General features: G+C 66.4%; 59 protein-coding genes and 1 pseudogene (2 of these 60 cut by a window edge). 32 read left to right on the top strand and 28 right to left on the bottom strand.

The genetic code is table 11. The annotated features are described in order from the left end of the window. Both CHINAEXTREME_RS01775 and CHINAEXTREME_RS01770 read left to right on the top strand, forming a co-directional pair. Window positions 1-400 carry the 3' end of a tRNA (N(6)-L-threonylcarbamoyladenosine(37)-C(2))-methylthiotransferase gene (locus CHINAEXTREME_RS01775; protein WP_007142223.1) on the top strand. Its footprint begins 854 nt before the window's first position, so the window shows 400 of its 1,254 coding nt (coding positions 855-1,254); its start codon lies beyond the left edge, outside the window; the stop codon is at window positions 398-400. A 47-nt stretch (window positions 401-447) separates the two neighbouring features. After that, window positions 448-690, top strand: a complete 243-nt coding sequence (locus CHINAEXTREME_RS01770) for a glutaredoxin family protein (RefSeq protein WP_007142224.1) — start codon at window positions 448-450, stop codon at window positions 688-690. 15 nt (window positions 691-705) lie between these two features. Here CHINAEXTREME_RS01770 and CHINAEXTREME_RS01765 read toward each other — a convergent pair whose 3' ends face one another. Beyond that, window positions 706-1,248 carry an HIT family protein gene (locus CHINAEXTREME_RS01765; protein WP_007142225.1) on the bottom strand — a complete coding sequence of 181 codons (543 nt, stop codon included), beginning with the start codon at window positions 1,246-1,248 and terminating at the stop codon, window positions 706-708. Between the two features lie 304 nt (window positions 1,249-1,552). Between CHINAEXTREME_RS01765 and CHINAEXTREME_RS01760 the strand changes: the two genes are divergently transcribed. Continuing rightward, complete coding sequence (locus CHINAEXTREME_RS01760) at window positions 1,553-1,753, top strand: DUF7835 family putative zinc beta-ribbon protein (protein ID WP_076738688.1); 201 nt, start codon at window positions 1,553-1,555, stop codon at window positions 1,751-1,753. 157 nt (window positions 1,754-1,910) lie between these two features. Here CHINAEXTREME_RS01760 and map read toward each other — a convergent pair whose 3' ends face one another. Both map and CHINAEXTREME_RS01750 read right to left on the bottom strand, forming a co-directional pair. Beyond that, complete coding sequence (gene map, locus CHINAEXTREME_RS01755; RefSeq protein WP_007142226.1) at window positions 1,911-2,813, bottom strand: type II methionyl aminopeptidase; 903 nt, start codon at window positions 2,811-2,813, stop codon at window positions 1,911-1,913. A gap of 288 nt (window positions 2,814-3,101) precedes the next feature. Next, complete coding sequence (locus tag CHINAEXTREME_RS01750; protein WP_007142228.1) at window positions 3,102-4,043, bottom strand: isoaspartyl peptidase/L-asparaginase; 942 nt, start codon at window positions 4,041-4,043, stop codon at window positions 3,102-3,104. A gap of 109 nt (window positions 4,044-4,152) precedes the next feature. Here CHINAEXTREME_RS01750 and CHINAEXTREME_RS01745 point away from each other — a divergent pair, with 109 nt between their 5' ends. From CHINAEXTREME_RS01745 to CHINAEXTREME_RS01730, 4 genes are all read left to right on the top strand, one after another. Beyond that, window positions 4,153-4,482 (top strand): hypothetical protein, encoded by a 330-nt coding sequence (locus CHINAEXTREME_RS01745; RefSeq protein ID WP_007142229.1) that lies wholly within the window; start codon window positions 4,153-4,155, stop codon window positions 4,480-4,482. Window positions 4,483-4,706: 224 nt separating this feature from the next. Continuing rightward, the gene (icd, locus tag CHINAEXTREME_RS01740; RefSeq protein WP_007142230.1) at window positions 4,707-5,984 is read left to right on the top strand and encodes an isocitrate dehydrogenase (NADP(+)); all 1,278 of its coding nucleotides are present in this window, start codon (window positions 4,707-4,709) and stop codon (window positions 5,982-5,984) included. 166 nt (window positions 5,985-6,150) lie between these two features. Beyond that, the gene (locus CHINAEXTREME_RS01735; protein ID WP_007142231.1) at window positions 6,151-6,654 is read left to right on the top strand and encodes a GNAT family N-acetyltransferase; all 504 of its coding nucleotides are present in this window, start codon (window positions 6,151-6,153) and stop codon (window positions 6,652-6,654) included. 86 nt (window positions 6,655-6,740) lie between these two features. Beyond that, the gene (locus tag CHINAEXTREME_RS01730; RefSeq protein ID WP_007142232.1) at window positions 6,741-7,067 is read left to right on the top strand and encodes a hypothetical protein; all 327 of its coding nucleotides are present in this window, start codon (window positions 6,741-6,743) and stop codon (window positions 7,065-7,067) included. 63 nt (window positions 7,068-7,130) lie between these two features. On the opposite strand, the gene CHINAEXTREME_RS01725 is transcribed toward CHINAEXTREME_RS01730, so the two are convergent. Beyond that, window positions 7,131-8,498, bottom strand: a complete 1,368-nt coding sequence (locus tag CHINAEXTREME_RS01725) for an NRAMP family divalent metal transporter (RefSeq protein ID WP_007142233.1) — start codon at window positions 8,496-8,498, stop codon at window positions 7,131-7,133. Window positions 8,499-8,560: 62 nt separating this feature from the next. After that, on the bottom strand, window positions 8,561-8,953 hold the full coding sequence (locus CHINAEXTREME_RS01720; RefSeq protein ID WP_007142234.1) for a cupin domain-containing protein: 393 nt from the start codon (window positions 8,951-8,953) through the stop codon (window positions 8,561-8,563). Window positions 8,954-9,180: 227 nt separating this feature from the next. Here CHINAEXTREME_RS01720 and CHINAEXTREME_RS01715 point away from each other — a divergent pair, with 227 nt between their 5' ends. Together CHINAEXTREME_RS01715 and CHINAEXTREME_RS01710 are read left to right on the top strand one after the other, a co-directional pair. Beyond that, entirely contained in the window at window positions 9,181-9,705 is a 525-nt protein-coding gene (locus CHINAEXTREME_RS01715) for a DUF5817 domain-containing protein (RefSeq protein WP_007142235.1), read from the top strand. A 61-nt stretch (window positions 9,706-9,766) separates the two neighbouring features. After that, window positions 9,767-10,105 carry a hypothetical protein gene (locus tag CHINAEXTREME_RS01710; protein ID WP_007142236.1) on the top strand — a complete coding sequence of 113 codons (339 nt, stop codon included), beginning with the start codon at window positions 9,767-9,769 and terminating at the stop codon, window positions 10,103-10,105. 33 nt (window positions 10,106-10,138) lie between these two features. Here CHINAEXTREME_RS01710 and CHINAEXTREME_RS01705 read toward each other — a convergent pair whose 3' ends face one another. From CHINAEXTREME_RS01705 to CHINAEXTREME_RS01690, 4 genes are all read right to left on the bottom strand, one after another. Continuing rightward, window positions 10,139-10,561 (bottom strand): CBS domain-containing protein, encoded by a 423-nt coding sequence (locus tag CHINAEXTREME_RS01705; RefSeq protein WP_007142237.1) that lies wholly within the window; start codon window positions 10,559-10,561, stop codon window positions 10,139-10,141. A gap of 120 nt (window positions 10,562-10,681) precedes the next feature. Then, on the bottom strand, window positions 10,682-10,888 hold the full coding sequence (locus CHINAEXTREME_RS01700) for a hypothetical protein (protein ID WP_007142238.1): 207 nt from the start codon (window positions 10,886-10,888) through the stop codon (window positions 10,682-10,684). 127 nt (window positions 10,889-11,015) lie between these two features. Beyond that, window positions 11,016-12,251, bottom strand: a complete 1,236-nt coding sequence (gene hmgA / locus CHINAEXTREME_RS01695) for a hydroxymethylglutaryl-CoA reductase (NADPH) (protein ID WP_007142239.1) — start codon at window positions 12,249-12,251, stop codon at window positions 11,016-11,018. A gap of 112 nt (window positions 12,252-12,363) precedes the next feature. Further along, window positions 12,364-12,846: a hypothetical protein gene (locus tag CHINAEXTREME_RS01690; RefSeq protein ID WP_007142240.1), complete on the bottom strand. Its 483-nt coding sequence runs from the start codon at window positions 12,844-12,846 to the stop codon at window positions 12,364-12,366. Between the two features lie 129 nt (window positions 12,847-12,975). Between CHINAEXTREME_RS01690 and CHINAEXTREME_RS01685 the strand changes: the two genes are divergently transcribed. From CHINAEXTREME_RS01685 to CHINAEXTREME_RS01660, 6 genes are all read left to right on the top strand, one after another. After that, the gene (locus CHINAEXTREME_RS01685) at window positions 12,976-14,532 is read left to right on the top strand and encodes an amidohydrolase (RefSeq protein WP_007142241.1); all 1,557 of its coding nucleotides are present in this window, start codon (window positions 12,976-12,978) and stop codon (window positions 14,530-14,532) included. 103 nt (window positions 14,533-14,635) lie between these two features. Further along, window positions 14,636-15,478 (top strand): ABC transporter ATP-binding protein, encoded by an 843-nt coding sequence (locus CHINAEXTREME_RS01680; protein WP_007142242.1) that lies wholly within the window; start codon window positions 14,636-14,638, stop codon window positions 15,476-15,478. Then, the gene (locus CHINAEXTREME_RS01675; RefSeq protein WP_007142243.1) at window positions 15,475-16,698 is read left to right on the top strand and encodes an ABC transporter permease; all 1,224 of its coding nucleotides are present in this window, start codon (window positions 15,475-15,477) and stop codon (window positions 16,696-16,698) included. Before CHINAEXTREME_RS01680 ends, CHINAEXTREME_RS01675 begins: the two co-directional genes overlap by 4 nt. Window positions 16,699-16,764: 66 nt before the next feature. Next, window positions 16,765-17,511, top strand: coding sequence for a GIDE domain-containing protein (locus CHINAEXTREME_RS01670; RefSeq protein WP_007142244.1), 747 nt, complete (start codon window positions 16,765-16,767; stop codon window positions 17,509-17,511). A 56-nt stretch (window positions 17,512-17,567) separates the two neighbouring features. After that, the gene (locus CHINAEXTREME_RS01665) at window positions 17,568-18,548 is read left to right on the top strand and encodes an LLM class flavin-dependent oxidoreductase (protein ID WP_007142245.1); all 981 of its coding nucleotides are present in this window, start codon (window positions 17,568-17,570) and stop codon (window positions 18,546-18,548) included. Window positions 18,549-18,631: 83 nt separating this feature from the next. After that, the gene (locus CHINAEXTREME_RS01660) at window positions 18,632-19,090 is read left to right on the top strand and encodes a DUF2267 domain-containing protein (RefSeq protein ID WP_007142246.1); all 459 of its coding nucleotides are present in this window, start codon (window positions 18,632-18,634) and stop codon (window positions 19,088-19,090) included. A gap of 17 nt (window positions 19,091-19,107) precedes the next feature. Here CHINAEXTREME_RS01660 and CHINAEXTREME_RS01655 read toward each other — a convergent pair whose 3' ends face one another. The 4 genes from CHINAEXTREME_RS01655 to CHINAEXTREME_RS01640 form a co-directional block, all read right to left on the bottom strand. Further along, window positions 19,108-20,424: a M48 family metallopeptidase gene (locus tag CHINAEXTREME_RS01655; protein WP_007142247.1), complete on the bottom strand. Its 1,317-nt coding sequence runs from the start codon at window positions 20,422-20,424 to the stop codon at window positions 19,108-19,110. A 106-nt stretch (window positions 20,425-20,530) separates the two neighbouring features. Continuing rightward, window positions 20,531-21,904: a 7,8-didemethyl-8-hydroxy-5-deazariboflavin synthase subunit CofH gene (gene cofH, locus CHINAEXTREME_RS01650; protein ID WP_007142248.1), complete on the bottom strand. Its 1,374-nt coding sequence runs from the start codon at window positions 21,902-21,904 to the stop codon at window positions 20,531-20,533. Between the two features lie 142 nt (window positions 21,905-22,046). Then, window positions 22,047-24,611, bottom strand: a complete 2,565-nt coding sequence (locus CHINAEXTREME_RS01645) for a methyl-accepting chemotaxis protein (protein ID WP_007142249.1) — start codon at window positions 24,609-24,611, stop codon at window positions 22,047-22,049. 159 nt (window positions 24,612-24,770) lie between these two features. Continuing rightward, window positions 24,771-27,434, bottom strand: a complete 2,664-nt coding sequence (locus tag CHINAEXTREME_RS01640) for a methyl-accepting chemotaxis protein (RefSeq protein WP_076738687.1) — start codon at window positions 27,432-27,434, stop codon at window positions 24,771-24,773. Between the two features lie 159 nt (window positions 27,435-27,593). Between CHINAEXTREME_RS01640 and CHINAEXTREME_RS01635 the strand changes: the two genes are divergently transcribed. Together CHINAEXTREME_RS01635 and CHINAEXTREME_RS01630 are read left to right on the top strand one after the other, a co-directional pair. Beyond that, a complete protein-coding gene (locus CHINAEXTREME_RS01635) occupies window positions 27,594-28,619 on the top strand; it encodes a phosphoribosylaminoimidazolesuccinocarboxamide synthase (RefSeq protein WP_007142251.1) in 1,026 nt (341 codons plus the stop codon). A 122-nt stretch (window positions 28,620-28,741) separates the two neighbouring features. Continuing rightward, window positions 28,742-28,957: a hypothetical protein gene (locus tag CHINAEXTREME_RS01630; protein WP_029601470.1), complete on the top strand. Its 216-nt coding sequence runs from the start codon at window positions 28,742-28,744 to the stop codon at window positions 28,955-28,957. Between the two features lie 78 nt (window positions 28,958-29,035). Here CHINAEXTREME_RS01630 and CHINAEXTREME_RS01625 read toward each other — a convergent pair whose 3' ends face one another. Further along, window positions 29,036-30,343: an acetamidase/formamidase family protein gene (locus CHINAEXTREME_RS01625; protein WP_007142253.1), complete on the bottom strand. Its 1,308-nt coding sequence runs from the start codon at window positions 30,341-30,343 to the stop codon at window positions 29,036-29,038. Between CHINAEXTREME_RS01625 and CHINAEXTREME_RS21990 the strand changes: the two genes are divergently transcribed. After that, entirely contained in the window at window positions 30,335-30,601 is a 267-nt protein-coding gene (locus CHINAEXTREME_RS21990; RefSeq protein WP_193790376.1) for a hypothetical protein, read from the top strand. The genes CHINAEXTREME_RS01625 and CHINAEXTREME_RS21990 overlap by 9 nt on opposite strands. A 97-nt stretch (window positions 30,602-30,698) precedes the next feature. Here CHINAEXTREME_RS21990 and CHINAEXTREME_RS21735 read toward each other — a convergent pair whose 3' ends face one another. Beyond that, window positions 30,699-30,872 (bottom strand): DUF7556 family protein, encoded by a 174-nt coding sequence (locus tag CHINAEXTREME_RS21735; protein ID WP_007142255.1) that lies wholly within the window; start codon window positions 30,870-30,872, stop codon window positions 30,699-30,701. 201 nt (window positions 30,873-31,073) lie between these two features. Beyond that, a complete protein-coding gene (locus tag CHINAEXTREME_RS01615) occupies window positions 31,074-32,021 on the bottom strand; it encodes a formyltetrahydrofolate deformylase (protein ID WP_007142256.1) in 948 nt (315 codons plus the stop codon). Window positions 32,022-32,499: 478 nt separating this feature from the next. Here CHINAEXTREME_RS01615 and CHINAEXTREME_RS01610 point away from each other — a divergent pair, with 478 nt between their 5' ends. From CHINAEXTREME_RS01610 to CHINAEXTREME_RS01580, 7 genes are all read left to right on the top strand, one after another. Beyond that, window positions 32,500-33,429 (top strand): hypothetical protein, encoded by a 930-nt coding sequence (locus CHINAEXTREME_RS01610; RefSeq protein WP_238593333.1) that lies wholly within the window; start codon window positions 32,500-32,502, stop codon window positions 33,427-33,429. Window positions 33,430-33,445: 16 nt separating this feature from the next. Next, complete coding sequence (locus tag CHINAEXTREME_RS01605; protein WP_007142258.1) at window positions 33,446-33,838, top strand: hypothetical protein; 393 nt, start codon at window positions 33,446-33,448, stop codon at window positions 33,836-33,838. A gap of 87 nt (window positions 33,839-33,925) precedes the next feature. Continuing rightward, window positions 33,926-34,393 (top strand): hypothetical protein, encoded by a 468-nt coding sequence (locus CHINAEXTREME_RS01600; protein WP_007142259.1) that lies wholly within the window; start codon window positions 33,926-33,928, stop codon window positions 34,391-34,393. Window positions 34,394-34,463: 70 nt separating this feature from the next. Beyond that, window positions 34,464-34,835: a rhodanese-like domain-containing protein gene (locus CHINAEXTREME_RS01595; RefSeq protein ID WP_007142260.1), complete on the top strand. Its 372-nt coding sequence runs from the start codon at window positions 34,464-34,466 to the stop codon at window positions 34,833-34,835. A 132-nt stretch (window positions 34,836-34,967) separates the two neighbouring features. Then, the gene (purS, locus tag CHINAEXTREME_RS01590; RefSeq protein ID WP_007142261.1) at window positions 34,968-35,219 is read left to right on the top strand and encodes a phosphoribosylformylglycinamidine synthase subunit PurS; all 252 of its coding nucleotides are present in this window, start codon (window positions 34,968-34,970) and stop codon (window positions 35,217-35,219) included. A 65-nt stretch (window positions 35,220-35,284) separates the two neighbouring features. Then, window positions 35,285-35,959, top strand: coding sequence for a phosphoribosylformylglycinamidine synthase I (gene purQ / locus CHINAEXTREME_RS01585; RefSeq protein ID WP_007142262.1), 675 nt, complete (start codon window positions 35,285-35,287; stop codon window positions 35,957-35,959). A 146-nt stretch (window positions 35,960-36,105) separates the two neighbouring features. Continuing rightward, window positions 36,106-39,624 carry a PAS domain S-box protein gene (locus tag CHINAEXTREME_RS01580; RefSeq protein ID WP_007142263.1) on the top strand — a complete coding sequence of 1,173 codons (3,519 nt, stop codon included), beginning with the start codon at window positions 36,106-36,108 and terminating at the stop codon, window positions 39,622-39,624. Window positions 39,625-39,637: 13 nt separating this feature from the next. Here the strand turns inward: CHINAEXTREME_RS01580 and CHINAEXTREME_RS01575 are convergent, their stop codons facing one another. Further along, on the bottom strand, window positions 39,638-40,735 hold the full coding sequence (locus CHINAEXTREME_RS01575) for an archaeosine biosynthesis radical SAM protein RaSEA (protein WP_007142264.1): 1,098 nt from the start codon (window positions 40,733-40,735) through the stop codon (window positions 39,638-39,640). A 178-nt stretch (window positions 40,736-40,913) separates the two neighbouring features. Next, complete coding sequence (locus CHINAEXTREME_RS01570) at window positions 40,914-41,102, bottom strand: HVO_0649 family zinc finger protein (RefSeq protein ID WP_007142265.1); 189 nt, start codon at window positions 41,100-41,102, stop codon at window positions 40,914-40,916. A gap of 95 nt (window positions 41,103-41,197) precedes the next feature. Here CHINAEXTREME_RS01570 and CHINAEXTREME_RS01565 point away from each other — a divergent pair, with 95 nt between their 5' ends. From CHINAEXTREME_RS01565 to CHINAEXTREME_RS01555, 3 genes are all read left to right on the top strand, one after another. Further along, complete coding sequence (locus CHINAEXTREME_RS01565) at window positions 41,198-43,084, top strand: bacterio-opsin activator domain-containing protein (RefSeq protein ID WP_007142266.1); 1,887 nt, start codon at window positions 41,198-41,200, stop codon at window positions 43,082-43,084. A gap of 91 nt (window positions 43,085-43,175) precedes the next feature. Next, the gene (locus CHINAEXTREME_RS01560) at window positions 43,176-43,361 is read left to right on the top strand and encodes a DUF1328 family protein (protein WP_007142267.1); all 186 of its coding nucleotides are present in this window, start codon (window positions 43,176-43,178) and stop codon (window positions 43,359-43,361) included. Between the two features lie 263 nt (window positions 43,362-43,624). Continuing rightward, window positions 43,625-45,550 carry an aldehyde ferredoxin oxidoreductase family protein gene (locus tag CHINAEXTREME_RS01555; RefSeq protein ID WP_007142268.1) on the top strand — a complete coding sequence of 642 codons (1,926 nt, stop codon included), beginning with the start codon at window positions 43,625-43,627 and terminating at the stop codon, window positions 45,548-45,550. A 289-nt stretch (window positions 45,551-45,839) separates the two neighbouring features. Here CHINAEXTREME_RS01555 and CHINAEXTREME_RS01550 read toward each other — a convergent pair whose 3' ends face one another. Beyond that, on the bottom strand, window positions 45,840-46,220 hold the full coding sequence (locus CHINAEXTREME_RS01550; RefSeq protein WP_007142269.1) for a winged helix-turn-helix domain-containing protein: 381 nt from the start codon (window positions 46,218-46,220) through the stop codon (window positions 45,840-45,842). A gap of 212 nt (window positions 46,221-46,432) precedes the next feature. On the opposite strand from CHINAEXTREME_RS01550, the gene CHINAEXTREME_RS01545 reads away from it, so the two are divergent. Then, window positions 46,433-47,116, top strand: coding sequence for a helix-turn-helix domain-containing protein (locus CHINAEXTREME_RS01545; protein WP_007142270.1), 684 nt, complete (start codon window positions 46,433-46,435; stop codon window positions 47,114-47,116). 146 nt (window positions 47,117-47,262) lie between these two features. Further along, a complete protein-coding gene (locus tag CHINAEXTREME_RS01540; protein WP_044961508.1) occupies window positions 47,263-47,412 on the top strand; it encodes a DUF7560 family zinc ribbon protein in 150 nt (49 codons plus the stop codon). 162 nt (window positions 47,413-47,574) lie between these two features. Here CHINAEXTREME_RS01540 and CHINAEXTREME_RS01535 read toward each other — a convergent pair whose 3' ends face one another. The 7 genes and pseudogenes from CHINAEXTREME_RS01535 to CHINAEXTREME_RS01505 form a co-directional block, all read right to left on the bottom strand. After that, window positions 47,575-48,027 (bottom strand): pyridoxamine 5'-phosphate oxidase family protein, encoded by a 453-nt coding sequence (locus tag CHINAEXTREME_RS01535; RefSeq protein WP_029601471.1) that lies wholly within the window; start codon window positions 48,025-48,027, stop codon window positions 47,575-47,577. Between the two features lie 158 nt (window positions 48,028-48,185). After that, window positions 48,186-48,596: a hypothetical protein gene (locus CHINAEXTREME_RS01530; RefSeq protein WP_007142273.1), complete on the bottom strand. Its 411-nt coding sequence runs from the start codon at window positions 48,594-48,596 to the stop codon at window positions 48,186-48,188. A gap of 2 nt (window positions 48,597-48,598) precedes the next feature. Next, window positions 48,599-48,865 carry a hypothetical protein gene (locus tag CHINAEXTREME_RS01525; RefSeq protein ID WP_029601472.1) on the bottom strand — a complete coding sequence of 89 codons (267 nt, stop codon included), beginning with the start codon at window positions 48,863-48,865 and terminating at the stop codon, window positions 48,599-48,601. Between the two features lie 61 nt (window positions 48,866-48,926). Then, window positions 48,927-49,270 (bottom strand): annotated as a pseudogene (locus CHINAEXTREME_RS01520) (AzlD family protein). Then, a complete protein-coding gene (locus CHINAEXTREME_RS01515) occupies window positions 49,263-50,126 on the bottom strand; it encodes an AzlC family ABC transporter permease (protein WP_007142276.1) in 864 nt (287 codons plus the stop codon). Before CHINAEXTREME_RS01515 ends, CHINAEXTREME_RS01520 begins: the two are co-directional and overlap by 8 nt. A 90-nt stretch (window positions 50,127-50,216) precedes the next feature. After that, window positions 50,217-50,507, bottom strand: a complete 291-nt coding sequence (locus tag CHINAEXTREME_RS01510) for a ubiquitin-like small modifier protein 1 (RefSeq protein ID WP_007142277.1) — start codon at window positions 50,505-50,507, stop codon at window positions 50,217-50,219. Window positions 50,508-50,556: 49 nt separating this feature from the next. Continuing rightward, window positions 50,557-50,919: a hypothetical protein gene (locus CHINAEXTREME_RS01505; protein ID WP_007142278.1), complete on the bottom strand. Its 363-nt coding sequence runs from the start codon at window positions 50,917-50,919 to the stop codon at window positions 50,557-50,559. 133 nt (window positions 50,920-51,052) lie between these two features. On the opposite strand from CHINAEXTREME_RS01505, the gene CHINAEXTREME_RS01500 reads away from it, so the two are divergent. Further along, a complete protein-coding gene (locus CHINAEXTREME_RS01500; RefSeq protein ID WP_007142279.1) occupies window positions 51,053-51,328 on the top strand; it encodes a hypothetical protein in 276 nt (91 codons plus the stop codon). A 556-nt stretch (window positions 51,329-51,884) separates the two neighbouring features. Here CHINAEXTREME_RS01500 and CHINAEXTREME_RS01495 read toward each other — a convergent pair. Continuing rightward, window positions 51,885-52,160, bottom strand: a complete 276-nt coding sequence (locus CHINAEXTREME_RS01495; RefSeq protein WP_006089028.1) for a PadR family transcriptional regulator — start codon at window positions 52,158-52,160, stop codon at window positions 51,885-51,887. Between the two features lie 174 nt (window positions 52,161-52,334). Here CHINAEXTREME_RS01495 and CHINAEXTREME_RS01490 point away from each other — a divergent pair, with 174 nt between their 5' ends. Beyond that, the gene (locus CHINAEXTREME_RS01490; RefSeq protein WP_007142280.1) at window positions 52,335-52,880 is read left to right on the top strand and encodes an NUDIX hydrolase; all 546 of its coding nucleotides are present in this window, start codon (window positions 52,335-52,337) and stop codon (window positions 52,878-52,880) included. 127 nt (window positions 52,881-53,007) lie between these two features. Here the strand turns inward: CHINAEXTREME_RS01490 and CHINAEXTREME_RS01485 are convergent, their stop codons facing one another. Next, a protein-coding gene (locus tag CHINAEXTREME_RS01485) for a midas domain-containing protein (RefSeq protein WP_007142281.1) crosses the window boundary here: on the bottom strand, window positions 53,008-53,499 show its end. It continues 783 nt past the right edge of the window; 492 of the gene's 1,275 nt are visible here — the last part of the coding sequence; its start codon lies off the right edge, out of view; its stop codon occupies window positions 53,008-53,010.

Genomic DNA, 53,499 nt, shown 5'->3' with positions numbered 1-53,499 from the left:
CTTTCCCACCGAGACCGAGGACGACCACCGGCAGTCGCTCGAACTCCTGCGGGAGACCCGGCCGGAGAAGATCAACGTCACGCGCTTCTCCAAGCGGCCGGGCACCGACGCCGCCGAGATGAAGGGCCTCGGCGGTACCGTCAAGAAGGAACGCTCGAAGGAGATGAGCGCCCTCAAACGCGAGATCGTGAGCGAGGTCTACGAGTCGATGGTCGGCCAACGGCGCGAGGACTGTCTCGTCGTCGAGGAGGGGACCGCCGACTCCGTGAAGTGTCGGGATTCGGCGTACCGACAGATCATCGTCCAGAACGCCGACGACCACGGCCTGGAGCCCGGCGACTTCGTCGACCTCGAGGTGACGGCCCACGAGACGATGTACGCGTTCGGGGAACCGATCTGACGGCCCCGGACGCCGGATCTTTTGACGATTCGCCACGAAGTCAGCCCATGGCTTCGATTACCCTGTACGAACTCGACGGCTGTCCCTACTGCGAGCGGGTCGCCGACAGCCTCGAGGAACTGGACATAGACTACGAGAGCGTCTGGGTCGACCCACCCCACTCCGAACGAGACGAGGTCAAGCGGCTTTCCGGGCAACGGCAGGTCCCGGTGCTGGTCGACGAGGAGTACGGCGTGACGATGGCCGAATCCGACCGGATCCTCGAGTTCCTCGAGACGACGTACGCCTGAGCCTGATCGGCCCGATCAGTCGAAACGGACTGCACCGTCGTCCGGAACCGTTGCACCCTCCTGTGCTGCGAACGCCTCGTGGAGGTGGTCGTACGTCTCCTCCAGCGCCTCGACGATCACTGTCGTGTCGCTCAGAACCGGCATGAAGTTCGTGTCGCCTTCCCAGCGCGGGACGACGTGAGTGTGGAGGTGGTCGTCGATCGAACCGCCGGCACCGTCGCCGAGGTTCAACCCGGCGTTGAACCCGTCGGGTTCGATGGCCGCCTCGAGGGCGTCGAACGTTCGCTGTTTCAGCCGTGCGTGGTCGAGCAGCTGCTCGTCGCCGAGATCGCCGTACTCGCCGGTGTGTGCCCGGGGAATGACCATCACGTGGCCCGGGTTGTACGGGTAGTTGTTCAGCATGACGAACGCGTGCTCGCTGCGCGCGACGAGCAGGTTCTCCCGGTCTTCGTCCCGTTCCCGTTCGGGGAGTTCACAGAAGACGCAGTCGTCGATGTCGGGGTTCTTGTCGTCGCGTCTGATCCACTCTATCCGCCACGGTGCGAAGACCTGTTCCATACCGGATGACAGGGTAGAGTGTTTTATATACTGTCGGTCCCGGCCGTCCGCTCTGGCCGTCACCGACGATCGTCTTCGTTCTGTGATCTGTCGAAACGAGATATTACTCCGGCCGATGTTCTATCACTGGTGGACATTATATTTCTAGATGGACATTCAGAAATAGGGAATCATATAACCGACTGAACAGTATTGAACGATCTGCTGGAGTTACAGGGAATCGAAACCTCTCGTTGAGGATTTCCGACTCACGTCTCGATACGAAGCGGGCTTTTAAGATGGTACTACCGCAACCGGGTCAGTAATGGCAACGACTGATAACTCATTCAATGGGATAACCGAATACTGCGACGAGTGTGAACTTGAAACTATTCACGAAGTTTCGGTCCAGATTCGAACCGAGAGCGTCAAAGAGGAGAACGCCCAGTTCTCTCGCGAACCCTACCGCGTCAGCGAATGTCAGCGCTGTGGCGCTCGTTCCAGCCAGCGGATGAACAACGCCTGATCGTCCGGTTCGACTCGAGACCGATTCACCCCCGCGGTCCGGATCGAATCGCCGCTCTTCGATCTCCCCCTTCGCCTTCCTCTCTGGTGTCACGCTCTCCTCTGTCCGCCCGCGCGAAAAATAATTTCCGAACCTAATCTCCGACCGATTCGTCAATTCAGTCCGTCGTCACTTCGCAGCCGTCCTCGGTGACGATGATCGTGTGCTCTTTCTGGCTGACGAGGTAGCCATCGTCCTCCTGGAGCACCGGGTAGCCGTGGACGATGTCGTTGCGCTTCAGCCGTCGCAGCGCCATCTCGGCCCGATCCGTCTCGAGCCAGCGCGTCGCGAACGGCAGCGTCCGGAACTCCTCGGTGATCTGGTCGAGAGCCTCGCGGGCCTGCCGGTTCCGGACGGTCCCCTCGCGTTCGAGCGCGAAGATCTCCTCGCTTGCACCTTCGGTCACCTTGCCGCCGCCGTCGGTCGCGAACGGTTCGATCGCGACGACGTCGCCGACCTCGAGCGTCGCACCCTGGGAGACGGCGCGGTTCGGGATGTTCGGCTGGGTGTGCTGTTCCCAGTGGCCCAGTCCGTGGCCGGTGAGGTTGACGACGGGATTGAAGCCGTAGCCGTCGATGACGTCCTCGATCTCCGCGCCGATTTCGCCGGTTTCGACGCCGGGTTCGACGACCTCGAGGGCGGCCTCCAGCGCCTGTTCGGAGGCTTCGGCGAGTTCGGGGTTGCCCGAGAGGTCGACGGTGATCGCGGTGTCGGCCAGCCAGCCGTCGACGTGGACGCCGATGTCGAGATTGACCATCTCCTCGCCGAACGTCGAGTCGTCGTCGATCGACGGCGTCGCGTGGGCCGCCTCCTCGTCGATCGAGATGTTGACCGGGAAGGCGGGTTCGCCGCCAAGTTCGCGGATCCGGTCCTCGGCGTACTCCGCGACCTCGAGGTGGCTGACGCCGACCTCGACCCGTTCGGCGGTCTCCTCCCGTACCTGGGCGAGGATCTCCCCGGCCTCGCGGTGTTTCTCGTACTTCTCGGACTGCAGATCCACCTCGTCGTCGGATTCGGCCATGTACCGGGGTTGCACCGGTCGACAAAAAGAGGTTCCGCCTCCGGTCGATCGCGTCCCGGGAGGCGTCAGCGGTCCGGCCCGTCGGTCCAGCGACACTCCGGACAGGCGTCGACCCCCTGGACATTCGAGAGCGTCGTCCCACAGCGGGGGCACTGCCGTGCGGCGTGGTGTGCGTGTTCGAGCATCGACTGTGACAACGAACACGACAATATTAAAAGTAATCTACGTCGATCGTCGAAACCGACCGGACTGGAGAGGTCGAACGTCGACGAACGCGGCCTCGCCCGCTCAGTCGCGGGCGTGGGCCGTCTGCATCTGCGAACTGTTGAACGCCGAGCCGAGGTTGCCACGGGCATCCAGACAGATGAGCCCCGCCGTCGAGCCCGTCAGTTCGGCGAACTCCTCGATCGCGAGTTGGGCCGCCGCGTCCGCCTCGAGGCCGTTCTCGACGTGACGGGCGGCCCGCCGCGAGAGGGTCACGCGGGCGATGTCCTCCCCTGCACCCGTCGCGCTCACCGCGGCGGCGGGCGAACAGTAGAACCCGGAACCGACCTGGGGGACGTCGCCGACGCGGCCGGTCAGCGCGAGCCAGCGCCCGCCGGTCGAGGTCGCCGCCGCGAGCGAGTCGCCGTCGAACGCTACCGCGCCGACGGTGTCGTGATCCTTCGGATCACTGCTCGTTGGATTTCGTCCGACGGTGTCGTGGTCGTGCTCCTCGACCGGCTCGTCGCGGCCGTCGGGGTCCGAACGCCCGTACCGGTCGCGGATCGCCTCGAGTTGGTCGCGGATGCCGCCGGCGGACTCGAGTCCCTCCTCGGCCCACTGGTCGCGCGTGCGGTCGCTCCAGAGGTCGACGCCGGTCTCGACGCCGAACGCCTCGGCCAGCGAGACGGCGTGGTCGCCCGAGACGAACCCGTGGGGAGTTTCCTCCATGACGACTCGAGCGACGCTGATCGCGTGCTCGACGTCCGGCATCGAGCAGGCCGCGCCGACCGCCCGGTCGTCGGTCATGATCCCGGCGTCGGTCCGGATCGCGCCGTCGCTCTGGACCGCGCCGCCGACACCGGCGTTGAACCGCGGCGAGGACTCGAGGACGTTGATCGCGGCCTCGACCGCGTCGACCGGGGTCGTCTCGTTCGTCCCGGTTTCGGCCGCCTCCTCGAGGACGGCCTGCCTGGGTTCGGGTTCGTCCGGATCGCTGCCTGCACCGCCGTGAACGAGTACCTGCATACGGCCCCGTGGACGCGCGGGTAGGATAATCGGTTCGGAACCGGAACCGGAACGCGGTCGTCCGGAAACCCCCACACTTACGACGGCGGCTCGAGAATCGACGGCGACGATGACGGCGCTGACTCCGGTCGTTTTGCTGGCCGGCTTCTGTGCGGCGATGTCGGCCGTGACGATCGGACGACTCCTCGTCGCGGAGCCACACGAACGGGATCCGATCGACGTCGGGACGGCGCTGCTGGTCGTTTCGATCACACTCGGCACCGTGTTCTGGGCTGCGACCGAGGAGTCGTGGCTGTCGTGGCCGACCCGGGGCGTCGTGGCGATGGCCTGCCTCGCGGTCGGCGTCGCCGGACTGGTCGTCCTCGCCAGACACTGGGACCGGTCGCCGGACGGGCCCGCCCGGGATGACGAACTCGAGGCCAGCGACGACGGCTCCTGAGGCGGGACCGAAATTTGATATTTGACGTTTGCCGCCGTCGAACGCGATATTCGACGAACGTACACACCCGGCAAGTTACCGTCAGAACTGCGCTCGTCGCCTCTCGCGGCAGCACGGCTCCGCTCGCCGGCGATCGCTGCCCGAACGCTGTTCGGGCGATCGGAACCGGCGGACGGACGGAAATGGTAGACCTTTTACCCTCATCGAAGAACGGTACAGACGAGATGAGCTACGACAAGATCGAGGTCCCCGAGGACGGGGAAAAGATCACGCTGAAAGAGGGCTCCGAGGACGAGATCGAGGTGCCCGACAACCCGATCATCCCGATCATCCACGGCGACGGGATCGGCAAGGACGTCGGCCCCGCCGCACAGAAGGTCCTCGAGGCCGCCGCCGAGGCGACCGGCCGCGAGATCAGCTGGATGCGCGTCTACGCCGGCGAGAGCGCCCGCGAGAAGTACGGTGAGGACGTCAACCTGCCCGACGAGACCGTCGAGGCGATCGAGGAACACCGCGTCGCGATCAAGGGGCCGCTCACGACGCCGGTCGGCGCCGGTTTCCGCTCGCTGAACGTCGCGCTGCGACAGACCCTCGACCTCTACGCGAACGTCCGTCCTACCTACTATCTGGACGGCGTTCCGTCGCCGATGTCCGCGCCCGAGGAGATGGACATGGTGACGTTCCGTGAGAACACCGAGGACGTCTACGCCGGCATCGAGTGGGAAGCCGGGACCGACGAGGTCGAACAGGTCCGCGACTTCGTCGAACAGGAGATGGGCTTCGACGAGACCATCCACGAAGGCCCCGTCGGCATCGGCATCAAGCCGATCACCGAGAAAGGCTCGAAGCGCCTCGTCCGCGAGGCCATCGACTACGCCCTAGAGCACGACCGCGACAAGGTCACGCTCGTCCACAAGGGCAACATCATGAAGTTCACCGAGGGGCAGTTCTCCGAGTGGGGCATGGAGGTCGCCGACGAGGAGTACCCCGACGACGAGGTCTTCGCCGCACCCGACTCCCTCTGGGAAGAGCAGGACGACATCGACATCCCCGAGGGCGCCGTCATGGTCGAGGAACGTCTCGCCGACGCGATGCTCCAGTGGATGCAGCTGCGCACCGACGAGTTCGACGTGCTCGCCATGCCGAACCTCAACGGTGACTACCTCTCCGACGCCGCCGGCGCACAGATCGGCGGCCTCGGTATCGCACCCGGTGGCAACTTCGGCAAGGGCCGCATGCTCGCCGAACCCGTCCACGGCTCCGCGCCCAAGCGCGCCGGCCAGGACATGGCCAACCCGACCGCGATGATCCTCTCCGGCCGACTCATGTTCGACTACCTCGGCTGGGACGACGCCGCCGACCTCATCCGCGACGCCGTCGAGGAGACCATCTCCTCGGGCAAGGTCACCTACGACCTCGAGCGCCAGCTCGAGGACGCCGAGAAGCTCGCGACCAGCGAGTACACCGACGAAGTCGTCAGCAACATCGAGAAGCTCTCGTAAACGGGTTTTCGCCCGCTCGCGGCGCAGCCACGAGGATCTCGTCTTTCCGATTTTCGTTTTTGCCGTCGTGTGCTCCGACCGTCTCCGCCATCTCGTCACGGGTCACCAGCGACCGGATCGCCGCGGACGTAACGCTCTCACCCGTGGAGTGTGTACTGCCAGCACAATGACTCCGGACGCGTCCGCGGACGATTCTACCGGCGAACGTGAGGACGAGGCGAGCGACGATCCCGACCCAGAGATCGAGGTCCGCGTCGTCGACGGCGACGACCTCGAGGACGCCTTCGAGGTTCGACACACCGTCTTCGTCGAGGAGCAAGACGTCGACGAGGAACTGGAGTACGACGAGTACGACGACGACGCGGTCCACTTCGTCGCGTACGACGGCGAGGAACCCATCGGCGTGGCCCGGCTCCGCGAACTCGAGGACGGCGGCGGGAAAGTCGAACGCGTTGCCGTCCTGAAATCGCGACGGGGCGAGGGGATCGGCCGGCTGCTGATGGACGCCGTCGAGAAACGGGCCGAAGCGATGGGGCTGTCGCCGCTCGTGCTCCACTCCCAGACCCACGCGGCGGAGTTCTACGACCGGCTCGGCTACGAACGCCACGGGGAGGAGTTCGAGGAGGCCGGGATTCCCCACGTCGAAATGCGCAAGGAGCGCCTCCGATAGCCGCGCGACTCGAGCGCAGACTCGTCGCTCGAGCAGTAATTCAACGAACCCTGGAAGTTATTTACGTCGAACTCGAGGGGGTACGCATGCCAACACTCCCCACACCACACGAGACGGTTCCGGACTTCATCGTCGAACGGTTCGAGGACCACTCGGCCGAGGTACTCCGATCGATCGCCGACTACGCGGAAACCCTCGAGCCCGGCGCGGACGTCCCAAACTACGTCGTCCGGGCGTTCTCGATTCAGGACGACGAAACCCGGACAGTGGTGGCCGTCTACGCCTCCGAACTCGCGGACTACCGCGAGAGGGAGTCGGAGGGGGAGGGGGAAGGGGACGAGAACGGGGGCGAGAACGAAGACGACGAGGAGGACCCTAATCCCGGCCGAATGGGCGGGGCGTTCTTCGGCTGACAATCGGTCGAACACGAGAGGGGGAACCGGAACTGGGGGAGGGGGTGCTGATATCCGGGGCCGTCAGGCGCGTCCACGGTCTCGGACGTACTTCACGACCAGGCCGAGTATCGCGACGGCCATCGCGACCGCGAACGCGACGACGAACGCCGAGAGCGGGTCGCCGGCCGCCGCGGCCTCGAGTTCCTCGAGGACGAACTCGACCGCGAGGACGGTCGCGACGGCGAACAGGACGATGCCGCCGAGGTTCGCCGTGCGGGAGTTCGTTTCGGGGACGATGCTCGGATCGTTCAGCAGGTAGAGGATCACCGCGAGGGCAAAGGGCGTGCCCACGAGCCCGAACGCGAGCACGAGGACGAGCAACTGGAAGAAGGTACCCCCGAGGAACGCGCCCGCTGCGGAGGCAAGCGCGACGACGACGAGCGCGCCACGGTACCGGGGATCCTCCACGGACTGCTCCCAGCCGAGTTTGTCGGCGAGCAAGTAGGGCGGAACGATCGTATTCCCGCCGAGCGTCGAGACCGCGGCGCCCCATAGCCCCAGAAGGAAGATCCAGGTCGCGTGCTCGCCCGCAATGGGGCCAAGCGCCTCGGCGGCCTGGATCTCGTCGATCGCCGCGGGATCGGCCACGACCTGCGGGAGGACACTCGCTGCGACGAGGAAGACCGCGAGGCTGAAGATCCCGAACGCGGCGAGCATCGAACTGACCACGTCGAAGGTCGCGATGTCCCGATCGCGCTCGGTCCAGCCGCGGGCTCGCATCGTGTAGCTTTGCATCGTCAACAGCGTGATGTGGACCGCGCCGCCGAGGACGCCGGCCGCAACGACTGCTCCGCCAACGCCCGGGATCTCGGGTACGATCCCCGTCGCGGCCGCGGCCGGATCGATCGGGACGACGAACGCCGACGCGACGAACGCAAGAACGACCAGCGAGACGAGTACCTTCGCGCCGACCTCTGCGAACCGGTAGCCGCCGGTCGCGAGCCCGGCGGCGAGTACCAGCGCCCAGGCGACGCCCCAGAACCGCGAGTCCGTCAGCGGGCCGATCCCGACCCCCGCGTTCGCCGCGATCGTCGCGCTCACGTCGGCCAGGGTCAGCATGATCACGAGCTGTGCCAGTCCGGCCGCGAGGACGACGTCGACCACGAGCACCCAGGCCCAGAACGAGCCGAGGTGGTCCTCGACGACGGCGACGATCCCCCGCTCGGTGAGCAAGCCGACCCGCATCGCGAGGTACTGGCCGAGCGTGCCCAGGACCGCCGAGAGGACGACGACCCACAGCAGGGCATAGCCGAAACTGGCCCCCGCGACGAGGAGGCTCGCCATGGTCGCCGGCCCGGCGGCGATCGCGCCGGCGAGCCAGGTCGGCCCCAGCCGTCGAACGAACGTTCCGATGCGCCCAACGCCGATCCCGCGCGCTTCGGTTGCCATCGCTCGTTCTTGTGATGGGGTGTATAAAACTCCGTGGTATTCTCGAGTGGTGGAGTTCTGCTTCAGTCTTCCTCCCAACTCGGGTTCTCCCGCGGCGGGCTGAAGATGTCGACTCCGCGAACCGTCTCGTCCCCGCGGTTCTCGGCCGCGTGGGGCTGGCCTCCCGGGATCGCGTAGGAGTCCCCGGGCCCGCAGACGAGTTCTTCACCGCCATCGGAACCCGCTGATTTCCGATCGCTCGAGGAGCGTTGCTCGTCGGTGTCGGTCAGGAACGTCAACTCGCCCTCGTAGATGAACCCTGTCTGTTCGTGGGGGTGGCTGTGTTCCTCGACGACCGCGCCGGGTTCGATCTCGAAGTGCTGGACGTTCATCGACTCGGAGCCGGCCATCAGCGCCAGGTGGACCCCGTCGGCGGCCTCCGAGGCCTCGAGGTCCTCGAGTGCAACTCTCTGCATGGGTCTCGAGTGGCGGCCCAGCGGCATAGTTTTCGGGGACGGGAGATCCGATCGCCGGGCTGCGAGCAGGATCGACGTCGAGAAAACGGGCCGGCGCGAGGCGATGCTGACGACGTCGGGGCTGTCGGGGGCCGGGGTCGACGAGGAGATCACCGTTTCGCTATAAGCGGTCGCCGGGTCCGTGACCGAAGGTTGAACTACTGGGACGCCCCACCTCGGAACGAGACATGTACGCCGTCGTCGGCTGTAGCGAGTGCTCGCACCTCTGGATCCTCGAGGGCCGGTCCGAAACGACCCAGTGTCCCCGCTGTGGCTCGCGTCGCGCCTACGAGAAGCGCAAGAAGTTCGTCGAAACTGAGGACGCGAACCACGCTCGCGACGTCCGCGCCTCGATGCTCGCGAACCGTCAGGGCGAGGGCGAGCGGTTCGCCGAACTGGACTCGTTCGACGCCCTCGAGGACGAGGTCGCCGACGGCGTCGTCGACGACGACCGATACCTCGAGGAGTCCGGCCTCGACGTCGACGAGGTGGCGGCCGCGGGCGACCGTGACCCCCGCGGTCCGTCCCACAGCGGGAGCAAGAAGGAGATCGTCGAGCGTGCACTCGAGGCCCTCGAGGAGCCCACCGAGGACGAGGTCGTCGACTACGCGGGTGAACGGGGCGTCTCCGCGGAGTACGTCCGGGACGCGCTCGAGAAGTTGACCCGCCGCGGGGTCGTCAGCGAGAGCCGCGGCCGGTATCGGAAACTGTAGCGGCCAGCGCGGAGCGGAACGGAACGTCAGCGCTTTGCCGACCGGGCCGAATGAGTAGGCGATGGCAGAGACGGTCGACGTACAGGAGACGACGATCGGTGTCGGGACGGTGATCGCGATCCTCCTGCTCGGTTACGGGACGTTCGTCCGGGAATCGGTGTTCGGGATCGACGCGGTGTCGCTCGCCGTGGGAGCGTTCGGGCTGACGTTCGTCGCGGTCGGTTCCCTCCACGGCGCGTACGGTCGGGGCGACTTCGCACTCGCACACCTGGTCGCCGGCATCGGGCTCTTCCTCGTTGCGTTCGCGGCGACGGCCCTCCAGGTGTTCGGCGGCTACGCGCTGTTGCTGGCTGGCGGGGGCTACATCGCGGTTACGACGATTCGCACTCGAGACGAGTAGCCGCGGAACGAAGCGGGGCCGTCGGCGAACCAGTCAGTACTCTGGGCGCTGGGCCTGGATGACGTCGGAGAGATGCATGTGCTCGTCGGCGAGGAGTTCGCTGAGGTCGTCGTACGTGATGATCCCGACCAGTTCGTCGTCGTCGTTGCAGACGGGAAGCCGGCGGACGCCGTCCTCGCTCATCAGTTCCGTCATCTGGTAGAACCCGGCGTCGTGGTCGATCGTCGTCGGATCTTCGGACATGACGTCGCCGGCCGTCGCCTCCGATGGATCCATCCCGTTGCCGAGAACGCGCGTCGCGAGGTCGCGATCGGTGACGATCCCGATCGGCTCGTCGCCGTCCGTGATGACGATGCTCCCGACGTGGGACTCGTCCATGCGTGTCGCGAGTTCCTGGACGGAGTCGCCTTCCTGTGCCGTTACCACGTCGCTTCGGGCGAGGTTTTCGATAGGCATGGGCCTGCGTTGCCGTCCCACGGACGTGAGTATAAACCCACACCGTACTCCCAGACTGCCACAACAATCACCGACGGCGACAGGAGAGCGCGCTCACGGGTCGACCGTTGCCCCGGGGAATCACCCGCGCCGCGGGATGCCTTCCAGGGCGGCCGAACGGCTCGCGTACCCGATTCCCACTGCCTCGCAGTTCACGCACGTCCAGCAGTACTCGCCGCCGTGTCCGCGGATCGAGACGACACCACCGCAGTCCGGGCAGCGCTTGCGTCGACGCGACGCTCGCACTCGCTCGAGGATGTCGACGACGGTCCGGTTCTCGTCTTTCACGACTCCGGCTTCGGCCGTTCAGGTATATGTTTTCCCGTTCGCGATCACAGCGTGACCGACGACTGACGACCGACGACCGATGACCGGCGACCGCAGACTCCGACCCGCTGCCGGCCAAAGCGCCGCGTTACCGCCCGAGGTCCTCGTGTGCGCTCGCGAGGTGGCGCGAGGACAGCGCCGCGAGCAGGGAGAGTTCGCCCGCCAGCGCGCCGACGGCGATGACCTCCGCCAGGGCGTCCGCGTTCGACCCCGCCGGATCGCCGCCGCCGCGCAGGCCGAGAATCTCGAGCGCCTCGGCCTGCGTCGGCAGTTTGGTCCCCCCGCCGACCGTGCCGACCTCGAGGGAGGCAAGCGAGACGGAGGCGTAGAGGTCGCTTGTCCCATCCTCGTTCGGTCTGGCGTCCATGGTGGTGATCGCGTTCGCGCCCTCGACGACCTGGGCCTCGTCCTGACCGGTCGCGAGGAACGCGGCGGCGACGACGTTCGCGGCGTGGGCGTTGAACCCGAGGCTGCCGGCCTTGGCGCTGCCGGTCAGGTTCTTCCGGGTGTTGGCCTCGGCGATGGCCTCGGGCGTGGTGTGGAGTCGGTCCTCGACGACGTCGCCGGGGATGAGGACGTCCGCGGTCACGGAGCGCCCGCGACCCTCGACGGCGTTGATCGCGGCGGGTTTCTTGTCCGAACAGAGGTTGCCCGACAGCGCCACGAGCGAGGCCGGCGTCTCCGCCTCGACGAGTTCGCAGGCCTCGCCGGTCGCGATGGTGGCCATGTTCATCCCCATCGCGTCCTTGGTGTCGTAGGCGAATCGCAGGTAGACGGAGTCGCCGACGACGTAGGGTTCGACGTCGATCAACTCGCCGTGGCTGGTCGTCGACTCGGCGGCCTCGCGGAGCCGGTCGACGTTGTCGGCGACCCACTCGATCGTCTCGGAGGCCGCTGCGACGCCGTCGACTCGGAACACCGGGGCCCGAGTCATTCCGTTTTTCGTCACCCGAGCGGTCGCGCCGCCGACCGACCGAATGGTCGACAGGCCGCGGTTGATCGACGCCACCAGCGCGCCCTCGGTCGTCGCCAGCGGGAGGTAGTAGTCGCCCTCGGCCGCCCCGCCGTCGACCGGAACGGGCCCGGCGACGCCCATCGGCACCTGGGTCGCGCCGATCATGTTCTCGATAGCCGTGTTGTTCGCCTGCTCGGCGCTGAACGTGTAGTCCGCGACGGCCTCGAGGTCCGCGTCCGTCTCGCGCTCGACGAGCAGCCGGCGGGCTTCGGCAGCCGTCTCGTGGTCGGCCTCCTCCTCGAGTTCGTGGATGCGAAGGTCGCCGTCCGCGACGCGGTCGGCGAGTTCGGCGGGATCGGTCGTGGTCATGTGTCGGTGGAGACAGTCGGCTGTCCTAAGGATTGCTGATTCCGCCGACCGGGGCTGATCCGGAGTTTCGACGATGGAAAGCGACCTGGGGTTTCGAGGATAGATACCGACGTCATTTTCGGGTGTCGTGGTTGCTGGATCTCGATCCCGATCCCGACCCTGACCCCGACCCCGAATCCGACCCCGATCGATACCCGTCGAGGAACTCGTAGCCGACCAGCGCGACGAGCGCCAGCGCGCCGACCGACAGGATCGCGAGGTGCTGGAGCGTTTCGGGGTCCTCGAGCGCCCCGCCCGTGAGGTCGGCGAGCCCGGTGATCGTGCCGCCCGCGAACATGACGGCGAAGGCGGCGATCGCGACGGCGGCGAACCGGACCCGGGCGCGTGGCGACACCTCCTCGCCGTCGTCGGGCGTGGTCACGGCGAGATATAGCTGAGGCAGGACGACCGCCACTCCGACGACGACGAGGAACGCGGGGAGGGGGTGCTGATCGAGCGAGACGCCGAGGTAGCGGTCGATCGTCGTCAGGAGGGCGATCGCGGCGACGAGGAGGACGAAGGAGCCGACGATGACGCGGTTTTCGCGGGAGACCATACGGACGCACTCGAGGCGAGACGACTTATATATCGGTGAGATCGGTGACACGTCGGTTCCGACAGACTTCGGTCCGCCTCGGTGCCGTTACCAGTACCGTTTTTGCCCCTCCGCGAGCGTGTTCCAACGATGACCGAGGCCGCCGACCGGCTGTTCACGAACGCTGAAGTACACACGCTGACGGACCCCGACGAGGTCCACGAGGCCCTCGCGGTCCGTAACGGCGAGATCGTCCGTCTCGGCGACGCCTACGAGGTCGAGTTCCTCGAGGGCGTCGAGACGGACGTGATCGACTGCGAGGGACGGGTCGTCCTGCCCGGCTTCATCGACGCCCACACTCACGTCGAGAACCTCGGCCGGTACCTGGTCCACGCCGACCTCTCGGGCGCGGAAAGTGCCGGGGAGTGTCTCGAGCGCCTCGAGGCCCGTGCGGCGGAGACGGACGACGGGGAGTGGATCCAGGGCTTCGGCTACGACGAGAGCGAGTGGGACGACGCGGACTACCTCACCCGCGAGGATCTGGATCGGGTCAGCGACGAGCGGCCCGTCGTCGCGCTCCGGGTCGACATGCACGCCGCGTCGCTGAACTCCGTCGCCCTCGAGCGGATCGCCGCGGATCTCCCCGACGGTGACGTCCGGAAAGAGGACGGCGAACCCACGGGCGTCGTCGTCGAGGACGCCGCCGAGGCCGTCCGGAAAGGGATCGCGCCGGGCTACGAGGAGACCCGCGACCTGGTCACCGCCGGCCTCGAGCACGCGGCCGAACGAGGCGTCACCGCCGTCCACGACATGGTCCGCAACTCCGAGGCCCCGCGGGTCTACCGCGACCTCGAGGCCGAGGGCGAGGGCGAACTCCCGACGCGGGTGCGAATCAACTACTGGGCCGACCACCTCGAGGCCGTCACGGAGGTCGGCCTCGCGACGAACGCGGGCAGCGACCGCGTGCGGACGGGCGCGATCAAGACCTACACGGACGGCAGTATCGGGGCCCGGACGGCGAAGCTGGGCGAGGCGTACGCGGACGGCGACGGCGACAGCGACACCGACGGCGAGTGGGTCGTCGACCCCGACGAACTCCGCGCGATCGTCGAGCGGGCCGACGCCGAGGGGTACCAGGTGACCGCCCACGCCATCGGCGACGAGGCCATCGAGGAGACGATCGCCGCGCTCGAGGATACCGACGATCCCGCGAGGTCGCGCCACCGGATCGAACACGTCGAACTCGCGACGGACGACCACCTCGAGCGCATGGCCGACGCGGGGATCGTCGCCTCGATGCAGCCGAACTTCCACCGCTGGGCCGCCGAGGGCGGCCTCTACGACCAGCGGCTCGGCGAGGCGCGACGGCGACGGACGAACCGACTCCGGGACGTACTCGAGGCGGGCGTCCCGCTCGCCTTTGGCTCGGACTGTATGCCGCTCGATCCGCTGCTCGGCGTCCACCACGCCGTCACCGCGCCGACCGAGAGCCAGCGACTCTCGGTGACCGAGGCGCTGCGAGCCTACACCCGCGGCGCGGCCTACGCCGGCTTCGACGAGGACCGACTCGGCACCCTCGAGGTCGGCAAACGGGCGGATCTGGTCGTCCTCGAGGAGTCACCGTGGGAGACCGACCGGATCGACGAGATAGACGTGGCGAACACGGTCGTCGACGGGGAGGTCGTCTTCGATGGGCGCGAGGCGTAGTCGGTGGCCGGTAGCCGGTAACCGGTTTTCGATCGCGCTGACGATACTCACGTTCTGTGACCGATTGTAACCGTTTTCCGGGCGGTCGTGGTAGCCGGTTGAGATGTCCGGTGAGCGCCAGACACTCGAGACGGCGTCGGCCGTCGCCGTCGAGAACGTCCGCCGGACCTATCACCTCGCGGAGCCGGTTCACGCGATCGACGGCGTGTCGCTGACGCTTGGAGAGGGGTCGTTCACCGCGGTGATGGGGCCGAGCGGATCGGGGAAGAGTACGCTCATGAACCTGATCGGGTGTCTCGATACGCCCACGGAGGGGGAGATCGAGGTCGGCGGCCGATCGGTGAGCGCGCTCTCGGATACCGAGCGCGCCCACCTTCGGGGGACCGAGATCGGGTTCGTCTTCCAGACGTTCAACCTGATGCCGCGGCTGACCGCCGCGGAGAACGTCACGCTGCCGATGGTGTTTCACGATTCGGTCGACGCAGATCGACAGCAACGGGCGCGGACGCTGCTCGAGCGGGTCGGACTCGGCGACCGGCTGGAGCACCTGCCCAGCGAACTCTCGGGTGGCCAGCGCCAGCGGGTCGCCGTCGCCCGGGCGCTGGCGAACGATCCGACGCTCGTGCTGGCCGACGAGCCGACGGGCAACCTCGACACCGAGACCGAAGCCGAGATCATGGACCTCTTTTCGGATCTGAACGACGAGGGGACGACGATGCTCGTGGTGACCCACGAGCGGGAGGTCGCGGAGTACGCCGACCACGTCGTCCACCTGCTCGACGGCCGGATCGAGGATCTCGAGCACCTGGACGAGGCCCGGGACGTTGCCGTCCCGGACTCGGCGCTCGAACCCGGCCCCGACCGGAGGAGACGGAATGATTCGGGAAGTCGAGCGGACGCCGAGGCCCGGGCGGAGGCCGAATCCGGGGAGGGAACCGATCCATGAACGTTCGCGAGAGCGTCCGTATCGCCTGGCGGTCGATCACCTCGCACAAGCTCCGGTCGACGCTGACAACGATCGGCGTCATCATCGGCGTCGCGGCCGTCATCACGTTCATGGTGCTTGGCTCCGGCTTCTCGGCGAGCATCGTCGGCGACATCGAGGCCGAACAGGAGCCGGTGATGGTCGTCCAGACCCAGACCGAACCCGAAGCCGGCGTGGGGATCGTTCCCGTCGATACGCCGATCTACACCGAGAGCGACGTCGAGGCGCTCCAGGAACGCGAGGACGTCGCCTTCGTCGCGCCCGAAGCGTCGGTCGACGTCGTCCAGACGGCCACGGACGACGAACAGGTGACCGGCGTCATCGACGCCCAGGCGACGACCGCCGATCGCTTCGAACACACGACCTTCGTCGAAGGTGAGCCCTTCGACGGCCCCGACGAGGCCGTCGTCAACGAGCCGGCCAGCCGGCTGTTCGAGGAGAACCTCTCGGCAGGCGACGAACTCGAGCTCGCGTTCGAGGACGGCGAGGTCGTGACGGTGACCGTCACCGGCGTCGTCGAGCGCGAATTCGGCGAGCAGACGCCGCCGCAGGTATTCGTCCCCGTCGACTCCTACTACGAGACGACCATCGAGACGCCCGACGGCGACGAGGAGATCGCGTACCCGACGCTGCAGGTCGGCGCGGAGAACTTCGAGCGAATCGATCCTGCACAGGAAGCGGTCGTCGACTACCTCGAGGAGGAGTCCCACGCCGCCGAACTGAAAGCCGAGGACGACCGAATCGAGGTCCAGACGGTGGAGGACGCGATCGAGCAGTTCACCGACATCGTCGACCAACTGACGCTGTTTATCGGTGCGGTCGCGGCGATCGCGCTCGTGGTCGGTTCGATCGGCATCGCGAACATCATGATCGTCAGCGTCACCGAGCGGACCCGGGAGATCGGCATCATGAAGGCCGTCGGCGCGACGAAACGCGACGTCATGCAACTGTTTCTCGTCGAGTCGGTCATCCTCGGGGTGATCGGTGCGCTCGTCGGCGTCGCCGCCGGGCTCGGGGCCGGCTACCTCGGCGTCCGCTTCCTCGAGTGGCCGATGGCGTACCCGGTCGACTGGATCGCGATCGCGATCGCCGTCGGGATCGGCGTCGGCGTCGTCTCGGGGCTGTATCCGGCCTGGCGCGGGGCGCGTGTGGATCCGATCGAGGCCTTGCGCCACGAGTGAGTTCCTCGGCGGCCGTGGTGTCCGGAGATCGACACTATTATCGCCGCCGGCTGTGACCTCCGATCGATGTTCGAGGTCCTGTTCGTCGCCGTCGGTATCGGTCTCGTTGCGGGCGGCTGCTGGAAACTCAGGCCCGCATATCACGTCTACCGGGGCGACACCGACGACGTCGTCGCGGTCGAACGAGCCGACGGCCCGGTCGAACTCGAGGGGACCGCGGACCGGATCGATGCGACGGTGACCGCGCCGCTGACCGGCAGCGGGTGTCTCGTCTACGAGTACGAGGTCGAGGAGTACCAGTCCAGCGGCAAGAACTCCTCGTGGAACACCGTCGATCGGGGGGCCGGCGGCGTCCCGTTCCGACTCGAGGACGAGACCGCGAGCGTGCGCGTCGACCCGGCGGGAGCCGACCTCGCGCTCGCGAGCGAGGACACGATCCGGGTCGACGGCGGCGAGCCCGAACCCGAGCCGATCCGGGAATTTCTCGCGACCGAGTCCGACCTCGAGTCAGAGAACACGTCCGTCGACCTCAAGGTCGTCGAGATCGCGACCGGGAACGACCGGAAGTACCACGAACGCCGGCTCGAGCCCGGCGAGGAGGCGTACGTCTTCGGGCAGTCCCGCTACGATGTCGACGCGCGCGAGCGGATGCGGGACGTCAGCGCGGTGATCGAGGACGGGCCGGGCGCGCCCGCGTTCGTCGTCGCGGACGCCTCCCAGGAGGTGGCCGCCCGGCGGCTGGCGAAGCCGGGACTGACGTGGATCGCCCTCGGCCTGTTTTCGGCGACGATCGCGACGATCGCGACGTTGTAGTCCGCCGTGGCAGATCGACACCGATCCTTTTCTCGCTGGGCATCGAGACCACGACCATGAACGTCGGACTGGTACTGACGTCGGGGGACGCCGAACGGATCGATCGCGCGGTTCGCGCCGAAGAACTCGGCTACGACGGGGTCTGGCTCGGCGAGTTGTGGGGCGAAAGCGCCGTCGTCCAGCTAGGCGAACTGGCGACCCGCACCGACGAGGTAGAACTCGGCAGCGCCATCCTGAACGTCTACTCGCGGTCGCCGGCCGTCCTGGCGATGACCGCTGCCGCGCTCGAGCGCGCCTCCGACGGGCGGTTCACGCTCGGACTCGGGACGAGTACCCCGAAGGCCGTCGAGGATCTCCACGGGATGTCGTTCGACCAGCCGGTGCGACGCGCCCACGAGACCATCGAGATCGTCCGCGGGTACCTCTCCGGCGACGGCGAGCCCGTCGACTACGACGGCGAACTGCTCTCGGTCGCGGACTTCCCCGCGCTCGAGAGCGGATCGGTGCCGATCTACCACGCCGGGCTCGGGCCGGCCAACCGGCGGGTCGTCGGCCGGCTCTGCGACGGCTGGATTCCGCACAACATCCCGTTCTCGCAGCTCGACGAGGCGTTCGAGGAAGTCGCCGGGGCTGCCCAGGAGCGGGACCGCGACCCCGCGGAGATCACGGTCGCGCCGTATGTCCCCGCGGCCGTCGACCCGGACCTCGAGACGGCGCGCCGGACGATCCGTCGACACGTCGCGTACTACGTCGGCAGCGGCGAGGGGTACCGGAACGCGGTCGCGTCGGCCTACCCCGAGCGGGCCGACCGGGTCGCCGACGCCTGGCGCTCCGGGGATCGGGAGGCCGCCGCCGACGCCGTCTCCGACGAGATGGTCGACGACCTGGGGATCGCGGCGACGCCCGACGACGCCCGCGACCGACTGCAGGGGCTGGTCGAGCGGACGCCGATCGACGAGCCGCTTATTGTCCTCCCCGAGCCAGCCTCGACCGAGACGCTCGAGGAGACGATGGTGGCGTTCGCTCCCGAGGGGTAGTTCCGGTCGCCCCGTCGATTCCGACCTGCGAAGGCCGGCGTATGGTTTTTCGACTCCTCCGTATCGATCGCTAGGTGGTTCCGATGTCAACGAGCTACAACGACTTCATCGGCGAGGTACAGCACCGAGTGGAGGCCGGGACGCAGGCCGAGGCCGTCAGGACGACGCGTGCGGTCCTCGAGACGCTCGGCGAACGCGTCGGCGAGGGCGGGGCGACGGACATCGCGGGTCCGCTGCCGATGGAGATCGACCGCTACCTGCTCGCGGCCGACCACGGCCACACGTTCGACTTCGACGGGTTCGTCGACCGCGTACAGGCGAAACTGAACCACGACGATCTCGATCTCGACGCCGCCTACGGCAGGCCGGCGGAGATCGACCGCGCGGAGGCGGTCTACCGAAGCAAGGCGGTGATCGAACTCGTCAGTCTGCTGGCACCCGGCGGGGAACTCGCGAACGTCGAGACCCAACTTCCCGACGAATTCGACGAACTGTCCGAGTTCGTCGACGCCGAGACGAAACCCTGGGAGTCGACCGAGTGAGGTCCCTGCGGACCGACTCAGTCGGAGGCGTCCGACCCGCTCGCCGGCGAGGGCGGCTCGCCCGACCCCGCGTCCGTCTCGAGGTCACCCCCGTCCTCGAGGACCTGGAGGTACCTGATTCGGTCCGGAATTGGCGGGTGCGTGTAGTGAAACGTCGCGTAGAGCGGATGGGGGAACGGGTTCGAGAGGTTCTCCGAGGCCAGCCGACACAGCGCCTCGATCAACGGCTCGCCGTCGCCCATCACCTCCGTCGCGAAGGCGTCGGCCTCGCGCTCGTGGGCGAGCGAGAGCCGGTTCTCGAGCGGGCTGGCGAGTTTCGCGAGCGGCTGGATCCAGAGCGCGCCGACCGCCAGCCCGGCGTAGGCCGTCTCGGGCAGGTCGAACATCGCGTACAGCCACGTCGTCTCGAGCAACAGCCACAGGACCGCGAAGACGGCCCCGACCCGGACGACTCCGGCGGCGAACTGCTTCCAGATGTGGGCCCGCTTCCAGTGGGCGAGTTCGTGGGCCAGCACGGCCTGGATCTCCTCGCGGTCCATCGTCTCGACGAGGGTGTCGAACAGCACGACCCGTTTGGTCCGGCCGAAGCCGATGAAGTAGGCGTTGGCGTGCGAGGAGCGCTTGCTCGCGTCCATGACGTAGACGTCGTCACAGGAGAAGCCAGCCCGTTCGAAGACGCGCTCGACCGCGTCCCGCAACGATCCGGACTCGACCGGTTCGAAATCGTTGAAAAGCGGCGCGATGACTCGGGGATAGACGACGAGCATCGTTAGTGAGAACGCCGCGTAGAGCCCGACTGCGGCCAGCCACCAGTAGGTCGGGACCGCTGCCACGAACCAGAGCACGCCGGCCGCGAGGGCGGCCGCGAAGACGACGCCGATCGCCGTCCCCAGGACTGCGTCGCGGAGGAAGAGGCCGGGCGTCGTCTCGTTGAAGTCGAACCGTTCTTCGATCACGAAGGTGTCGTACGCGTCGAACGGCACCGACAGGAGCCGGAGCGCGACGACCGCGCCCGCGAAGAAGACGACGCCCGTGAGGACCGGCCCGTACCCCAGTCCCTCGAGTCCGGCGACGATCTCGGCGAGCGCGCCCGAGTAGAGCGCCGCGAGCACGACGGCGACGCCGAGCCACGTGCGGACCTGCGAGAGCAGCGTCTTCGATCGCTGGTAGCCGACCACCCGATCGAGGTCCGCGACGTCCAGTCGCTTCTCGACCCAGTCGCGTTCGCGTTCGAGCGCCCGCCGCCCGTGGCGGACGTTCAGAACGGCCAGGACGCTGAAGAAGGCCGTCGTGCCGACGAACAGGAGCAGAAACAGGGCGTGGTACGCGAGCATGTTGGGTCCGTTGGTGTGGGAACGGATTAAGGTTCCCTCGTGCTCGCTCACGGGGCTCGGCGTCCGTCGCGTCCGTTCGAGTCTTCGGGTCTCCGGGTCTCCGGGATCAGTCGTCGGCCGGCGCTCGCCGTTCGCCCTCGAGCAGCGGCGTCCCGTCGGCTTTCGGACCGAGTTGCGGGCCGAAGGGCGGGTCGTCGGGGTCGACGACCCGTCGCTTCTCGTAGTCGGTCGACCGCTCGACGGGGATCCGGCCGATGGAGGTGATCATCTCGACGTAGTCCCGGAACGACCGGAACTCGCCGTAGTCGCCGCCCGCGCGCTTGGTGATCTCCTCGGAGAGGATCGTTCCCATGAAGTCGTCGGCCCCGCAGTTCAGCATCTTCAGGCCCTGTTCGTCGCCGTATTTCACCCAGGAGGACTGGATGTGGTCGACGTTATCGAGGAACAGCCGCGAGACGGCGATCAGCAGTTCGTCCTCGTCGTCGCTCGCACCGCCGGCGATCACGCCCTGCTCGTACAGCGGCGTATTCCGGTGGACGAACGAGAGGGGGACGAACTCCGTGATGTTGCCGGTCCGGTCCTGCAGGTCCCGGACCCGTTTCAGGTGGAGCGCACGGTGGGCCTCGTTCTCGACGTGGCCGTACATGATCGTCGCCGTCATCCCCAGGCCGACCTCAGCCGCGGCCTCCATCGCCTCGAGCCAGTCGTCGGTGCGGATCTTCCCGGGGCAGATGACGTCACGGACCTCGTCGACGAGGATCTCGGCGGCCGTCCCCGGCACCGTATCGAGGCCGGCGTCTTTCAGCCGGCGGTAGACCTCCTCGTACGACCAGTCGGTCCCCCGTCGGGCGTGGTAGGCCTCCTCGGGCGTCATCGAGTGGACGTGGACCCCGTCGACGCTCATCGCCGCGATCTGGTCGACGTACGTGCCGGGATTCGTCTCGTAGACCTCGGGCGGCTTGTAGTTGATCTCCTTTGGCTCGGGGTGGGCCTCGAGGAGTTCCCTGTGCTCGTCGTCGAGGGCGAACGCGGGGTGAAGCCCCGAGACCGAGCAGACCTCGTAGATCCCCCGCTCGACGGCGTCGGCGACGATCTCGCGGGACTCGGCCGGCGTCTTCGTGAACCCGGCCGTCTCGACGTCGGCGTCCCGCTCGAAGGTGCGGGCGGTGTCCTTGAAATTACAGAACAGGCAGCCGACGTTACAGGCGGTGGTGACGTTGTTGTTGAGGTTCGCCGTGAAGGTGACTTCGTCGCCGACGACCTCGGCCCGGCGCCGATCCGCGGCCTCGAGGACGCGTTCCTTGCGCCGGCGGTCGATCCCGTCGGTGTCGGTCCCGGTCGTGAGCAACTCGACGGCGTCGTCGACAGTGAGCCGATCGCCGTCGCGGGCCTTCTCGAGGGCGTTCTCGAACGACTGATCGGTCTCGGGAACGTGCTCGAACGAGAGGTCAGCCTCGATCTCGGTCACCGGGGAATCCATCGGAGTAACGATGCCGGTACAGCGAGAAAAGGGTGATGGATCGGGCGACCCGTTTGGTTCCGTTCGTACTCGAACCGCCCACCGCGCGTTCGCGGGGTCTCGCTCGAGGCACTCGAGCGGATCGGGACGTCGACGCTGCGCCTTACTCCTCGTCGGCCGACCCGTCTCGCACCTCGAGGTCGGTCTCTTCCTCGTACGTGAGCAGTTCGCCATCCGAGTCGTCGGCGTCCGTGCGGGTCGGACCGTCGGTGTCTGCCTCCCCGTCCGCGACGCCCTCGAGTCGGCCGGCCACGTCCTCGCCGTCGGCCTCTTTGCCGTCCACGTCGAACGCCTCGAGCGAATCCCGGAGTTCCTCGGCGAGTTCGGTCTGGGTCTGTGCGCCGGAGGCGACTTCGGCGATCGTCGCGGTCTGTTCTTCGACGGCCGCGGCGACGTTCTCGGTTTCGTCTTTCGTCTCCTCGCTGACGTCGGTGACTTCGTCGACCATCGTGACGACCCGCTCGCTGGCGCGGGCCTGCTCGTCGGTCGCCTCGTCGATCGACTGGACGCCGGCGTTGGCCTCCGCGACCTGTTCGGTGATCGCCTCGATCGCCTCGATTCCTTCGCCGACGACCTCGCTCCCGTTCTCGACGCGTTCCTGCATGCGTTCGATCTCGTCGACGGTCTCCTCGACGGCGCGTTCGACCTCGGAGATGCGGTCGTCGACCTCCTGGGTCGCCTTGGCAGTCTCCTCTGCCAGTGATTTGACCTCGTCAGCGACGACTGCGAACCCGTCGCCCTCGCTCCCTGCGGCGGCGGCCTCGATCGAGGCGTTCAGTGCCAGCAGGTTCGTCTGGCCCGCGATGTCGTCGATCAGGTCGACGATCTCGCGGATCTCGCCCATCTCGTCGTCCAGTTGCTCGATCCGGTCGGTGATCGCCGCCGTTCGGTCCTCGAGCCGATCCATCTCCGACCGGATCTCGCTGCTGGCTTCGCCGGCCGCCTCGGCGCGATCGGCGGCTTCCTCCGAGACCGAGGCGACGTCGTCCGCGGTGGAAGCGATCTCCTCGACCGTGGCGGAGAGGTCGTTCATCTCGCCGTAGACCTCCTGGAACCGCTGGCTCTGTTCGGCGGTAGCCGTGGCGATCTCGTCGGCGGAGGTGCTGACCTCGGTACTGGCCTGTTCGATCTCCTCGACGCGGGCGGTTACGTCCCGGCTGACGCGGTCGACCTCTTCGGCCATCCCCTGAATATCGAGGACGGTCCGCTCGAGATCCTCGAGCATCCCGTTGAACGCGGCGGCGATCTCGGCGAGAGCGTCGTTGTCGACGTTCTCGTCGAGTCGGCGGGTGAAGTCCCCGTCGGCGGCGTCGGCCATCACGTCCGCGAACTCCCCGGCCTTGCGCTCGAGGCGCTGGGCGAGTTCTTCGGCCTCGCGACGGGCCTCCGCAGCCTGCTCCTGGGACGCCTCGGCTTCGGCCTTCGACGCCTCGAGGTCGTCGATGTAACTCTCGAGGTCGGCTCGCATCGTCTCGAGGGAGTCGCCGAGCCCGCCGGGCACGTCGCGCTCGAGAGCCGGGTCGTCGAACTCCTGGCGGGCGATGGCGTCGGCCTGGTCGGCGGCCGTCTCGAGGTACGACTGGATGCCCGCGAAGGCGGTCCGCACTTGCCCGACCTCGTCGATCCGACCGTCGTCCTCGATCGTGATGCTCGTGTCCCCCTCCGAGAGCCGGGTTGCGTCCTCGGCGAGCCCCTCGAGGGCGTTGGCGGTCGAGCGGCCGATCGTCGCGCCGATGATCAGGAAGCCGGCCAGCGCGATCGAGATGATGACGATCAGCGACCCCGCGACGTCGTCGACCAGCGCGTAGGCGTTGGTCTGGGGGGCGTGGGTGGCGATGACCCAGTCGGTGTTCGGCACCGGCGCGTACGCGACGACGTCGTCCGCGTCGTCGAACTCGGTCGATCCCGGGCCGCTCCGTCCCTCTTCGATCACTCGGCTGTCGGGGCCGTCGCGGTACGTCGAGAGCACGGCGTCGCTCTCGTTCGCCAGCATCACGTTCCCGTCCGACGCGTCGACGACCTCGGTCGTGCTGCCTTCGATCGACTCGGCGAACGTTTCCGAGACGCCGTCGACCGACACGACGATCATTACCGCCGCGTCCTCTCCCTCGATCGGGCCGAAGAACGCCATCACGGGCTCGCCGTTCGACTCGTAGACGTCCGAGTGTGTCGCGCGTCCGTCGGCGATGTAGCTGCCGTCGAACTCGTGTTCCTCGACGTAGCCGACTTCGCGCTCGTGGACGTCGACCCCCAGTTCCGCGAGGTCTGTCCCCACCACAGCCTCGTCGGTGCTGTGTGCGATCTCGTTGGACTCGAGGTCGACGTAGTGGAGTCGTTGCACCTCGTCGGGCATGAACGTCAACTCGTTTTTCAGCGCGGTGTTGATCCCGATATCGGAGCTCCCGGCCAGGTCAGCGTCGCCGTCGGAGGCGAGCGCGGCCGCCTGCTGTTCCTGCGTTTCGATCCAGGAGCCGATCTCGTCGGCCTCGAGTTCGGCGGTCAGTTCCATCTCCGACTGTACGTCGGCGGTGATCTCCTCGGAAATGTCGACGTAGTAGAACCCGGCGACCCCCAGCGTGACGAGCAACACGAGAACGATGACGAGTCCGAACTTCGCCACGTAGCTTCGTCGGAGGGGATCCGGAACGAGTCCCTGCAAACCAGCCATTTCCCGGAGGATTCGACTACGGTACAAAAGCAGTTGTGGCCCAAGACGTGTGAGCACCTCACGCGGTCGGCGGCGATCGAGTTTCTCCGGGTCTACCGACGCCGACGCCGACGCCGACCCAGACTCCGACTCCAACCCCGGCCCGATCCCGACCCCGTATCACTCGTCGGTCGTCGCGGGAACGTCGGAAACTTCGTCCGGCCCGTCCTCATCCGGTTCGGACTCGTCTCCCGAGGATTCGGCATCCGTACCGGTCCCCGCGGCCTCCGCGTCGTTCGCCGCACCGCCTCCATCGACGTCGTCCTCGTCCCACTCGAGGGGTGCGTCGTCGGTCGCGTTCTCGGTTTCTTTCTCGCCCTCGCCTTCACCGTCGCCCCCGCCGTCAGCCCCTTCGTCCACGTCGAACGCCTCGAGGGAGTCACGCAGTTCTTCGGCGAGTTCGGTCTGGGTCTGTGCGCCGGAGGCGACTTCGGCGATCGTCGCGGTCTGTTCTTCGACGGCCGCGGCGACGTTCTCGGTCTCGTCTTTCGTCTCCTCGCTGTTTTCGGTCGCCTCGTCGACCATCGTGACGACCCGCTCGCTGGCACGGGCCTGCTCGTCGGTCGCCTCGTCGATCGACTTGACGCCCTCGTTCGCCTCGTCTACCCGGTCGGTGATCGCGTCGATCGCCTCGATCCCGTCGTCGACGACGTCGACCCCGCGGTCGACCTGCCGGCGCATGCGTTCGATCTCGTCGACGGTCTCCTCGACGGAGCGTTCGACCTCGGAGATGCGGTCGTCGACCTCCTGAGTGGCCTCGGCGGTCTCCTCTGCCAGTGATTTGACCTCGTCGGCGACGACTGCGAACCCGTCGCCCTCGCTCCCCGCGGCGGCGGCCTCGATCGAGGCGTTGAGTGCGAGCAGATTCGTCTGGCCCGCGATGTCGTCGATCAGATCGACGATCTCGCGGATCTCGCCCATCTCGTCGTCCAGTTGCTCGATCCGATCGGTGATCGCCTCCGTCCGGTCCTCGAGTCGATCCATCTCCGACCGGATCTCGCTGCTGGCTTCGCCGGCCGCCTCGGCGCGATCGGCGGCTTCCTCCGAGACCGAGGCGACGTCGTCCGCGGTGGAAGCGATCTCCTCGACCGTGGCGGAGAGGTCGTTCATCTCGCCGTAGACCTCCTGGAACCGCTGGCTCTGTTCGGCGGTAGCCGTGGCGATCTCGTCGGCGGAGGTGCTGACCTCGGTACTGGCCTGTTCGATCTCCTCGACGCGGGCGGTTACGTCCCGGCTGACGCGGTCGACCTCTTCGGCCATCCCCTGAATATCGAGGACGGTCCGCTCGAGATCCTCGAGCATCCCGTTGAACGCGGCGGCGATCTCGGCGAGAGCGTCGTTGTCGACGTTCTCGTCGAGTCGGCGGGTGAAGTCCCCGTCGGCGGCGTCGGCCATCACGTCCGCGAACTCCCCGGCCTTGCGCTCGAGACGCTGGGCGAGTTCCTCCGCTTCGCGACGGGCCTCGGCAGCCTCCTCGCGCGATGCTTCGGCTTCGGCCTTCGACGCCTCGAGGTCGTCGATGGATCGCTCGAGGTCGGTCCGCATCGTCTCGAGGGAATCGCCGAGCCCGCCGGGCACGTCGCGTTCGAGGGCGGGATCGTCGAACTCCTGGCGGGCGATGGCGTCGGCCTGGTCGGCGGCCGTCTCGAGGTACGACTGGATGCCGTCGAAGGCGCGTCGTACCTGTCCGACCTCGTCGATTCGGTCGTCGTCTGCGACCTCGACGTCGGTCGCCCCTTCGGAGATCGCCACGGCGTTGTCGGCCAGGTCGTCGAGCGCGTGGGCCGTCGAGCGCCCGATCGTCGCCCCGACGACCAGCAGGCCGCCGACGGCGATCGCGATCAACGTAAGCAGCGACGTAGCGACCTCGTCGGCCAGTGCGTACGCGTTGCTCTCCGGGGCGTGGGTGGCCAGCACCCAGTCCGTCTCGGGCACCGTGGCGTAGCCGACCAGTTCGTCGGTGTCGTCGTACTCGAGCACTCCGGAGCCGTCGTCGTCCTCGCTCTCGTTGACTGACTCGCCAGCCTCGTGGGTGACGCTGTCGATGAGCGCACTCTCCTCTCCCTCGCGGTAAGTCTCGCCGATCGCGTCGTCGTCCTCGGCGAGCAACACGGCCGTGCTTTTGACGTCGACGACCCGGATGTGGCCGCCCTCCACCGGCTCCTCGAACTCGGCCGCGAGCTCCGTCGCCGAGGCTACCACCATCACGGCAGTCTCCCCGTCCCCGGCACGCTCGACCGGACTGAGGAAGGCGATGACCGCGTTGCCGTCGTATTCGAACGTGTCCGTGTACGTCGAGTCGACGTTCAGGTTGCCGCTGTACTCCCGCTCGACGACCGTGTCCTTGACCGGGAGGTGGATCGTCATCCCGTACTCCGAGACGTCCGTCTCGACCGCGTTCGCGTCGCTGCTGTGGATGATCTCGTCGCTCGCCAGGTCCACGTGGTGAATTGCAATGACGGCGTCCCCCGCTCCCCGTTGCTCCTCGGCAAGTCGTGTCTCGACGTCCTCGTCCGAACCCCGCTCGAGGACGGTCGTCCCTGCGATCGAACGGGCGGTCTCCTCGTGGCTCTCGAGCAGACTCGAGAGTTCGCTCGCTTCGTCGCTCGTCGCCAGTTCCACCTCGCTCTGGACGTTCGTGGTGATCTCCCCCGTAATGTCGACGTAGAAGAACAAGGCGGCGGCGACCGTCACGACGAGCACGACGCAGATGACCAGGGCGAACTTCGCGACGTAACTCGACCGAATCCGGTCAGGAAGGAGCCGCTGGAGTCGTGATGTCATTTACCAAGAGCTTCTTTCCATCCCAGAAAGAGATTGTGGCCGGACTCGCGGCCGAACCGGCGGGACCGACCCTGCGATCGATACTGAAACCTTCTTGAGGGATCACCACGCGGGTTCGGGTATGTACGACGGCGACCGTACCGCCGCCGGGTGGCAGCCGTGACGAGCGTCAAGGAGTTCCGGATCGAAACGCCCGCGACCGAGAGCCGACTCGGCCGAGGGTCGTTCGTCTTCACCGACGACTACTCCGTCTTCGACTGGGGGAAGATGCCCGACACGATCCCCCAGAAGGGCGCGAGCCTCTGTACGATGGGCGCGTACAACTTCGAGCGCCTCGAGTCCGCGGGGATCCCGACCCATTACCGGGGGGTCGTCCCCGACGACGCGGACGAACCCGTCCCTCTCGAGGAGGTCGACGAACCGCCCCGCGAGATGGCTATCGAGTTGACGCAGGTTCCCGACCTCCCCAACGACGGCCGCGAATACGACTACGACAGCTATCACGCCGACGCCGGCGAGAACTACCTGATCCCCCTCGAGGTCGTCTTCCGCAACCGGGTTCCCGTCGGCTCCAGCCTCCGACGGCGCACCGACCCCGCCGACCACGGTCTCGAGCTCGATAGCTGGCCGAACGAACCCGTCGACCTCGAGGAGCCGGTCGTCGAGTTCTCGACGAAGTACGAGGAGAGCGACCGCTACCTCGACCGCGAGGAGGCCGACGCTATCGCCGGAAAAGCGGGGATCGACGACCTCGAGTCACTCGCCCGCGAGGTCAACCGGATCGTCACCGAACGCGCCGAGGAAGCCGGGCTCGACCACCAGGACGGGAAGATCGAGTGTTGTTACTACGACGGCGAGATCCGCGTGGCCGACGTCGTCGGCACCTTCGACGAGAACCGCTTCAGCTACGAGGGGACCCAGCTCTCGAAGGAAGTGCTGCGCCAGTATCACAAGCGCACCCAGCCCGAGTGGGTCCAGGCCGTCGAGCAAGCCAAGGCCGAGGCGAAACACGAGGGCGTCGCAGACTGGAAGTCCCTCTGTGACGAAACGCCCGACCCGCTCGAGGAGAGCGTCCTCGAGACCGCACGCGACATGTACTGTGCCGGGGCCAATGCCTACATCGGCCGAGAGCTGTTCGACGCGCCGCCGCTCTCGAAGGCGATCGGTGCCGTGCGGCGGCTGTAGCCGGCGGCCGACCGTCGTTTTGCGGGTAGTTACCGAACGACGCGGTAGAGGGTAGCGTCCGTACCGATTCCGGGCAAATCAGTAACCCTCATATGCTGGGGGACCTCACCCTGAAGCACGAAATGACCGTTCCCATCAGTTCCGTGCCGGCGAGTATCGTTCCGTTCGATCCGACGATCGGCGTCGCGGCCGTCGCCAGCATCATGCTGACCGTGTTCATCGCCGCCATGACGTTCCTGGCCCTGGCACCCGTCGTCTCCGAGACGTGGAACGAGCGATTGACGGGTTCCCCGCAGGGAGGTCCGTCGCTCGAGGCTGAGACGAACGAGGCCGACTGAGTTTCGCTATCGACGGCTGCGTTCGCGGTTCCGGTTCCTGGTCTCCGATTCGTTTCCCCTATCTTTTCTCACCGGTCGTTAGAGGTCGTACTGCTCTCGCACCAGATGGGCCATCCCGCGATCCTCGAGGACGTCCATCGGTGCGAGCATGTCCAACTGGACGACGCCCGGTAGTCGGCCGATCTGGACGCCGCCTGTGAACGTACATCGCGACCGGACCTCGCCCTCGCTCATGCCGAGAAGGTCGCCGGCCCGGTCGAACGCGTTCTCGGTCGCGTCGTTGATCGTCGCGCCGGAGCCGATCACCTGGATCGGCCCCATGTCGTCCTCGAGGTCGACGCCATGCTTCTCGGCGAGTTCGCGGCCCGCCTTACGTTCCTCGTCGCTGTAGGGTGTCGAGATGAACGGCAGATCCTCCTCGTTAGGCAGGAGGATCGGCCCGTCGATCTCGAGGTCCTCGATCACCTCGACGTCCATCCGGACCGTGCCGCTGACGTCGGTCGTGTGCAGTGAGAGTTCGCCGTCGCCCTGGTTGGCGTGAAGGTCGCCGACGTAGACGCCGCCGCCGTCGACCTTGACGGGACAGATCAGCGTCGCACCGGCCCGAACCTCGGGTACGTCCATGTGGCCGTCCGTCCGCTCCTCGAGGTCGGCCTCGCTCTCGAGACCCCAGTCGTGGTCGGCACCGATCAGGAACTGGCCGAAATCGCCAGCGTTGTGGGAGTCGGGCAGTTCCACGGGCGGGGTCGTCCCGACGTTGCCGATAAAGGGGCGCAGCCGTCCGAGCGTGCCGGGCATCTCCGAGGGTTCGTACAGCAGGATGGGGTGTTGCCGGGAGTTCTCGGGGATGTCCATGACCTCCTCGGCGTCGGTCGCGAGTTCGTGTGCGCCGTCGGCGTCCATCGTCACGCCGACGGTACGGTCCTCGTCGAAGGCCACGGTGTAGCCGTACTCGAAGCCGAACGACGAGGCGTTCGCGCCACACTCCTTGCAGCGGATCGCGTCCTCGCCGGTGCCCTCGACGACCGACTCGGGCCACTCCGTCCCGCACTCGGGACAGCGGTGGTCGACGAACGGGTCGTCCTCGAATGCCGCCTCCCGTTCGCGCATCGTCCCGGTGCTGGTGGCCATGCTCGTGACCTCGATCTCCCTGATCTTCAGGGCGATCGCGTCGCCGACCTCGGCGTTCTCGACCCGGATCGGCCGCGTGACCTCGTGTCCGCCCCGGAACGAGGGCGTGATCATCGGCCCCCAACAGGCCGGCGGGGTGTACGTCTCGATCGTCCCGCCGTCGGCGACCGTTCCGGCCCACTCCCGGTCCGGGCCGACCAGCCCGAGCGTGTACTGGTCGACCGATAGCTCCTGTTGGACTTCACGTTGTGCCATAACGTACCAGACTACGACGGCGACGGAAATAAAAGGTCAGTAGCACGCCGTAAACCGGGAACCGGGAACCGGCAATCACTGCTCGACGACTCGTCCGGAGCGAACCCCGACCCCGACGACGCGGCCCGCTACGTCGCCGCCGTCATCGACCCCGTCGCGGTCACGCTCGCGAAAACCGAACGACGGAACCTCGAGGCGCAACTCGAGCGGCGGCGGCCGCTGTTCGAGAACGTCTCGGTCGACCGCGTCGACGGCTGAGGACCCGCATTTCGTCAACCACGATCCTGACCGCGCTGAAAAACGACTCGAGAGTACGGCCGACGAGCGGTCGCTCTCCCGACGACGACCTCGGCGATCACTCCCAGTCCGGCAGCGGCGCGGCGTCGTCCGCCGCTACCGAGATCCAGGCGTCGTCCCGGGCGATATCGGCGATGACGAGATGTGGTCGGCCGTCGATCTCGTCGATCGCCGCCACGATCTCACCGCCGTCCGCCGGCAACTTGCCGATAGAGCCTGGATTGGGCGTCATGTTCGGATATCTCACGTATGTCCCTATGAATGTTCCGACTCCTGTCCAACTAGTATCGAAAACTCAATCTCAGAAGCGATAATGTTACGACCTCGAAACGTAATGATCGTCCAGTATGGACGATCGAGGTCGCTATCAGTCGTCTCCGGTGCAACCGCCGGATCCGTCCCGGTTGCACCGATATCGGGACAGCGGACCGTATCAGTCGTCGGCGATCGCGTCCCCGATGCCGTCGACCGGGCGGTCGGGCGTCGCGTCGTCGATCGCTGACGGGAGGCCGAGCTGGTACTCGTCGCCGTTCTCCCGGACGCTCGTTCGGCCGCGGTGGACCGAGACGTCGCCGTTCAGGTGCAGCCGCACCGCCTCGAGCAGGGCCTCGGCCTCGAGGGGCTGGCCGCGGCGTTTCATTTCGGCGACGTCGGCATCGTCGGGGACGTCGAAGGCTCGCTGGGTGATGATCGGCCCCTGGTCGAGGTCGGTCGTCACGTAGTGGGCCGTGACGCCGGCAACCCGAACGCCCTCCTCGACGGCCTGTCGGTAAGCCTCGGCACCGGGGAAGGCCGGCAGCAGCGAGGGGTGGACGTTGATGATCCGATCCTCGTAGCGGAAGACGACGTTCGGGCTGAGGATCCGCATGTACCGCGCGAGGACGATGAGGTCGGCGTCGTACTCCGCGAGCAGTTCGAGGAGTCGGTCCTCGTTTTGCTGGCCGTTTTCGGTACCGATGTCGTGGAACGGGACGCCGTAGTGTTCCGCCAGCGGCTGGAGGTCGTCGTGGTTGCCGATGACGACCCCGATCTCCGCGCCGAGGTCGTCGTTGGCCCAGGCCTCGAACAGTGCCTCGAGACAGTGGCTCTCCTTGGTGACGAGGACGGCGATCTGCTGGTCCTCGCGGTCGGCGGGGAACCGGACCTGGACGTCGAGTCCGAGGTCGTCGCCAAGGTCGTGGAGGTCCTCGCGGAGTTTCGCCTCGGTACAGACCATCTCCGAGGTGTCGACGGCGAGGTACATCCGGAAAACGCCGTCCCGGACCGCCTGGTCGAGGTCCTCGATGTTGATTCCGCGCTCGAACAGGAGGCTGGTCACGTTCGCGATCAGTCCGGTGTCGTCGTCTCCGATCACCGTGATTTCGGTCAGGTCGGTCGTCATCGCTGCCACCTCCGCTCGAGCGTGCGGCGAGACATTGAGGATTTCTCAGAGCGCGCGCGGCTAAAAGTCCTGCTTTCCACGGCCGCTCCGTCCACCCGAGCGCCGACCCTCGAGACGGCCCCGCCCCAGTTGGACTGATGTACCACGACCGTCTGAGGCTGGCCCCGCCGTGATTAATCCTTACCCGTGAATCCCCTCGAGTCGGACTCCGGAGCACTCCGGCTGTACTGCCTGTGGACGGGTTTGCCCGCGAGGTCCCGTGGCTGCCCGTCTCAGGGACCGAGCCTCGTATCAACCGGGATCGCATGCGACGCCGGACTCGGTCGTCTCGAGGCAGTGTTGCGGTGGACTCATCGAACCGCAACTCGGAACGCATACTATATTTTTATATTTATATTAATACAAATTATAAAGATATTTATCTCACGAAGTAATGTTGTTCTGCGTGAATGATAAAATGAGTAACAGGAGATCGTTCGTGAAAGGAATTGGCGCGTCAATCGCGTTCACTTTGCCCGGCGTTGCCGCTGCGGACGATCGATCCGACAGCGAGACCCGGCCGGACCGCTCGAACAGGCCGCCGGGAACCGGCGACATCGACAACGACGATCGGCTTCCGATCTATGCCAGCGGTCGGTCGATCCACGAGTATCGATCCGATGGAGGGACGTATACGTACACCCATACATTCGTCAGCCGTGACCTCGAGGAGCGGTACGGCGACCCGGTCCTCGAGTTCGAGTCGGAAACGATTCCGGACCGGTGGCTATCGGACGAGATCACCGCGAAGGAAGCGAGTACCCTTACCGTCGCGGACAGACTGGTGATCGGAACGGCGACGGAACACGCCACGGCCGAGCGGACGATCACCGAGCAACGCCGTGCCGGCGCTGACGAGGTAACGGGGCAGACTCACCTCACGGACGAGATTCCCCTCTATCATTACAAATCGGAGTCCGACGCCCAGGACCGACAGGCCCGGAAGGCCCCAATCAACGTCGGTTGGGAAGACATCGAAGCGGCTGAGGTGAAGTCGTTTCTGGAGGACGATTGTGACTGGAGCCAGTACGATTGGTTGCCCGAAGAGCCTCGGTACGTAAACGACGACGGAACGGTGACAAGTACCGAAGCACACGTGATGGACCGTATTCAGTTCACGAAGCAATGGCACGTCCGATTGTACGATATCGACCACGAGACGTACGAAGTGGTCGGACAGGCACATCGAGACCCACTGAACCACAACAAGGGAGTGACCGTCGACGACTGGCACTTCGACGATGCGAGAGAGGAAATCGTCGAGGGGTGGATGAACAATTCGTCCCGGTACCCGTCCCGTTCCAGCCTCGAGAACGGCGCTGACTGGGATTCACACAACGGGAATATCGCGATGCTGATGACGCAGTGACGACAGGGCCCCGAGTATGATATACAGACGACTCGCTATCGCCGCTGCTATCGGCTTCCTCAACGCTGTTATCGTCTATTACAACGGCTATTATCTCCTCAACCTGTCCCTGGATGCAGAGGGAATTCGACTTCTGGGTTACAAGTCCCTCCAGGCGTTCGGAATGTTCGTACTGGGTGCGGGCTCGACGTACGGCCTCCTTCGATACACGCTGGTCTGTCCGTTCGCCCTGACCGTTTTGTTCACCGCCTACAGCCTGTACGATCACGTCTCGCCCGCGATGGAGGGATTCACGCCGCTGTATCTCGGCGTTTGGTTCGTCTTCGTCGTCGTCGTGGCCCTCGTTGCCACTCTCGAGTACGGCGTCCGGAGCGGACTCGCTATCTACCCTCCGGAACCGCTGCTGTGACCGTCTGCGGTGGCCCGCAGACAGCGGGACCTCCTCGACACAGCAGTCACGTTCATGGCTGTCGTCCCTTCGGGTTCGACAGCAGCAGTGCCCGTTTCGGCACAGCTCGTCGGCTCGTCGCCACAGCGAGGGCTCGATCCCGCCGCGGCTGTTCGGTCGCCTCGAGTCGCTCGCCGACGAAGGCGACCTCACGAGCCGGCGCGGGAGGTCCGATCCGCCCGGGCGGTCGACGGGAAGGTTCGACTCCTGCTCGAGAACGGCGGCCGCTGTTCTGCCGACCGCGCGGTGGTGGCGACCGGATTCACCCCCATCTTCGAACATCCGTTCGTCGACCGGATCGCGGGGGTGCTGGGACTCGAGCGTGGACACCGCGGGATGCCCGTCCTGGAGGACGCGACGCTCGCCTGGCGACGGAGACGGCGACTCGAGTCGGCTGTATCTCGGGTGCGCTGGGCGCTGGCACCGTCGGGCCGCGCGCGGGTAACATCACCGGCGCGCGCCGGGCGGCTGATCGGATCGTACCGGCGATTTCGCCGACGAACCGATCACAACTGACCGCCGACTGATCGCTGCGTCGGCGACGCGAACCCGGATCGTTTTGTACAACTGTTCGCTATTGTGGTGCATGAGCAAGATCAGCCCGCCCGAACTCGAGCAACTGCTCGAGGGGGACGACCGGATTCACGTCCTCGACATTCGGCCGCGGGAGACATACCAGCAGTCGCACATCGATGGAAGTCGGAACGTCCCCGTCTACGACGATCTTCGGGCCGGGGACGACTCGAAGTTGCGGGGTTCGTTGTCGCGAATCCCCGACGATACCACCGTCGTCACGGTCTGTAAAGCGGGGATCGTTGCCCGGAAAGCGACCGCCGTCCTCGAGGAGGATGGGTACGACGCGGCTACGCTCGCCGGCGGGATGCGTCGCTGGAGAGGGTATCAGAACGGCTCGCTCGGCTATCGGTTGCGGGCCGCGGTCGGCGGACTCCTCCCCTGAGAGCTACGAGTTGCGACTCCCCCGGTCCGCTGTCAGTACTGATCGGTTCCGGCCGCAGCTCTGGTATCCACGATCGTGCATCACAAAGACAAGGCGAAAGCGTTTTTGATCACGAATACGGGATATCAGGTAATGACGGCCTACACCGCCACGGTGACGGTTCGACTCAAACGCGGCGTCCTGGATCCCGAGGCCGAGACCACGAAGCAGGCATTAGAGCGGCTCGGCTTCGAACTCGAGGAACTGCGCTCGTCGGATCGGTTCGAGATCGACCTCGAGGCTCCCTCTGCGGACGCGGCCCGCGAGCGCGCCGACGAGATGGCCGAACGGCTGCTGGCGAACCCGACCATCCACGACTACGACGTGGAGGTCGACGAACGGTAGATGACTGTCCCTTCCACTCACACGCCGATCGAAACTGCCGACCGCAACGTCGGGGGGTGGCGACTGTGACGGTTTCGATCGTCCGCTTCGGCGGTTCGAACTGCGACCGCGACGCGAAACGCGCCCTCGAGCACCTCGGGATCGACGCCGAAATCGTCTGGCACGAGGACGGCCTCCCCGCCGATACCGACGGAATCGTCCTCCCGGGCGGGTTCTCCTACGGCGACTACCTCAGGGCCGGCGCGATGGCCGCCCGCGCACCGATCATGGAAGAGGTCCGCGAGGCCGCGAGCGACGGGGTCCCGGTCCTGGGCGTCTGTAACGGAGCCCAGATCGGCTGTGAGTCCGGCCTGACGCCGGGGGCGTTCACGACGAACGAGAGTGCCCGCTTCCAGTGCGAGCACGTCCACCTGCGGGTCGAACGGGCCGACACCCCCTGGACCGCCGCCTACGAGGAAGGCGAGGTCATCGAGGTACCGATCGCCCACGGCGAGGGCCGCTACGAGATCGCCGACGACCGGCTGGCGGCACTCGAAGCCGAGGACCGAGTCCTCTTCCGGTACTGCGACGAGTACGGCGAGGTCGGACCGCACGCGAACCCGAACGGGTCGAAACACGACGTCGCGGGCGTGCTCGGCGATCGAGACACCGTCGCCGTCCTGATGCCCCATCCGGAACGCGCGACGCTGCCGGACGTGGGTCCCACGGACGGACAGGGGGTTCTCCGGGCGTTCGAGTAGCCGAGGCCGGCGGAGGACGGCCGGTACACTTATATTCCTTCCGAGTCGACACCGACCGAAGTAAACGACGCCGCAACGCCTCCGAGCGTGCATTGCACGTCCGTCGCATAATCGGCTCAATAGACCCAACGGCTCCGATACAGACGATGACTGGTCGAACCCGCGTCGTCTTCGCCGACGATACACCACCGGAGGGACTCGAGTCTCCGCCCGACGACGGAACGGACGACACCGGCACTATCGACGGTGCCGTCACGACAGTCGTCGACGGCGTTCGGGACTGCCTGGAGGCTCTCCCGAGTGCAGACTGCGTAGTCGTCGCTGACCTCCCGGAGACCGATCCCGTGGATCTCTGTGAACAGATCCACGACCGGCGGCCGGACGTTCCGATCGTCGCCTTCCCGGCCGACGGGAGCGAAGCCCTCGCGGGCGAACTCGTCGCCGCGGGGGTCGACGGCTACGTTCCGCGCTCGCAGGGTCTGGACACCCTCTCGAGGCGGATCCGCGAGCTAGCTTCCTCGGAACCGGGCTCGTCCGCGGACGGTGACGCCCCGGAAACGCGTGACCCGAACCCGGAACGCAACGGAACCGAGGACCCGCCCGTCACCGCAATTAACACGATCGAGACCCTCGAGTCCGCGATGGCTCTCGATCCGGACTACGTCGGCGGCGCGGACGAACGGTCGGACTCCTCTTCGTCTTCCTCGTCTTCTTCGTCCTCCTCGTCCTCCTCGTCCTCCTCGACGGACGACGGTACCGACTCGGTCCGCGTCGACGAAGCTCTCGACAGGTTCTTCGAGGGGATTCCCCTCGCCGTCGTCGAGTGGAACCGCGAGTTCGAGGCGGTCGGCTGGAGCGCCACCGCGACGGGTCTGTTCGGCTACAGCGCGGAAGAGGCGCTCGGGACCTCCGCCTTCGAGTTACTGATCCCGGAGTCCGAACGCGACATCGCCCGCGAGTACTGGTCCGAACTTATCGACTGCCAGTACGGCCGCGGCCCTTCCACGCAGATCAATCGGAACGTCTGTGCGGACGGCTCGACCATCGTCTGTGAGTGGGTTAACACCCCCATTTTCGACGGCGACGAGATCGTCGGCGTTCTCTCGTATGCTCGCGACGTCTCGGAAGAACACAAGCGAGCGAACGCCCTCGAGGCGCTCCAGGTGACCTCCCACGAACTCATCCGGGCCGAATCCGCCGAACGAATCGCGGAGATCGTGATGGACGCGACCGAAACGGTCCTCGAACAGCCCCTCGGGACGATCTACCTCTACGACGAGGAGGCCGGGCACCTCGAACTCGAGGGCGCTACCTCGGAACTCGCGGCCGTCGCGGCCGACGTCCCGCCGGTCGAACCCGGCGACTCCGAGTTCTGGACGGCCTACGCCGACGGGGAGTCGATCGTTCTTACGGACGTCTCGAGCGACGAAACCCCGGTCGAGTTCGAACCGGATGCCGACGTCTCGCTGGGGAACGCGATCTTGCATCCCGTCGGGGAGCATGGCCTGCTGACCATCGCGTCCTCGGGAGAGGATCGTCTCGATCCCACGGATATCCACCTCGTGCGAGTCCTGGCGGCGACGGTCGAGGCAGCGCTCGACCGGACGGTTCGGACCCGGGAACTCGCACGGACCGAGACGATCGTGGAAGCCGTCGGCGACGGGGTCTACGCGCTCGACGCCGACGGCCGGTTCGTAACGGTCAACGATCGGTTAGCTGCAGTGACGGGGTACGACCGGGACGACCTCCTCGGAAGCCACGTCTCGACGATCCTCACCGACGAAAGCGACGCCCGCCGGCGCAAGCGCGTCCGCGCGCTCTCGTCGGTCGGCGAGGGCGGCATCGCGACCTACGAGGCGACTCTCGAGGCGAACGACGGGGGGACGGTACCCTGCGAGATCAATACGACGTTGTGGCGACCGGAGAGAGACGACGGGACGGACGATTCCGTTCGGTCGGCAGCCACGGACCGAACGGGAACCGTCGGCATCGTTCGCGACGTCACCGACCGCAAACGAATGCAACGGGAGATCATCGAGCAGAAAGCGAAGATCGAGAGCCTTCACGCGATCGCGTCCCGTCTCGACGACTGTGACGACGGGGACGAGGTCTGCGAACTCGCCGTCGAAGCCGCCGAGGACGTGCTGAACTTCGACGCCTGCGCGGTCTATCTCGCCGACGAGGACGACGACTCGCTGGTCAAGCGGGCACTCTCCTCGGCGTTCGACGACCAGTACGAACGGCGCATCCCGCTCGATCGGGGGATCGCCGGCAAGACGTATCGAAACGAACAGACCTACCGCATCGAGGACGTCGGCGAGCGGGACGACGCTCGCCCGGCGACGGAGCGGTTCCGGTCGGCCCTGAGCGTTCCCATCGGCGATCGAGGGGTGTTCCAGGCCGCATCCACGGAGTACGACGCGTTCGACGACGACGACAAGGAACTCGCCGAGCTCCTGCTGTCACACGTCTCCGATGCGCTCGAGCGGCTGGCCTTCGAGGCGGAGTTGCGCACCGAGCGCGACCGCTTCGCGGCGCTTTTCGAGAACGTCCCGGACGCCGTCGTCAGTTCGCGATACGTCGACGAGGGGGCCCAGCCGATCGTCGAGGCCGTCAACCCGGCGTTCGAACGTGTCTTCGGCTACGAGGAGTCCGAGTTGATCGGCGAATCCATCGACGACTATATCGTCCCCTCCGACCGCGGGGACGAAGCCGAACGCATCAACCGGACCGGCAGCCAGGGCGACACCGTCGAGATGGAGGTCAAACGCCGGACGACCGACGGGCTACGCGATTTCATGCTCCGGCTGGCCCCGATGGAGACCGACGGCTACTCCGAGCGAACCTTCGGCGTCTATACCGATATCACCGAGCGAAAACAGCACCGCAAGCGCGTCGAGATCCTCAACCGGGTGTTGCGTCACGACCTGCGCAACGGGATGAACATCATCGATGGCTGTGCGCAACTGCTTCTCGAGGAACTCCGGTCTCTCGAGAACGACCCCGAGGTCGAAATCGACGTCGACGGGTGCGAACACGCCCGGGCGATCCAGGAACGAGCGAACGAACTCATCGAACTCGCGGAGAAGACCCGCGGAGTCGAACGCACCCTCGAGCGCGGCGATTCGGCGACCAGTCGGATCGATCCCGGTGCGCTGGTGTCCGACGCGGTCGCGCGACTCGAGCGGGAGTACCCCCACGCCGAGGTGACGACCTCGGTTCCCGACGACTGTACAGCCAGGGGGACCGAGTTCCTCGAGACGGCGCTGTTCCAGGTGCTCGAGAACGCGGTCGAGCACAACGACACCCCGCAGCCGTCGATCGAGGTGACCGTCGCGGACGCGGCTGAGGACGGGATGGTCCGGGTCTCGGTCGCCGACGATGGGCCGGGTATCCCGGTCGAGGAACGCGAACTCCTGCAGGAGGACCGCGAGATCACGCAGTTGCGCCACGCGAGCGGCCTGGGGCTGTGGCTCGTCAACTGGGTGGTCACCCACTCGGGCGGTCGACTCTCGTTTTCGGAGAACGGCTCGCGGGGGGCAGTAGTGACGATCGAGTTGCCGCGGGCGGAGTTCGACGGGGACGGCGGGGACGGAAACGGAGAGCGAGACCGGGGTCGGCGTCGAGGTCGTGACTGGGAACCGGAGACCGACCCCGGGGCGTAGCGCGTCGGTTCGTCTACCGCGTCAGCGGCTGGTTGAAACTCCGCTCGCGTTCCATGACCGTCTCCCAGGTCAGTTCGCATTCACAGGAAACCTGCTCGAAGACCGACGGGTCCTGGCGCAGGTCGAAGTCCTTGATCGCCTTCTGGACGAGGTCGTCGCACTCCCCGCAGTTGTGCGGGCCGCGGTCGGAGCCGTGACCGACCGGGTCCGAGACGACGATGGCGTCGACGTCGGCCGTCTCCTCGAGGACGTGGGCGATCGACCACATCCACGGCGGCCGGTAGCCGTCCGAGAAGTAGAGGTCGTCGACCATCGTGTACCGCTGGACGTTACAGGGGTTCATCGAGACGGTGTGACAGCCGGAGACGTCGGCACAGCGTTCGATCGAGGATATCATGTCCTCGACCGCTTCCGATTCGGTGAGGAACGGCGGTTTCATGAGGAGGTAGGCCTTGATGCCTGCGTCGGCGTCGTCGGCGTCCTCGTTCGCGGCGGCAGCCTCGGCACAGGCCTCCTCGAAGTCCGCGAAGTCGAAGTACTTGTTTACGCAGTCGTGGCGCACGCGGTCGGTCGCCGTCTCGAGGCCGATCGCGACGTCGGTATCGATGCCGTGCTGGGTGAAGTCGGCGATCTTCTCGCGATCGACGAAGTCCGGCAGCGACTCGACGACGATCCGGTCGCGGTCGGCGAAGGTGTCGGCGATCGCCCTGCGAGTTTCGGCACCGACCTCGCGTTCGTCGAGGAACGAACCGGAGGTATAGATCTTGATGAGGTCGGCCGTCTCGTCGGCGTTGTCCGCTTCGTGCTCGAGACAGACCTCGATCTGGTCCATCAGTGCTTCGTGAGAGACGCTCCCGCCGTCGACGCTCTCGGCGACGTAGCCACACATGGTACAGCCACCGGCACGGGCCCACCGGCAACCGCCGGTGTTCAGGATGATCGTCAGGCTCCGTTTGACGCCGCCGGGGGTGTTGTCCTCGTCGAGCCAGACGCGGGTCGGCTCGTGGGGGTCGTAGCTGGCCTCCTTGCGCGAACGAATCTCGCGCATTACCTGGTTGTGGGCGTCCATGCCCTTGCCCTGCTCGTAGACTTCGGGCGTGGGTTGACTCATTAGAAGGGGAAAGCGGCCCAGGCCGTAAAGCGCCTTCGTTGGCGCCGTTGGGCAGCCACCGCTCGAGCGGGACCTGCCCCGACCGGGACTCGCGGGTGAGCCAGCGGTCCGACCCGTGGCGTGTCAGTACGACCGGTCGCGGACGAGAGCGGACGATGACGCGTTCGGATCGAGACCCTTACAGCCGCATCTCCCGTGTCTCGACGCCGTCACAGGACGGACAGACGAACTGGTACTGGACACGACTCCCCGTCGCCGTCACTCGCCATCCGGCCTCCGTGTCGCGGTAGCCACAGTGCCCGCACTCGACGGTCGACTCCTCGAACTTCTGGCGGAGCCGGTCGAAGGGTGATCGGTATGCTGACATATGTTACCGTATGACGCGCGAGGTAATAACGTTCAGGGTGCCGGAGCAAGCCGGGACCCCAATGGTTCTTGAAGCTTCCCTACCTATGGAGGCATATGAGTAATGCCGACGCGGAGCCCGGCGCGGGCGAGCCCAGTCGTTCGCCCGCGGCGGCTGCGCTCGACCACGTCGTCGATCCCGTCGTAGCCGTCGCTGACGGCCGGATCAGCTACGCGAACGGTGCCGCCCGACGGGTGTTCGGAATCCCCGAGACCGACCTCGAGAACGAGGGCGTCGCCGAAACGGACCCGGATTCCGTCCTCGAGGAGTGGGACCGACTCGAGGAGGCGATCAACGAGACGACCGTCGGGGCCGCACGGCGGGTCGACCTCGAGGTGGAAGGGTACGTCGCGCGAGTCCACCGCGACGCGGACGCGGCGACGATCGTGTTCCGGCCGGGCGACGACGTCGAGTCGACCGTGAGCGATCGCGTGATCAAAGACCGTGCGATCGACGAGGCGCCGGTCGGGATCTCGATCTCCGACCCCGACCGCGAGGACAATCCGCTGGTCTACATCAACGACGCGTATCAGGAGATCACCGGCTACAGCTACGACGACGTCGTCGGACGCAACTGCCGGCTCCTGCAGGGAGAAGACTCGAGCGAGGAGGCGATCGCTCGGATGGCGAAGGCCGTCGACGAGGACTATCCCGTCACCGTCGAGATCAAGAACTACCGCAAGGACGGCACCGAGTTCTGGAACGAGGTGACCATCGCGCCCGTCCGCAACGACGACGGCGAGGTCACGAACTACGTCGGCTTCCAGAACGACATCACCGCGCGCAAGGAGGCCGAACTCGCACTCGAGCGCCGAACCGAGGAACTCGAGTACATCCTCGACCGGGTCGAGGGACTCGTCCAGGACGTCACGGCCGCCGTCGCCGGCTCGACCGGCCGGGCGCAACTCGAGGAGGCAGTCTGTGACCGGATCGCCTCGGAGGAGGCCTACGAAGGGGCCTGGATCGGCGAGCGCAACCCCGCGACGGGAACGATCGAGGTTCGGACGAGCGCGGGCATCGACTCCGATCCGGAACCGATCCCGATCGACGCCGACCACCCGGCCGCGGCGACGCTCCCGAACCAGGCCGTCGCCGTCGGTACCGTCGACGGGACGACGGTGGCCGCGTTCCCGCTGTTCTACAACGACATCGAGTACGGCGTGCTGACGCTGCGCATCGAGGGCGATCGAGAGGTCGACGACCGGGAATCGGTGATCCTCTCGGCGCTCGCCCGCGCGGTCGCAAGCGGGGTCAACGCACGCGAGACCAGCCGCGTCCTCGAGACCGACGCGGTCGTCGCGGTCGAACTCGAGATCGAAGACGACGCCGTCGCCCCGGCCGCGCTCTCGGCCGACGCGGACTGTCATCTCGAGTACCGCCGTTCGGTCCACCGCTCGGGGGCCGACGGGACGGCCTCGATGTTCTCCGCGACGGGCGATCCCGCGGCGCTCGTCGACGCCGCCGCGGCCTACGAAGATCTCGACTGTCACGTGGTCGTCGAACGTGACGACGGCTGTCTGGTCGAACTCACCGGCGGCGACGATCCGGTCGGCTGGCTCTCGGAACGCGGCGTGCGCACCAAATCGGTCGAGGCCGAGGACGGCCGCGCGACCCTGACCCTCGAGATCCCGCGGTCCGCGAACGTCCGCTCGATCGTCGAGGCGGTCGAGGAGCGGTACGACCGGACCGACGTCCGCTCGTTCCGCCACCGCGACCGGGACGACGAGACCCGCCAGGAGTTCGCCGCCCGCCTCGAGAGCGACCTCACGGACCGGCAGTTCGTCGCGCTCCAGCGGGCGTACCTCGGCGGCTACTTCGAGTGGCCACGGCCGACGACCGGCGAGGAACTCGCCGACTCGATGGACGTCTCCCGGCCGACGTTCCACGAGCACCTGCGCTCCGCGGAGGGGAAGCTTTGCAGGGCGTTCTTTGAAGGAGAATAGGGCTGAATCCGTCGTTACCGGGGCTGTAGCCCCTCGTTAGCGGCACGAACCGTACCCGGCGTTTATACTGCAGGTCGTGATACCGACGTCTATGCTCGAGTACGCACTACCGCTTCAGGCCGGCGGCGAGTTCCTTTACTGGGCGATCGTGTTCTTCGTCCTCGCGATCGTCGCGGCGGCAGTCGGCGCGCGCGGGGTCGCCGGAATCTCCATGGAGATCGCCCGGATCTTCGTGCTCGTCTTCATCGTGCTCGCGATCGTTGCGCTGTTACTGTGAGCGCGGTCAAGACGGCGGGACAACGGGACACGGAACGGCGGGGCGGTGTCGGTAGAGCGGTCCCGACTCATCGATCGGAGCCGCTGTCCACCCGGTTCGTGCAGGACCAGTTACGATACGGCAGCACTTGCCCCGCCAAACGAGCAGGAAAAGCGGCAATCGCCTCCGGGATTTACCCGCCTCGAGTGTGTAACCAACATCGGTTACCTTGCGTTGGCAACCCCTAACACCCTGGAGACCGAAGATAAGGACGAGGCGTTACCATGACAGAACTCGGCGGTTTCCAGGACAGGGTCGCCCGCGTCGATCTCTCCGAGGGGTCGGTCGACTACGAGTCGATAGACGAGGAAGACGCGAAGAAATACATCGGGGCGCGCGGACTGGGGGTGAAGTACGTCTTCGAACAGGGGCCGGACGTGGATCCGCTCGGTCCCGACAACCTGCTTGCGTTCATGAACGGACCGCTGTCGGGCACGCAAGTGACGATGAGCGGCCGGATCGCGGTCTGTACCAAGTCGCCGCTGACCGGCACCGTTACCGACAGCCACCACGGCGGCTGGTCCGGCGCGCGCCTGAAGTGGGCCGGCTTCGACGGTCTGCTGTTCGAGGGCGAGGCCGACGACCCGGTCTACGCCGTCGTCGAGGACGGCGAGGTCGAACTGCGGGACGCCTCCCACGTCTGGGGCGAGGGCGTCCACCAGACCCGAGAGGCCCTCGAGGAGGAGGTCGAGGGGTCATACGGGAAGAACCTGAGCTTCATGGGGATCGGCCCCGGTGGGGAGAACGAGGTTCGCTACGCCTGTATCATCAACGAGGACGACCGTGCCTCGGGCCGCGGCGGTACGGGCTGTGTCATGGGGTCGAAGAACCTCAAGGCCATCGTCGTGAAATCCGGCACGAAGATGCCCCAGCCGGCCGATCCCGAGACGTTCAAGGAGGGCCACCAGCAGGCGATGCAGGCCATCCAGGAGTCCGACGTCACCGCGCCCAACGAGGGCGGGCTCTCGCAGTTCGGGACGAACGTCCTGATGAACATCACCGAGGAGATGTCCGGCCTGCCCACGCGAAACGGGAAGTACACCTCGACCCGGGACGCCCGGGAGGACGGCTTCGCGGGCGAGGAGTTCGACTCGGAGAAAGTCTCCGGCGAGAACGTCCGGGAGAACATCCTCGTCGATGAGCCGACCTGTCACTCCTGTCCCGTCGCCTGCAAGAAGGAGGTCGAAGTCCAGGCGATGCACAAAGGCGAGGAGATGAACGTCCGGATGGAGTCCTACGAGTTCGAGTCGGCGTACGCGCTCGGCCCGAACTCCGGCAACACCGAACGCGACGACGTCGCCGTGATGATCGACCGCTGTAACGACATGGGCGTCGACACCATCGACACCGGCAACATGATGGCGATGGCCATGGAGATGGCCGAGGAAGGCAAACTCGAGGCGGACCTGGACTGGGGCGACACCGAGACGATGATCGACCTCATCGAAAAGATCGCCTACCACGAGGGCGAACTCGCGGACCTTCTCGCCGAGGGGCCGAGCCGCGTCGCCGAGGCCCGAGACGCACAGGAGAACTCGCTGGCGGTGAAAGGCCAGACCATCGCGGCCTACGACCCACGCTGTATGAAGGGGATGGGGATCGGCTACGCCACCTCGAACCGCGGCGCGTGTCACCTGCGCGGCTACACGCCCGCCGCCGAAATCCTCGGCATTCCCGAGAAGGTCGATCCCTACGAGTGGGAAGGCAAAGGCGAGCTCACCGCGGAGTTCCAGGATCTGCACGCCATCAGCGACTCCTTCGACATCTGCAAGTTCAACGCCTTCGCAGAAGGTATCGAGGAGTACGTCCTGCAGTACAACGGCATGACCGGTCGCGACGTCTCCGAGGACGAACTGATGGAGGCCGGCGAACGCGTCTACAACCTCGAGCGGTACTACAACAACCTCAACGGGTTCGACGGCTCCGACGACTCGTTGCCCGAGCGGTTCCTCGAGGACGGCATCCCCGGCCAGGGTGCAAGCGAGGGCGAGTACTGCGAACTCGAGGAGATGAAAGCGGAGTACTACGACTACCGCGGCTGGGTCGACGGCGTCGTTCCCGACGAGAAACTCGACGAACTCGGGATCGAGGTCGGCCCCGGCACGGGCGTCAGTAGCGAAGGCGGCGCCGCGGCTCCCTCGGACGACTGATCGATCCCCGAGGACTCCGTCGACGCGGTCGGTCGATCGTCAGTTCTCCGTTTTTTACCGCCGTGGGCGACAGCAGCGGCTCGCGTCGTTCGCGAGGTCGGACAGCAGGAACGTTACTCGGACGACGGGAGATCTGTCCGGAATCAGAGAGCGGAGACCAAAGCAGAGAGCAAAGAGTAGATCGAATCCACCGGAAGTGCTCGAGACGTCCGCTACGACGGGCCCCGAGCCGCGCCGGTGATTGCAGCCGCGATCGCGATCGCGGTCGCGTCGAATCGCTCGACGCTCCTCAGTCGCCGGCGATCGGGGCCGCGGACCCGCTCTGACTCTCCGCTTTCGTCAACTCGAGTTCGACGCTGCCGTCGGCCAGGGAGACGACGACGTCGTCGAAACACGTCCGGTACTCGGTGGCGTGCTTGCCGGAGGTGTTGATCCGGACTTTCTCCTCGACGAGTCCGGCGTCGGTCAGTTTCTCGACCTTGCGGTAGGCGGTCGAGGTCGGAATGTCACACTGGTCCGAGAGTTCGGTCGCAGTCAGGGCCTCCTGGCTGGTCGCCTCGAGGATCGCCCGGCAGGCGTCGTCGTCCAGGGCCGAGAGCACGGTGCCGGCGTCGGCGGTTTCCTCTTCAGTGAGCCATCCTCGCGTCGCGTCTGGGTTCGTAGCGGACATCGTTCACTCTCTAGTATCCACCAGTCCCCCTCCAAATAAGTCCCAATAAATACAGGGCTCTTTATATGGGGTTGCCAGTATCGGCCGCGACAGCGCTCCTCTCCCACGATTTGTGGTATGCGATACCACGGGTCGAGCGACCGGACCACTCGATTCGACGGCACCGAGGACAGAGGGTTTACGGAGGAGGGCCCCCCATCGATAGCCGTACCATGACCTCGGGAATCCGCGCCGAGATCAGGATCGACGACCCGCCGTCCTGCACCGTCGCCGACGCCGCAGCGGACACGAGCGGGACGGTCCACTCGGTCTCGAAGAGCGTCGATCCCGGCGCGCCCGACCGCGTCGCCGAGGAGTTCCTGCTCGAGCCCGGGGAACCGGGCGACGCCCCGGACCGTAGGGATGACGGCGACCCCGAACTGACGGAGATTTTCTCCTACGGCTCGAGTTCCGTCTACCGTTTCGGCCGCGAACTCGGCCGTGGCTGTCCCTGCGAGATCGTCGAGGGGTTCGACTGTCCCGTCGTCGACGTGCGCGCGAACGGGTCGTCGCTGTACATCACGTTTCACGCCCCGGACATGCAGGGGCTGCAGGCGATCATCGGCGAACTCCAGCAGCAGTGTTCGACCATCGACGTCCAGCGGCTGCTCCAGTCCCAGCAGGACCACAGCGAACAGAATCTGGTGTTCGTCGACCGGAGCACGCTGACCGCGCGCCAGCTCGAGGTGCTCGAGACGGCCCACCGAATGGGGTACTTCGAACACCCGAAGCGGGCGAACGCCGGCGAGGTTGCCGACGAACTCGGGATCACGGGCACGACCTTCACGGAGCATCTCGCGGCGGCACAGACGAAACTCCTCGACGCGATTCTCGACCACGACGGAGGCGGTCGATAATTCATGGTTGAAGAAGTCTTCGGGAACTACTGGTTTCCGGAACCGAACCGCAATCCTATATATAACGGACGAACAGCTATGAACGTAGCCAGCCTACGTCTCTATCGGACTCGAACGAGCACGCCAGACCGAACACGAATTCCGACATGAGCAGATACGAATTCACCTGCCCGGAGTGCGGGCAAGAAATCGAAGTCAATGATTCGATGCGGGAAGCGACCCTGAACCACGGTTGTCCCGTCTGTGGTGCCGACGTGTCGCCGGCCGACTTCGCCGGTAAACAGCAGACGAACTAGTCGGCCGTCCGGTGACTCCCTCCGGGGTCGGTCTCCGTTCCCGTTCCCGCCTCTTACTGTCTCCGCTTCCGATCGCGTTCGATCCTCGACGTACCGGAGGACAGACGAGAGTTCGGCTTCGTCCAGTTTCCGATCCTCGTGGTCGTCCCCTTGGAACTCGGCCTACTTCTCTCGGTCGACGACCGTCCGCCGTCCCTCGAGCGTCTCGGGTGAGAGTCGATAGAGTTCGATATCCAGTTCGTCTTTCCCCTGTGCCCAGATTTCGAACAGCGGCCGTCTCGCGTCACCGTACTGGGCGATCTGGTCCGGTGTCAGCTCCCCCGGGGCGATGTTCTCGAGGGTTCCTTTGCCGATCACGCTCCGGTAGGTCGACCCGGACTCGTCGTAGATGACGAGTCGGCTCTCGGGCGTCGAGTCGAGGAACTCCCGTTTCTCGCTGTCCGGGGTCGAAACGAGTCGCATGTAGAAGTCCTGGTTCTCCTCGTCGTACCCGTACGAGATCGGGATGGAGTAAGGTTCGTTATCGCGCGCAAGGGAGAGGACGCCGGTCTCGTGCCGACTCAGAAAGTCGTCGATCTCCGCGTCGGTCATTTCGGTTTCTTGGTCGATAGCCATCGTCTCAGTGCTTTGCCAAAGGTGCAACACGATCTTTATAGTTTTGACCTTCCCTCGCAGCGTCGTCGACCGCGTTCGGACTGCGCGCCTCGGAAACAGCGGCGTTCGCGCGGACCGGCCCTCGAACGCGGGCGGTGAGCCGCGGACGGGCTCAGTCGCTATTCGCCGTCGGCATCCGGGGCGTCGACCCCCACGAGCACCGGCTCGCGGATCTCGAGCGAGGTCTCGAACTCGTCCTCGCGATCGGCGCGACGCCCGAGACGCAGGAGTTGCTCCTCGTGGGCGCGCCGAACCGCGGCGCGTTCGCGCCGGTCGAAACCGAGTTCCTCGCCGACGGTCTCCCAGTGGCCCCACTCGACGAGAAACGCCTCGAGTCGGTCGGCGTCCTCGTCCCCGTTGTCGGTGCCGGGCCCGGCGTACACCCGCTCGTACTCCCGACGGTACTGGTCGAGGTCGGCCTCGAGGGCGGTCTGGGCTCGTTCGACGAGATCCGGAAGACGGTCGGCAGGGACGCTCGCCTTCGCGGCGGTGAGCATGAGCACCTGCCCGTCGATCGGGACGTCGTTCACGGTTATCCACCCGCTCGCATCGCTTTCTGTGCGAAGTCGTCGACGAGCGACTCGAGAGCGTCCTCGTCGCCCTCGAAGACGACGGTGATCTCGGTCAGCGTCAGCGAGGGACCGATCTCGACGGTGTCGCTCGAGAACGTGGCCGTCCACTCGCCGTCCTCGTCCGCGACTGCGTCGTCGGCCACTCGTTCGCCGCCCAGGTTCGTCAGGTACCGCACCGTGAGCCGCTCGGAAATGCCGCGAAAGGAGCGCTCGACGCGAGTCGTCATACCCATCCTTGGGTTTCCGCGAGTAAATTCGTTCGCAAGGAGGCCAGCAACGTCACCGATCTCACGGGAACGGCAGGCCGGCGCCGGCCGCGAGCGCCCGAAACGCCACCACCGAGAACACGCCGGCACAGAGGGCAAACAGGATGTTCTCGGTGCGCCACATGACGCCGAGCACGACGGCGCGGCGGCCGCCCACTCGGGCGGCCCGCCAGCAGCGAGTTCCGGGCCGAGGAGGGCGATCACGATCGCGCCGGGCAACACGGAGAGCCCGGCCTCGAGTCGGTCACCCAGTTCGACCTGTCGGACGAGCCAGATCCCGCCGACTTTCGTGAGGACCGTGACGGCGGCCATCGCGAGGATGACGGCGACGACGGGCGGATCCAGCGACAGGGCGCCGTTAGTCATCGTACCGAATCACCTCGACGGCCGCGGCGACCAGTCCGCCCAGCAGGATGTACCACCGGCCCGGGAGGAACTCGGCGGCGACGACGGCGGTCCCGAGCGCGACAACCCAGGGACCGAGCGTCGACCGCCCCTCCCACAACTCGGCCGCGAGCGCGACGAAGACGGCCGCGAGGATGAAGTCGAACCCGTACTGGGTCGGATCACCGACGAGACCGCCGGCGACCGCGCCGAGGATCGTCGCGCCGACCCAGAAGAGCCAGATCGCGATCCCGCTCCCGAGCAGGAACGCACCCCGTGCGTTCCCGGCCCGCAGGTCCCGCATCGTCAGCGCCCAGTTCTCGTCGGCCATGAAGTAGAGGCTCCCGTAGACTTTCGCGGGAGAGAGCCGCTCGAACCACGGCTGCAGCGCCGCCCCCATCAGCGAGTACCGAAGGTTGATCGCGAACACGGTGAAGACGATGGTCGCGGCCGGGAGCGGATCGGCCCACAGTTCCACGGCGACGATCTGGGACGCACCCGCGAGGACGGTCCCGCTCATCAACGCCGCTTCGGCGACGCTCAGCCCGACCTGGCTGGCGAGCACGCCGAAAGCGATACCGTAGCCGCCGACCCCGAGCGCGACCGGAAGGCAGTTGAGAAAGCCGGCCCGGAGCCCGTCCCACCCGAACGTGATTCGGTCGGGGTCGGGATCAGGGTCGGGATCGGGAGCAGAAGCGGACTCGCGCTCGAGTTCGGCCCCCGAATCGACGGCGGTCGCCGGATCGAGCCCCGCGCCGCCGTCGCGAGCGTCTTCATCGGTCCCGCTCGGCCGCTCGAGGTCGTCGGACGATTCGCCAGGTTCGGAGTCGAGATCCATCGAGGGTCTACGTCACCCTCCAGCGCTCGAGGCGTAAATCGTTCCCGAAACCGCCGGCGGGCGAGGGGGAGACGTCGGCCGCGGCCCCAGTTAGCGCCCGTCGCAGCCGCCTGCAACCGGCGGGAACACCGATACGACGTCGCCGTCCTCGAGTTCCGTCTCGGGGCCCTCCATGTGGGTCACGTCACGGCCGTTCTTGAGCACGCTCAACTGGCCCCGGATCGCGCCGTCGCTGAGCAGTTGCCCCTCTAGCCCCTCGTACTCCGACTCGAGGGTCGCGAGTACCTCGCCGACGGTCACGTTCCCGCTGAACTCCCGCGTGTATTCCTTCTGGCCGACGGCCTCGCGAAAGGTCGCGAAGAATCGCAGGTCGATCTCCATAGCTGAGAGTCGTCGTCGGTCGACATAATACGGACGGTCAGCGAAGGGGTTACGACGCGGACGCGGCCGGCGAGGTAGTGTAGGAGATCGACTCCACCTCCGCGCGCTCGAGGGCGTCGTCGATCGCGTTCGCCCCGATTTCGACCGCCCGGTCGGCGTCGTCGGCCGTAACCGTCACCGTGACCGCGAACCCGACGGTGATGGTATAGGGATCGAAGGGACCGGCCGGGTGCTCGTACACTTCGGCTCCGTCGACCGTCCAGTCGGCGATCGTTCCCTCGTCGGTCAGTCGCTCGAGCGTCTCGGTCAGTTCCGCGGTCGCCTCGTCGCGGGCGGTCGTATCGCTTCCCTCGTGTAGCGTGACGAGGGTGGTTCCCTCGCGTGAGACGGCAAACTCCGTGTCGCGCTCCATACCGTTCACTGACACTGAATGGATTTGAACCCTTGGGAGGAAATCGCGCGGTGTGAACCCACATGGCCCTCGAACGACCACGCGAGTGTCGGCCGTCGACTTATCGGTCCCTATACCGGATTCGAACTCGAGAATGACTCCTACTCGTGAGCGGCGACAGGAGCGAGCGACGCGTCGACGACTGCTCGGGACCGCGGGCGCGGTGCTGTCGACGGTCGTCCTCGCCGGCTGCGGCGGCCCGGGTGAAGAAGGAGGCGGCGAGGACGACGATGGGGTCCAGCCCGAAGGCGAGGAGGGCGAGACCGAATCCGAGGAAGGTACCGGCAACGGTCAGGACATGGCCGAAGAGGAAGAAGAGGAAGACGCCGGAATGGGCGAAGACGAGGAGGACGACGAGGACGACAGCTAGGCTCCTACGGAGAGAATCGGCGGGACGATCCGCCTTTGTACTGCTTTTTCGGAGGAACGTCGCGGTCCATTCCCGTTCCCGTTCCCGTTCCCGTTCCCGTTCCCGTTCCCGTTCCCGTTCCCGTTCCCGTTCCCGTTCCCGTTCCCGTTCCCGTTCCCGTTCCCGTTCCCGTTCTCGAGCCGATACCCACCTGTCGCCCGCCCAATGGCTCGCCTCGAAAACCTGTCCGGGTCGGGGTCGCCTACGGCGTCGTAACGACCGCATACACGGTTCGATACAACGTATATGGCGCCCCTTCTCGCGTATGCCACCGCTTACAGAAGCGGTAGGGTCGATGATCATGTGGGCAGGTACGCGACCGTGCTCGCTCGAGTTCGATGCGAGACGGTTGCCCCGTTGCGACGTGGTGACCGCAGCCCGACCGCCGTTCGGACGGTCCCGATTTCCGTCTCGAGGGTCGGTTGCGTCGGGGTTCCTGAGTGCCCTATCTCGGAGCTGGTGCTATCGGCGTCGGTTCTCCTGTCCCGATCCGTCGAAAACGGCGCCCGGAGCGATGCTATACGTCGACGTACTGGTCGACCCACTCCTGGCGACGCTGAAGAACGCGACGGCCTTTCGGCGTGAGCGCGTAATAGTTCGTCCGCCGGTCGAGTTGCCCCTTCTCGACGAGTTCCTTCTCGACGAGCGTGTCGAGATTCGGATACAGTCGGCCGTGGGTTACCGGCTGGTCGATGTATCGATTGATGTCGTCGAGAATCTCCTGTCCGGACGGTCGATCTTTTCCTGCGATGACGTACAGCAAGTCACGCTGAAACCCTGTTAGCTGGTCCATGGATCACTCTCTGAATATCGACGTTCATCGATTCGTGGCTTTGTTATAGAGCTGATACGACGATCGTGTTGCTCGGAACGCGGCACGTAGGCCCAGAACGGGCTCCTTGGGAGGATCGAAAGGGGGCTCGAACCGGGACGGGGCGCTTTTCACGAGCCCCGTTCTACGGCGGGTATGAGCGACCGACTCGCCTGGGAAACCGGGGACCGACGAGTAGCGTACACGTGTCCCGGCTTCGACGTCGTTAACGAATCCGTTCGGCTTCCGGACGGGACCGAAACCGAGTTCGATTACGTCTCCGAACCGGCGAGCGTCTGCGTGTTGCCCTTTACGCCCGATGGCGACGTCGTCTGCATCGAGGAGTGGCGACAGGCCGTCAACCGCGTCAGTCACGGCCTGCCGGTCGGCGGCGTCGAACCCGCCGACGCCGACCTCGAGGCCGCGGCCCACCGCGAACTCGCCGAGGAGACGGGCCACGAGGCCGAGCGGCTGGAGCCGCTCGTGACCGTCGAACCCGCAAACGGCATCGCCGACTCCGTCATGCATTTCTTCGTCGCGTCCGGCTGTCGCCCGACCGCCGAGCAGGACTTAGACCACAACGAGAGCATCCGCGTCCGGCAACGGGCGTTCGACGACCTCCTCGCGGCGGTACGCGACGGCGAGATTCGCGACGGGCGGACGGTGCTCGCCGTGGCGTACTATCGGCTGCTCGAGGAGTAGCGACCGGAAAAGGAAATGCGGAATCGCTCGAGTTAGCCCCCGGTCGGCGGGTGACCGCCGACCGCTCGCCCGGGGGGTGAACTTCGGATCGATGCGAGGGACCGGCAGGGTGCCGGTGGCTGTCGGCCTACGTCGGGAGGGCGATCGAAGGTTCTTCGTCGTCGTTCGTGGCGTCTTCGTCCCCGTCGGTACCGGTGTCGGTATCGTTCCCGCCTTCGCTTTCGTCGGTCTCGTCGCCGGCGAGTTGCTCGAGCTCCTGGGTGTCCTCGAAGGTGACCGTCGCGGCGTTGGCGTCTTCGATCGAGATCGACGTCGCGGACGCCTGTGAGACGGTTTCGCCGTCCTGGCCGGTCTCGGTGTCGGCGGTAGCGTCGTCGGTCGCCTCCTCGTCTTCCTGGGTACCGGCGTCGGTTTCGTTCCCGTCTTCGGTTTCCGTTTCGTCGGTCTCCCCGGTCTCCTGGGCGTCTTCGCCGTCTTCGGTTTCCGTTTCGTCGGTCTCCCCGGTCTCCTGGGCGTCTTCGCCGTCTTCGGCTTCCTCCAGCGAGTCGATCGTCATCGACTCGATCGTGATCTCCTCGACGTCGAACTGCTCGATGGTGAGTTCGCCTATCTCCTCGCT

The organism is Halobiforma lacisalsi AJ5, assembly GCF_000226975.2.
Taxonomy (GTDB): domain Archaea; phylum Halobacteriota; class Halobacteria; order Halobacteriales; family Natrialbaceae; genus Natronobacterium; species Natronobacterium lacisalsi.
Note: the sequence above shows the minus strand (reverse complement) of the source record. Positions and strands in the feature narration are given on the sequence as shown.

What these genes read in the sequence shown, in the direction of transcription:
- CHINAEXTREME_RS01770 (WP_007142224.1), top strand. Translation starts at nt 448, where the DNA reads ATGGCTTCGATTACCCTGTACGAACTCGACGGCTGTCCCTACTGCGAG.
- CHINAEXTREME_RS01765 (WP_007142225.1), bottom strand. Translation starts at nt 1,248, where the DNA reads ATGGAACAGGTCTTCGCACCGTGGCGGATAGAGTGGATCAGACGCGAC.
- CHINAEXTREME_RS01760 (WP_076738688.1), top strand. Translation starts at nt 1,553, where the DNA reads ATGGCAACGACTGATAACTCATTCAATGGGATAACCGAATACTGCGAC.
- map (WP_007142226.1), bottom strand. Translation starts at nt 2,813, where the DNA reads ATGGCCGAATCCGACGACGAGGTGGATCTGCAGTCCGAGAAGTACGAG.
- CHINAEXTREME_RS01750 (WP_007142228.1), bottom strand. Translation starts at nt 4,043, where the DNA reads ATGCAGGTACTCGTTCACGGCGGTGCAGGCAGCGATCCGGACGAACCC.
- CHINAEXTREME_RS01745 (WP_007142229.1), top strand. Translation starts at nt 4,153, where the DNA reads ATGACGGCGCTGACTCCGGTCGTTTTGCTGGCCGGCTTCTGTGCGGCG.
- icd (WP_007142230.1), top strand. Translation starts at nt 4,707, where the DNA reads ATGAGCTACGACAAGATCGAGGTCCCCGAGGACGGGGAAAAGATCACG.
- CHINAEXTREME_RS01735 (WP_007142231.1), top strand. Translation starts at nt 6,151, where the DNA reads ATGACTCCGGACGCGTCCGCGGACGATTCTACCGGCGAACGTGAGGAC.
- CHINAEXTREME_RS01730 (WP_007142232.1), top strand. Translation starts at nt 6,741, where the DNA reads ATGCCAACACTCCCCACACCACACGAGACGGTTCCGGACTTCATCGTC.
- CHINAEXTREME_RS01725 (WP_007142233.1), bottom strand. Translation starts at nt 8,498, where the DNA reads ATGGCAACCGAAGCGCGCGGGATCGGCGTTGGGCGCATCGGAACGTTC.
- CHINAEXTREME_RS01720 (WP_007142234.1), bottom strand. Translation starts at nt 8,953, where the DNA reads ATGCAGAGAGTTGCACTCGAGGACCTCGAGGCCTCGGAGGCCGCCGAC.
- CHINAEXTREME_RS01715 (WP_007142235.1), top strand. Translation starts at nt 9,181, where the DNA reads ATGTACGCCGTCGTCGGCTGTAGCGAGTGCTCGCACCTCTGGATCCTC.
- CHINAEXTREME_RS01710 (WP_007142236.1), top strand. Translation starts at nt 9,767, where the DNA reads ATGGCAGAGACGGTCGACGTACAGGAGACGACGATCGGTGTCGGGACG.
- CHINAEXTREME_RS01705 (WP_007142237.1), bottom strand. Translation starts at nt 10,561, where the DNA reads ATGCCTATCGAAAACCTCGCCCGAAGCGACGTGGTAACGGCACAGGAA.
- hmgA (WP_007142239.1), bottom strand. Translation starts at nt 12,251, where the DNA reads ATGACCACGACCGATCCCGCCGAACTCGCCGACCGCGTCGCGGACGGC.
- CHINAEXTREME_RS01690 (WP_007142240.1), bottom strand. Translation starts at nt 12,846, where the DNA reads ATGGTCTCCCGCGAAAACCGCGTCATCGTCGGCTCCTTCGTCCTCCTC.
- CHINAEXTREME_RS01685 (WP_007142241.1), top strand. Translation starts at nt 12,976, where the DNA reads ATGACCGAGGCCGCCGACCGGCTGTTCACGAACGCTGAAGTACACACG.
- CHINAEXTREME_RS01680 (WP_007142242.1), top strand. Translation starts at nt 14,636, where the DNA reads ATGTCCGGTGAGCGCCAGACACTCGAGACGGCGTCGGCCGTCGCCGTC.
- CHINAEXTREME_RS01675 (WP_007142243.1), top strand. Translation starts at nt 15,475, where the DNA reads ATGAACGTTCGCGAGAGCGTCCGTATCGCCTGGCGGTCGATCACCTCG.
- CHINAEXTREME_RS01670 (WP_007142244.1), top strand. Translation starts at nt 16,765, where the DNA reads ATGTTCGAGGTCCTGTTCGTCGCCGTCGGTATCGGTCTCGTTGCGGGC.
- CHINAEXTREME_RS01665 (WP_007142245.1), top strand. Translation starts at nt 17,568, where the DNA reads ATGAACGTCGGACTGGTACTGACGTCGGGGGACGCCGAACGGATCGAT.
- CHINAEXTREME_RS01660 (WP_007142246.1), top strand. Translation starts at nt 18,632, where the DNA reads ATGTCAACGAGCTACAACGACTTCATCGGCGAGGTACAGCACCGAGTG.
- CHINAEXTREME_RS01655 (WP_007142247.1), bottom strand. Translation starts at nt 20,424, where the DNA reads ATGCTCGCGTACCACGCCCTGTTTCTGCTCCTGTTCGTCGGCACGACG.
- cofH (WP_007142248.1), bottom strand. Translation starts at nt 21,904, where the DNA reads ATGGATTCCCCGGTGACCGAGATCGAGGCTGACCTCTCGTTCGAGCAC.
- CHINAEXTREME_RS01645 (WP_007142249.1), bottom strand. Translation starts at nt 24,611, where the DNA reads ATGGCTGGTTTGCAGGGACTCGTTCCGGATCCCCTCCGACGAAGCTAC.
- CHINAEXTREME_RS01640 (WP_076738687.1), bottom strand. Translation starts at nt 27,434, where the DNA reads ATGACATCACGACTCCAGCGGCTCCTTCCTGACCGGATTCGGTCGAGT.
- CHINAEXTREME_RS01630 (WP_029601470.1), top strand. Translation starts at nt 28,742, where the DNA reads ATGACCGTTCCCATCAGTTCCGTGCCGGCGAGTATCGTTCCGTTCGAT.
- CHINAEXTREME_RS01625 (WP_007142253.1), bottom strand. Translation starts at nt 30,343, where the DNA reads ATGGCACAACGTGAAGTCCAACAGGAGCTATCGGTCGACCAGTACACG.
- CHINAEXTREME_RS21735 (WP_007142255.1), bottom strand. Translation starts at nt 30,872, where the DNA reads ATGACGCCCAATCCAGGCTCTATCGGCAAGTTGCCGGCGGACGGCGGT.
- CHINAEXTREME_RS01615 (WP_007142256.1), bottom strand. Translation starts at nt 32,021, where the DNA reads ATGACGACCGACCTGACCGAAATCACGGTGATCGGAGACGACGACACC.
- CHINAEXTREME_RS01605 (WP_007142258.1), top strand. Translation starts at nt 33,446, where the DNA reads ATGATATACAGACGACTCGCTATCGCCGCTGCTATCGGCTTCCTCAAC.
- CHINAEXTREME_RS01595 (WP_007142260.1), top strand. Translation starts at nt 34,464, where the DNA reads ATGAGCAAGATCAGCCCGCCCGAACTCGAGCAACTGCTCGAGGGGGAC.
- purS (WP_007142261.1), top strand. Translation starts at nt 34,968, where the DNA reads ATGACGGCCTACACCGCCACGGTGACGGTTCGACTCAAACGCGGCGTC.
- CHINAEXTREME_RS01580 (WP_007142263.1), top strand. Translation starts at nt 36,106, where the DNA reads ATGACTGGTCGAACCCGCGTCGTCTTCGCCGACGATACACCACCGGAG.
- CHINAEXTREME_RS01575 (WP_007142264.1), bottom strand. Translation starts at nt 40,735, where the DNA reads ATGAGTCAACCCACGCCCGAAGTCTACGAGCAGGGCAAGGGCATGGAC.
- CHINAEXTREME_RS01570 (WP_007142265.1), bottom strand. Translation starts at nt 41,102, where the DNA reads ATGTCAGCATACCGATCACCCTTCGACCGGCTCCGCCAGAAGTTCGAG.
- CHINAEXTREME_RS01565 (WP_007142266.1), top strand. Translation starts at nt 41,198, where the DNA reads ATGAGTAATGCCGACGCGGAGCCCGGCGCGGGCGAGCCCAGTCGTTCG.
- CHINAEXTREME_RS01560 (WP_007142267.1), top strand. Translation starts at nt 43,176, where the DNA reads ATGCTCGAGTACGCACTACCGCTTCAGGCCGGCGGCGAGTTCCTTTAC.
- CHINAEXTREME_RS01555 (WP_007142268.1), top strand. Translation starts at nt 43,625, where the DNA reads ATGACAGAACTCGGCGGTTTCCAGGACAGGGTCGCCCGCGTCGATCTC.
- CHINAEXTREME_RS01550 (WP_007142269.1), bottom strand. Translation starts at nt 46,220, where the DNA reads ATGTCCGCTACGAACCCAGACGCGACGCGAGGATGGCTCACTGAAGAG.
- CHINAEXTREME_RS01545 (WP_007142270.1), top strand. Translation starts at nt 46,433, where the DNA reads ATGACCTCGGGAATCCGCGCCGAGATCAGGATCGACGACCCGCCGTCC.
- CHINAEXTREME_RS01540 (WP_044961508.1), top strand. Translation starts at nt 47,263, where the DNA reads ATGAGCAGATACGAATTCACCTGCCCGGAGTGCGGGCAAGAAATCGAA.
- CHINAEXTREME_RS01535 (WP_029601471.1), bottom strand. Translation starts at nt 48,027, where the DNA reads ATGGCTATCGACCAAGAAACCGAAATGACCGACGCGGAGATCGACGAC.
- CHINAEXTREME_RS01525 (WP_029601472.1), bottom strand. Translation starts at nt 48,865, where the DNA reads ATGACGACTCGCGTCGAGCGCTCCTTTCGCGGCATTTCCGAGCGGCTC.
- CHINAEXTREME_RS01515 (WP_007142276.1), bottom strand. Translation starts at nt 50,126, where the DNA reads ATGGATCTCGACTCCGAACCTGGCGAATCGTCCGACGACCTCGAGCGG.
- CHINAEXTREME_RS01510 (WP_007142277.1), bottom strand. Translation starts at nt 50,507, where the DNA reads ATGGAGATCGACCTGCGATTCTTCGCGACCTTTCGCGAGGCCGTCGGC.
- CHINAEXTREME_RS01505 (WP_007142278.1), bottom strand. Translation starts at nt 50,919, where the DNA reads ATGGAGCGCGACACGGAGTTTGCCGTCTCACGCGAGGGAACCACCCTC.
- CHINAEXTREME_RS01500 (WP_007142279.1), top strand. Translation starts at nt 51,053, where the DNA reads ATGACTCCTACTCGTGAGCGGCGACAGGAGCGAGCGACGCGTCGACGA.
- CHINAEXTREME_RS01495 (WP_006089028.1), bottom strand. Translation starts at nt 52,160, where the DNA reads ATGGACCAGCTAACAGGGTTTCAGCGTGACTTGCTGTACGTCATCGCA.
- CHINAEXTREME_RS01490 (WP_007142280.1), top strand. Translation starts at nt 52,335, where the DNA reads ATGAGCGACCGACTCGCCTGGGAAACCGGGGACCGACGAGTAGCGTAC.